Genomic DNA, 46,548 nt, shown 5'->3' with positions numbered 1-46,548 from the left:
ATGGAGCTGCACCGGCTTCGAGAACCGGCAGCTGACGGACAAGTACCCGATCTGTCCCCAGGGCAGCAAACTGGTCCGCACGTCGAAGTTCCAGAGCTGCTGGGACGGCCGCAGCATCGACAGTGCCAACCACCGCTCGCACGTCGCCTTCGCCGACCCGAAGACCGGTGCCTGCCCCAACGGCTTCAAGGCCATCCCGCAGCTGCTCCAGCGCCTGATCTACGACGTGAAGGCGCCGAGCCTGAACGACAACGGAAAGTCCAGCCCCTTCTACGCAGTGGACGGTTTCCCGGAACAGATGCACAAGCCGATCACCGACCACGGCGACTTCATCAACGTTTTCGACGAAAACCTGATGAACCAGATGGTCCAGTGCATCAACACCGGCCGGAAGTGCCAGTGATCTCCCCTCACGAAATCTGAGACCCACCGAGCCAACCCGAGCCGGCCTGCGTGGCACTCACTTCGCAGGCCGGCCCACCGTGCCCCGTGCGGGCGGACGCCACGGCACCGTTTCGGTACGTCGGTGGAGCTGGGGGCGATGATCTACAATGCCGGACATCTGAGAGGGCGTTCTGTGAGTCGTCGGAGTCGTTGTCCGGTTTGAGGGCTTGCGGTTGGCCGGGGGCGCGGTCTGCTGATGGGTATGGGCGTGCGGCAGCCGTACCCGAGTGATCTGTCGGATGAGGCGTGGGAGCTGATCCGGCCGGTCATCACGTCCTGGAAGGGGCAGCACCGCTCGGTCAGCGGGCATGAGGGCCGCTACGACATGCGGGAGATCCTCAACGCGATCCTGTATCAAGCCCGGGTCGGCTGCCAGTGGCGTTACCTGCCGCATGACTTCCCGCCGTACACCGCCGTGTACTACTACTTCGGCAAGTGGCGCGATGACGGCACCGATCAGGCCATCCACGACCTGTTGCGCTGGCAGGTCCGCGAGTCGAGGGGCCGCCACGAGGACCTGTCCGCGATCGTGATGGACGCCCAGACAGTGCACGCCTCGGTCAATGCACCCAAGGAGACGGCCGGGCTGGATCCGGGCAAGAGGAGCCGGGGTCGCAAGCGGGGCATCGCCACCGATGTGCTCGGCCTGCTCATCGCCGTGATCGTGGTCGCCGCGAGCGTCCACGACAACGCGATCGGAATCACGCTGCTGGACAAGGTGGCCGCGGCAAACCCGTCGGTGACCAAGGGCTGGGTGGACACCGGGTTCAAGAACGCTGTCGTCGAGCACGGCCGGTCGCTGGGCATCGACGTCGAGGTGGTCTCGCGTGATCCGCAAACGAAGGGTTCGCGCCCATACCGAAGCGGTGGGTGGTGGAGCAGACTTTTGGCACCCTGATGCTCCACCGCCGCCTGGCCCGCGACTACGAAGCACTGCCGGCCAGCGCGGTCTCGATGATCTACTGGTCGATGACCGACGTGATGGCTCGCCGGTTCACCGGCACGACCACCCCGACCTGGCGTGATCCGCCGCCGGTCGGGGCCAGGGCCCCCACTGGCGAGTCTGTCCATGCGTGCACTGCTGGCCAAGATCGAGGCACGGCAGGCTGCCGCGCGAGAAGAGGCTGACCGCCTGCGGGATCAGCTCGCCCGGCTCGGTGAGCAACTCGCCGCCGCGGAAGACCGGTTGGAGCGGCTGCGCATCACCCGCCAGACCGTCCTGGAGATCGTCGAGGACAGCGACCCCGGCGGCCCCGAGCCGCTGCCGTCCGCCTACCGGCAGATCCTCGCCCTGTTCGAGGACGACGAGCAGGGCCTGCGGGCCAAGGCCGTCTGCGAAGCCCTGGGCTCCTGCACCGAGAACCGCCACGTCGAAGGCGCCCGGGCCAAGCTCAAACGCCTAGTCGACCGCGGCATCCTCACCGAACCCGAGCCCGGCCTATTCACCATGCCCCGACCGGCAGCATCCCCGCCAACGTAGTCCCGCCCGAAGGCTCACAGAACGCCCTCTCAGAAGCAGCTTCCCGTACGGTCTGCAGGACTCTGCCGCCTCCGCCGGAAGGCGCGGATCACCGCCGGGCGGCGTCCAGTCGTGCGGAGTGCCGCGGTTTGATCTCCCAGCCCGTTCCCGCAAGGCCCAGCGTGAGCCAGCCGTTGGACCAGGTCCCACACACCGCGATCACCGCAACCTTCAGATGGCTGCGAGTGGTGAACGCAACGCGCTGCCCGTGCAGCTCGTAGCGTGCCGAGTGCGGCTGCATGTGGAGCCGCCGAGCGGGGAGAACCTGACCCAGGTCGTCCGCCAGCGGCTCGCCCTCGACGAGACGGCCGACGACTCGCCGTACCGCGACCTGGGAGAGGGTCTGCGTCAATGCTGGATCTCGAAGGCTCACGCAGGGCGCTGCGCTCCCAGAACCCAGGTGCGTTGCTGGGACTGCCGGAGAGGCAGTGGCTGGACGCGAAGGCGGAACCGTACGAGCCGTAGAACCCTCGTGCAGTGGAGGAGTTAGTACTCCAGCAGGACTTTGCTGTCTGACCTGCGGGTTTCGCTGGGCGGCTGGAGTGTAGCGGGACTTCGATCGTGCGCAGGCGGTTCCCGTGAGACCGCCCCCGCACGATCCCCCTCCGTGCCCTGTCGAGATGGATAGGGTCGAGGATCAGCAGATCACCGACGGGAAGGTTGACCGCCTTCTCGAACGCGGCACTGTAGCCCGTGCACGGGCTACTCATACCGGACATGCCCACGCTGGCGGCGCTGCGGCAGCGGATCGACGACTTCGGCATGTTCCCGTTCTTGGACCGCATCATCGCCGTGAATCCCTCCCCCACCCAGTTCGCCAAGACTCTGGCGGTCTGCCTCCAGGAGGAGCCCCGGAACGCCGAGGTCAGATAGGTGTTCATTAGCCTTGGCGCATGACGACCGCATTAATTACGGGAACGACCGCCGGTATCGGCGCTGCCTTCGCCCGGCGCCTGGCCGCCGACGGGCACAACCTGGTCCTGGTGGCCCGCAACACCCAGCGACTGGAGGAGCAGGCGAGTGAACTGAGCAAGCGGCACGGCATCAGGGCAGAGGTACTTACCGCCGATCTCTCGGCCGACGACGGCATAGCCGCCGTCGAGGCCCGGCTGAGCGACCGAGAGAAACCGGTCGATATCCTCGTCAACAACGCCGGGTTCGGCAACAAGGGCCAGTTTCCGGACGTGCCGATGACCGACGAGCTAAAGATGATCAAAGTGCACTGCGAGGCCGTGCTCCGGCTGACCTCAACGGCCGTGGAGGGCATGCGGGAGCGGCGGCGCGGAGCCGTGGTGAACGTCGCGTCGATAGCGGCGTTCGTGCCGGGCACTTATGGCGCGTCCAAGGCATGGGTCGTGCAGTTCACGCAGGGCGCGGCGAAGGACATGGCCGGGTCCGGGGTGCGGCTGCTGGCACTGTGCCCCGGCTACGTACAGACCGAGTTCCACGAGCGGGCCGGTATGGGAGCGGACGTCATCCCGCCCAAGTGGCTGTGGCTGGACGCGGATCGTCTGGTCTCCACGGCGCTCACCGATCTGGCGCGAGGCAAGTCACTCTCGATCCCGGACCTGCGGTACAAGGTGATGATGGGGATCGTGAAGCTGACGCCGAACAGGCTGCTCGCGGGAACGTCGCGTACGGGGCGCAGGCCCGGGTCCCGATAGACCCTGATACACACCAATAGACACAGACAGATAGACGCCGAAGCCCGGCGTCCCCATCAGCGGCGCCGGGCGACAGGCAGCAGGCGCCCCCGAGACGAACCGTGCCGTCACTCTGCGTCGGTAAGCTACGCCCCATGGCTCAGAACACAGCGTCCGACTCCTCGCGCCGCAACGAGCGGTCCCAGCGCGCGATCCTGGAGGCAGCGCTCTCCCTCGTGGGCGAGGTCGGCTACGAGAAGCTCACCATCGAGGGCATCGCGGCACGCGCCAAGGTGGGCAAGCAGACGATCTACCGCTGGTGGCCCTCCAAGGCCGCCGTCCTGCTCGATGCCTTCACCGCGGAATCGGAGGCCGGGGACTTCGAGAGCTTCTTGCCCGACACCGGCGACCTGGCGGCCGACCTGAAGTTCAGCCTGCGGGCCACCGTCGACGAGTTCAACGACCCGAACTTCCAGGCCCCTTACCGTGCGCTCGCCGTGGCCGCGGCGAACGACGCCGCGGCCGCCGAGCAGTTCACCAGCAGGCTCCTCGAACCGGGGAACAAGGTCTACATCAGCCGGCTGCACAGCGCCCAGGAGGCGGGCGACATCGCCGCGGACGCCGACCTGCGGATCGCCGCCGAGCTGCTGCTCGGCTCCTTTTCCCAGCGCTGGCTGATGCGGACCGGAGAACTGACCTACGAGTTCGTGGACACGGTCGTCGACATGGTCGTCAACGGCCTGCGGCACGGAGCCTGACGGAGCTCACACCATCTTGAGACCGCCGTCGACGGCGAGGACCGTGCCCGTCGTATAGGTGTTGCGAGGGCTCGCCAGATAGGCCACCGCATCGGCGACCGCTTCCGGCTCGGCAAAGGAGTTGACCACCTGCCGGCCCAGGAGTTCGGACTCCGCCGCATTGCGCAGGGCCTGGGTCAGATCGGTCTTGATGATGCCGGGAGCCACCGCGTTCACGAGGATTCCGCGGGAGCCGAGCTCCACGGCCATGGCCTTGGTGAAGGCCTCCAGGCCGCCCTTGGACGCCGCGTAGTTGGCCTGCCCCTTGCCGGGCCTGCTCGCCGCGGTGGAGGAGATGTTGACGATGCGTCCCGAACGCCGCTTCACCATCGTGAGCGCCACGGCCTGGGTGAGGAACATGGGACCGACGAGGTTGGTGGCAATGACTTCCTGGATGTCGTCCGCGTCCATGGCCAGGAGCAGTTTGTCCCGCCCGATGCCCGCGTTGTTGACCAGGATGTCGATCCGGCCGAGCTTCTCGCACGCCGCTTCGGCCAACTGCCGTGCCACCTCAGGGCGGGCGACGTCCCCGGGGAGGAGTTCGACGTTGCGCCCCAGCGCGGCGATCCGCTCGGCGACGTCCTCGGCCTCGGCCGTCGAGCTGCGGTAGTTGAGCGCGATGTCGCATCCGGCTTCCGCCAGCCTGAGGGCGATCGCGCGGCCGATCCCCCTGCTGGCACCCGTGACGAGCGCGACCTGACCTTCGAATTCCATGTGCTGTTCCCTGCGTGCGTGTGCGTACGGTGCGTGCGTCTGGCCGCTTGGGCCATGTGGGGCCGGTTCGCGGTGACCGCTGCGGGTCACCGCGAAGACGGGCGCCGGTGGCGGGCGGTGAGCCGCTCGAGCGTGGGGACGATCCCCGCCGGGGCGGGGGCTGAGCGCATCTCGGCCCGCAGCCGGTCCGCGCCCTCCTGGAGGGAGGGATCGGCGAGCACCCGCTCGACGGCCGCGCGCAGGGTGGCCGCGTCCAGGTCGTCGGGGTGGATGGAAATCCCAGCCCCCAGGTCGGCGAGTTGCGCCGCCTTGAGCGGCGCGTCCCACAGGGTGCCGATGACGATCTGCGGCACGCCGTGCAGGACGGCCGCTCCCCAGGTGCCCGCGCCTCCGTGGTGGATCACGGCGGCGCAGCTCGGAAGCAGCACGTCCATCGGGACGAAGTCGACGATCCGCGCGTTGTCGGGGATCTGCGTCAGGTGCGCGCGCTGGGTGTCGTCGAGCGTGGCGACCACCTCGACATCGAGGTCGCCCAGAGCCGCGAGCAGGTCCTGGAAGGGGACGATGTCCTGCCCCTGGGTCTCGCGTCCCGACACCCCAAGCGTGAGGCAGACCCGCGGCCGCTTCGGCTCATCGGACAGCCAACTCGGCACGACGGCGGGCCCGTTGTAGGGCACGAAGCGCATAGGTACGATGCCTCGCCCCAGGTCGAACCGGGTGCTCTCGGCGCCCGGGTCGATGACCCACTGGCCGTGCGCCAGCTCCTCCAGCTCCTCTGCGGAGGCGGCGACGCCCAGCCGGTCCAGAGTCCAGCCGAGCCACTCGGCAAGGGGGTCTTCCCGATGCTCGGGAGCCTGGTGCAGCTTGGCCTCCACGAACCGCTGCCGGGACTGGCCGACGACGTCGGGGCCCCACAGGAGGCGGGCGTGCGCGGCCCCCACGGCGTGTGCCGCGACCGGCCCCGCGTAGGTGAAGGGCTCCCAGATCACCAGGTCCGGCTGCCAGGAGCGGGCCAGCGCGACGATGTCGTCCATGGTGGAGTCGCCGTTGAGCGGCGCGAAGCACAGCGAGGTCATGATGGTCTGCTGACCGAGCAGGTACTCCCAGGTCAGCGCCTCGGGCCGGTGCTCGGTGAAGTCCAGGCCGCGCTGGTACGGGGCGAGGTCGCCGCCGATCTCGTTGAGCAGCTCCATGATGGCGCTGTCGTCGCCGACCGGCGCGGCGGTCAGCCCGGAACCGGTGATGACATCGGTGAGGCGGGGCTGGCTCGCCACCCGCACCTCGTGTCCCGCGGAGCGAAGCGCCCAGGCCAGCGGCACCAGGTGGTAGTAGTGCGAGTTGTGCGCAAAGGATGTGATCAGAACGCGCATCGGGTCATCTCCCTCGTCTGCAGGCGGTGTTGGTGGCCGTCGCTCATGCGGTACCTCGTCCGGTGCGCGCCCCGGTGGCCGTCCGGGCGACGGGGTAGCGGGCGTGCGTGAGCGTCACGGGGGCCCGCCGACGGCGTACCGGCTCGCCGTCCGGCCGCAGTCCCGGCGCGTCCTGCGCGAGGACGCGCAGCGCGGCGCGAGCGACGGACCGGACGATCCGGGCGGCGGGCGCGGCGTGCGGGGCGTCGGGAAGCGACAGGGGGAGGGCGGTGACATCGCCCCGACCGGTACCCGCACCGAGATCAACTCCCCGGTGGGCGGGGGCGATTGCCGGATCGCGCTGGGCGGCGGCGACCAGGACCACCACATGCCCGTCGGCGGGGACGGTCACCCCGGCCAGCTCCACGTCCTCCTGAGCGATACGGCTCTCCAGACGCACCGGCGGGTGCCACCACAGCGTCTCCTCGACGGCGGCACCGGCGAGCCCGGTGTCCCGGCAGAGGGCGTCCCACTGCTCGGGCACTCCCGCAAGCGCCTCAAACGCGTTGCAAATAAGGGTGGTTGACGGCTCGGCGACGTCCACGGCGAGGGCGAGGGCCGCGGGTGCGGACCAGGCGACGCCGCCGAGGTGGCGCGTAAGCAGCCGGTCGAGCTCGACGGCCGCGAGGCGGCCGGAGCGGGTGACGTCGAGGGTCTGCGGGCAGAGGCGGCTGTCGAGGCCGCTGCCACAGCCGGTGAGAAGGTCCTCGAAGCGGCCGTGGACGTCCGCGGGGAGCTTCAGGAGTTCGGCGAGGACCAGCGCGGGCAGGCGCCGCGCGTAGTCGGCGGCCAGGTCGAACTCAGCACCGAGCCGGCCCAGGAGGGACCAGGCCGCCTTCTCGGCGACGGCCTCCACGGCCTCCTCGCGCGGTGCGGACACCGGCCGGTCACCGGCCGCCGCCGCGCCGCCCGCCTCGTCCCGCCTGTGCTCATGGGTGAGTTCGGGCCCGGCGGGCGGCAGGAAGTCCGCGCGGTGCCGCGCTCCGGCACGGGTCAGCGCACCGAAGCGGCGGTCGACGAGGACGGACCGGGCGAGGGCGCCGTCCGCGGTCACCCAGGTGTCGAGCAGCTCACTGCGGAACAGCGGCCCGCGCGCACGGATCTCCTCTTCGTACGGCGTGGGGTCGTCCCGCAGGGCACGCAGAATCAGCGCGTACGGGTCGTCCTGGTTTCCGGCGAACCAGTGGCCCGCGCGGGTCAGTTGGAGCCTGCGGCCCAGTACGGACGGCTCAGTCCCCGGCGTTGTCACAGGTGTCCTCCAAGGTGTTGTGCCATGTCTCGCGGAGTGCCGTCGGTCGGCGGCGGCCGCTTTCGGCCAGCGGGCGGAAGAGGAAGGGGTGCGGCCCGGGGGTGGTCACAGGTCACCGAGCCAGTCGTACAGGGCCGTTGCCGTGTGGCGGGCGTGCTCAGTCATCATCGTGAGGTGGGTGCCCGGCACGTCGCCGAGGGTGTGCTCGCCGCCGTCCCAGCGCGCGCGCCAGGCCTCCGGCTCTCCGGACCACTGCCCCACCGGCTCCGACGCGCGCAGGAAGAGGACCGGCGCCTTCATCGGGCTCGGCGCCCACCCCAGGAGCATGTGGTTGTAGGCGCCCATCGCCATAAGCCGGGAGTCGTCGATGGACACCACGGAGCGCTCCATGACCCAGTCGAGCATCTCGTTGCGCCACACGCCCATCGCCCCGGGCGCGCTGGGGAGATAGACGTCCACGAGGACCAGCGCCACGGGTCCGGCACCACGCTCCTCCAGGCTGCGTGCCAGGGCGTGCGCCAGCGCGCCGCCCGCCGAGTGACCGAGGAGGGCATAGGGGGCGTCCCCGGCGTGCCGCAGCACCGCGTCCGCCTGCGCGTCGAGCAGCACGTCCAGCGAACCGGGCAGCAACTCGTCGGCACGGAAGCCGGGTTGGTGAAGCGCCGAGACCGTCAGGCGTCCGTCGAGGGCCGCGGCCAGCGCCGTGAACTCCTCCGGGCCCGACGCCACCGCCGTGCCTGCGCAGCAGATCAGCTCCGGTCCCGCACCATCCGCGGCGGTGGCCAGGCGCACCGGGGCGGGCTGCCATCGGGCGCTCGCCTGTCCGGGCGTCTCGCCGTCCTCGGGGACCTGGTCGGCGGGGAAGATGGGGCGGAACGCGGCGAGTTCGGCCAGCGTGCCGATGAACGGCTCGGCCCGGCCGAGCCGCAGGGCCCGCCGGTACATCGCCACCAGACCGCTCTCCCCTGCCGGCTTCGGGGCTCCGGCGGGCGCCTCGCCGCCGTCCGCGAGGGCGGCGGCCAGGTGGTCGGCGAGCTCCTTGGGGGTGGGGTGCTCCAGGACGAGGGAGGCCGGGACCTCAAGGCCGGTCGCCTCCGCCAGGGCGATGCTCAGCTCGATGGCGGCGAGCGAGTCGAAGCCGATGTCGTCGAAGGACGCGTCGGCCGGTACGTCGTCAAGCTCGGCGTGGCCGAGCGCGATGGCCGCCTCCGTGCGCACCAGGACCAGCAACTCGTCGAGATCCAGGGCGGATTGAGGCGCCGGCTCGGCGGGCTCGGCCGCCGGGGGTGCCACGGACCTGGCGGGCTCCGGGGCGGCCGCCTTCAGCCAGAAGCGCTGGTGCTGGAAGCCGTAGGTGGGCAGCGAGATGCGGCGGGCCCTCGTACCGTCGAACAGCCGGGACCAGTCCACGTCCGCGCCGCGCGCGAAGGCCGTGGCAAGAGCGGTCAGGAGGGTGGCATCCTCCGGCCGCTCCCGGAGCAGCACCGGCACCAGCACGGCATCCGGCTCGCGGTCCCCTTGAGCCCCGTGGGCCTCCTCGTCGAGGATCTCCTGGGCCAGTCCGCACAGCACGCCGTCCGGCCCCAGCTCCACGAAGGTGCCGACGCCCTGCGCGCGGGCGGCACGCACGGCGTCGCGGAGGCGGTCGGTCTCCCGCGCCTGCCGGATCCAGTACTCGGCGCCGGTGAGTTCGCCGGGGGCGGCCGGGCGGCCGGTCACGTCGGAGACCACGGCGGTCACCGGCTCGCGGTACGCCACCGCGTCGGCGACCTGCCGCAGCTCCTCGCGGCCTCGGACGGCGACCAGCGCGCATGCGTCCGCCAGGCCGAACACACCGGCCGCGTGGGCGGCGGCGAGCCCGCCCACGGAGTGGCCGATGAGCACGTCGGGCCGCAGCCCCCACCCCTCGACGAGCCGGAACAGCGCGACCTCGACGGCGAACAGGGCGGCCTGGGCGTACCGCGGGCCGTCGAGGAGAGCGGCCTCCGGCGAGCCGGGCTCCGCGAACGCCACCGTGAGGAGCGGCCGGTCCAGGTGCGCGTCCAGGTGCTCCGCGACCGTGTCCAGCTCCCGCGCGAACGGCGGGTACTGCTCGTACAACTCCCTTGCCGAGCCGGGCTGTTGGCCGCCCTCCCCTGCGAACAGGAAAGCGGTACGGCTGCCCTGCCGGCGCTCGACGTCGCGCACCACACCGGGCGTACCGCGCCCGTCGGCGAGGGCCGCGAGCGCCGCCGGGGCCCCGCCGGTGGCGTCGGCGAGGACCACGGCCCGGTGCTCGAAGACGCTGCGGGTCGTGGCCAGCGAGAACCCGATGTCCAGCGGGTCGAGGCCGGGGTGCCGTTCCAGGTGAGCGGCCAGGCGTGCGGCCTGGTCGCGCAGCGCCGCCTCCGTACGGCCGGAGAGGACCCACGGCACCAGGGGCGGGCGCACTGCTCCGACCACGGCCTCCGCTTCGGCCGGGGACTCCATCTCAGGCCCGGCGGGCGGCGCCTGTTCGAGGATGACGTGACCGTTGGTACCGCTCACGCCGAAGGCCGAGACAGCGGCGCGCCGGGGTGCACCGGTGTCGGGCCACGGCACCGTCTCGGTCAGGAGCCGCACCTGGCCGTCCGCCCAGTCGACATGCCGCGTCGGGGCGTCCACGTGCAGGGTTTTGGGGAGCGTCTCGTGTCGCAGCGCCATCACCATCTTGATGAGGCCGCCCACCCCGGCGGCCGCCTGGGCGTGGCCGAAGTTCGACTTCAACGAGCCCAGCCACAGCGGCCGTTGCTCCGTGCGCTCCTGGCCGTACGTGGCGAGCAGCGCCTGCGCCTCGATGGGGTCGCCGAGCCGGGTGCCGGTGCCGTGCGCCTCGACCGCGTCGACCTGGTCGGCGCCGAGCTGGGCGTCGGCGAGGGCTTGGCGGATGACGCGCTGCTGCGAGGGGCCGTTGGGCGCGGATAGGCCGCTGCTCGCACCGTCCTGGTTCACCGCCGTGCCGCGTACGACAGCCAGCACCCGGTGACCGTTGCGTACCGCGTCCGACAGCCGCTCGACCACCAGGACGCCGACGCCCTCGGCCCAGCCTGTGCCGTCGGCCGCGTCGGCGAACGCCTTGCAGCGCCCGTCCGCCGCGAGGCCGCGCTGCCGGGCGAACTCCACGTAGGCGGCCGGGTTGGCGAGGACCGCGACGCCCCCGGCCAGGGCCATCTCGCACTCGCCCCGGCGCAGCGCCTGCACCGCCAGGTGCAGCGCCACCAGGGAGGAGGAGCAGGCCGTCTCGACGGTCATGGACGGGCCCTCGAGGCCCAGGACGTAGCTGATCCGGCCGGAGAGCACCGCGTCGGCGTTGCCGGTGAGGAGATAGCCGTCCGCCTCCTGGGGCAGCCACCCCGACGCAGCGGCGTCACCCGGGACATAACCCTGGTGTGCCGCGCCGACGAAGACGCCGCCCCGGCTGCCGCGCAGCGAGCGCGGGTCGAGCCGGGCGTGTTCCAGGGCCTCCCAGGACGCTTCGAGCAGCAGCCGCTGCTGCGGGTCCATGACCGTCGCCTCGCGCGGTCCGATCCCGAAGAACGCCGCGTCGAAGTCGCCCGCGTCGTACAGGAATCCGCCCTCGCGGCAGTAGGTCGTGCCCCGTGCCGCCGGGTCCGGGTCGTAGATTCCCTCCAGGTCCCAGCCACGGTCGTCGGGAAAAGGGCCGACGGCGTCCGTCCCCGAGGCGACCAGCTCCCAGAGGTCCTCGGGTGACCGCACGCCTCCGGGGTAGCGGCAGGACATCCCCACGATCGCGATGGGCTCGTGGCGGGCCGCGATCAGCTCACGGTTCTGCCGGCGCAGTCGCTCGGCGTCCTTGACGGAGGTGCGCAGTGCCTCAAGCACCTTCTCTTCAGGCAGGGACATGTGTGGTCTCCTTGCTGGGACCCGCGCCGACGCGGGTTCATGCCTGGTTCGTTCGTACGGAACCGGGGGCGGGACGAGGGCCGGAGATGGGTGCGGGGCGGGCGCGGTCAGGAGTCGGAGTTGTTGAGCACGAGGTCCACCAGCGCCGCGGCGTCCAGGCCGTCCACCTCGTCCAGACCGTCCACCTCGTCCGGGGCGTGTGTGCCGTCCGGCCCGCGCACACCGGCCGGGCCGCCCGGCCCGGGGCGCAGACCAGCGAGTTCGAGCAGGCCGTCGAGCAGGCCCGCGTCCCGCAGCCGGGCGAGCGGCACGGTCTGCAGCGCCTGCCGGATCGCGGCCTCCCGCGCCTCACCGTCCGCCGGCACCGCGAGGAGGCCGTCGAGGTGGTCGGCCGCCGCACGGGCGTTGGGGTAGTCGAAGGCGAAGGTGGCGGGCAGCTTGGTGCCCACCGCCGCGCCGAGCTTGGCCGCCAGCTCGACGGCGGTGACCGAGCTGAAGCCCAGCACCCTGAACCCGCCGTCCGCCTCGATGTGTTCAGGCCCCGGGTGGCCGAGCACGGCCGCGGCGTGGCGGCGTACGAGGTCGAGCAGGATCTCCCGCCGTTCACCGGCCGTCGCCTGTCCGAGCCGGGCAAGGATTCCGTGCTCCGCGGCTCCGCCGCCGGACCGCGCCCCGCCCAGGGATACGGCGGACGCTCCGTCCACCGCCCCGTCCAACGCGGTACGCACCCCGGGCAGATCCCCGATCAGCGGGCTGGGCCGGAAGGCGGTGAACCCCGGGGCGAACCGGGCCCAGTCGACATCAACCACGCTCACGCAGGTCTCGCCCCGGTCAAGCGCCCCCTGCAGGGCGGCGATGGCCGATTCCGGCGCCATCGGCCGCAGGCCCAGAGAGCTGAGGAACTCCTCGCCCTCCATACCCGCCATGCCGCCACCGCCCCACAGGCCCCAGGCGACCGAGGTCGCGGGCAGCCCCTCGGCCCGGCGCTGTTCGGCCAGCGCGTCCAGGGCGGCGTTGGCGGCTCCGTACGCGCTCTGCTCGGCGCTCCCCCACACCCCGGCGCCCGACGAGTACAGCACGAACGCGTCCAACTCCTTTTCGCGGGTGAGGTCGTGGAGGTTCCGGGCCCCGCTGACCTTGCCCGCGAGCACGGCGGCGAGCTGGGCCGGGTCCGTGTCCGCCAGCGGCGCCGAGTGCGGGACACCGGCGGCGTGGAACACCGCTGAGAGCGGCCGCCCGGCGGGCAGCGTCTCCAGCAGCTCCCGCAGCGCGTCCCGGTCCGCCACATCGCAGGCCGCGACGGTCACGTCGACGCCCAACTCCTTGATCTCAGCGCAGAGTTCGGCGGCTCCCGGCGCGCTCTCGCCCCGGCGTCCGACCAGGATGATGTGCTCGGCACCGCCGCGGGCGAGCCACCGCGCCAAGTGTCCGCCGAGCGCGCCCGTGCCGCCGGTCACCAGGACCGTGCCGCGCGGCTCGTAACCCGCCTTCCCCCCGGCCCGGCGAGCGGGCGCGGCACCGACGGCGGGCAGCAGCCTGCGGCCGTACGCACCCGACGCCCGCAGCGCCACCTGGTCCTCAGCGCCGGACTCCGACAGGACAAGAGCCAACTGCTGCCCGAGCCGCCCGGGGACGGCACCCTCCGCATCGGCGGGAAGGTCCACCAACCCGCCCCACCGGGTGGGGAGTTCGAGCGCCACGCAGCGGCCAAGGCCCCAGACCTGAGCACCGACGGCGGACGGCCGCTCCCCGGGGGACACCGCGACCGCCCCGCGGGTGACGACCCACAACTTCGGGTCCGCACCCGGCACCGCACCCGCCGCGGCCACGTCCGCCCATGCCTGCGCGAGCAGCATCGTCCCGGCCGTGGCCAGGTCGACGCCCGGGTGGCGCGGGTGCTGCCGCTCGTCGGCTCCCAGGAGGGAGAGGGCTCCGGCGAAGGGCGCCTCTCCTTGGGCTTCTTCGGCTTCTTCGGCTTCGGCGAGGGCGGCGGTGAGGCGTGCCGAGAGGGCGGCGCGGTCGGCCTCTGCCACGTCGACCAGGAGGCGGGCCACGGTGGCGCCGTGGGTGGTCAGCGCGTCCTGGAGGTCCTGGGCCATGCGCGCGGCGACCGGGTCCAGCAGCTCAGGCACGACCAGCAGCCAGCGCCCCTCAAGGCGTGCCGCGGCCACATCCCCCAACACCACGCTCTTCCACACCACTTCATACGACAGCCCGTCATCCGACCGCTCCGCCACCACAGCCACAGCCGCAGCCGTGGCCGTCGAGCGGTCCGCCTCAAGCCAGTACCGCTGCCGCTGGAAGGGGTAGGTGGGCAACTCGACACGGCGGGCACCAGTCCTCTCGAAGAGCACCGGCCAGGTCACGTCCACGCCCTGCACGAACGCCTCCGCCACCGAGGCCACAAAGCGGCGCAGACCGCCCTCACCACGACGCAACGAACCCACCACGCATACAGGGTCGTCACGCAGTTCGGCCGTCTCCTGAACCGCCGGGACCAGCACCGGGTGCGCACTGGACTCCACGAACACCGTGAAACCGTCTGTGAGTACGCGCTCGACGGTCTCCTGGAAACGGACCGGCCGACGCAGATTCCTGAACCAGTACTCCGCATCCAGACCCGCCGTGTCGATGAGGCCCGCCTCGACCGTGGAATAGAACGGGACCGTGCCCGACCGCGGGCGGATCCCCGCAAGGGCCTCGAGGAGATCCGCGCGGATCCCTTCCACATGAGCCGAGTGGGAGGCGTAATCCACCGCGATCCGACGCGCCCGAACCCCCTCCGTCTCACAGCCTTCCACGAACTCCACGACCGCCCCGGCATCCCCGGCCACCACCGTCGCCGACGGACCGTTCACCACCGCCACACTCAGCCGGCCATCCCAGACCCCCAGCCGCGACTCCACCTCGGCCACCGGCAACGCCACCGACGCCATCCCACCCCGGCCCGCCAACTCCCCGGCAATCACCCGCGCACGCAGTGCCACCACACGGGCCCCGTCCTCCAACGACAGACCACCCGCCACCACCGCCGCAGCAATCTCACCCTGCGAATGCCCCACCACCGCATCCGGCACCACACCCAACGACCGCCACAACGCCGCCAACGACACCATCACCGCAAACGACACCGGCTGCACCACATCCACCCGCCCCAACGCAGCCTCATCCCCCAACACCTCCGACAACCGCCACTCCACCAACCCCTCAAACGCCGCCTCACACCGCGCCATCGACTCCGCAAACACACCCGACTCGCCCCACAACCGCACCGCCATCCCCGCCCACTGCGTCCCCTGACCCGGGAACACAAACACCGAACGACCACCCACCTGAGCAGCCACACCCGACACGACATCGGCCGACGGCTCACCCACAGCCAACGCCCCAAGACCAACGGCCAAATGGCCCCCATCCCCGGCAAGCACCACAGACCGGTGCTCGAAGACCGACCGCGACACCACCGACGACCAACCCACATCCACCAACCGCGCGGCCCCCGCCACACCCACCAACCGCCCCGCCTGCTCACGCACCACACCCGCACTACGCCCCGACACCACCACCGGCACCACCACAGGAGGCGAAGCAACCTCCTCCTCTGCGTCCCCCGCCCCGTCCGCATCCGGCGCCTGCTCCAACACCACATGCGCATTCGTCCCACTCACACCGAACGCAGAGACGCCTGCCCGCCGCGGACGCCCCACCTCCGGCCACGACTCCTGCCCAGTCAGCAGCGACACCGCCCCCGCCGACCAGTCCACCTCCCCCGACGGCTCGCCCACATGCAGCGTCTTGGGCAGCACACCCTCCTGCAGCGCCATCACCATCTTCATGACACCGGCCACCCCCGCAGCCGCCTGCATATGGCCCACGTTCGACTTCAACGAGCCCAGCCACAACGGCCGTTCACCATCACGCTGCCCATACGTCGCCAGCAGCGCCTGCGCCTCGATCGGATCCCCCAGACGCGTCCCCGTCCCATGCGCCTCCACCACATCCACATCACCCACACCCAACCGCGCATCCGCCAACGCCCGACGGATCACACGCCGCTGCGCCGGACCACTCGGCGCCGTCAGACCATTACTCGCACCGTCCTGATTCACCGCCGAACCCCGCACCACCGCAAGCACCCGGTGACCGCTGCGCACCGCATCCGACAACCGCTCCACCACCAGAACACCCGCACCCTCAGCGGGTCCGAAGCCGTCCGCGGAGTCGGCGAACGCCTTGCAGCGGCCGTCGGGAGCCACTCCGCGCTGCCGGGAGAAGCGCACGAACACATCGGGGGTGGCCATGACGGTCGCGCCGCCGGCGAGGGCCAGGTCGCACTCGCCACTGCGCAGCGCCCGTACCGCCAGGTGCAGGGCGACCAGCGACGACGAGCACGCCGTGTCCACCGTCACCGCCGGGCCCTCCAGGCCGAGAACGTACGAGATGCGGCCGGAGGTGAAACTCACGACTCCGCCGGTGAGGAGCTGGGCCTCAAGTTCGGCCGAGGGCTGGGGGATTCCGTCGGCGTAGCCGCCGTTCCAGGCGCCCACGTAGACGCCCGTCCGGGTGCCGCGCAGCGCATGCGGGTCGATCCCCGCCCGCTCCAGCGCCTCCCACGACGTCTCAAGCAACAACCGCTGCTGCGGGTCCATGGCGAGCGCCTCACGCGGCGAGATACCGAAGAACCCCGCGTCGAACTCCCCCGCGTCAGGCAGGAACCCACCCTCACGGACGTACGCACGACCCGCCGCGTCCGGATCGGGGTCGTACAACCCCGCCACGTCCCAACCCCGGTCCACCGGGAACGGCGAAATCGCGTCCACCCCCGACGCCACCAGATCCCACAACCCCTCCGGCGAGGACACCCCACCCGGGAACCGGCACCCCATACCCACGATCGCCACCGGCTCATGCTCCCGGTCCTCCAGATCCTTCAGGCGTTCGGTGGTCCGGTGGAGTTCCGTGGTGGTCCGCTTCAGGTAGTCGCGGAGCTTCTGCTCGTGTTCGGTCGCCATGTCTCACATCACCCGTCAGCTAAGTCGTCAGTCCGTGCGGTGGCCCGGCGGTCCGGTGGCCTCAGTTGGTCAGGAGTCGCCGAGCTTCTCGTCGAGGAAGGCGAAGATCTCGTCGTCGTCGGCGGAGTCGATGTCCTCGACGATCGAGTCCGACGCGCCGCGCTCTGGTGCCGACCGGTCCTCCTGGAGGCCCTTCCAGTGGGAGCTCAGCGCCGCGAGGCGTACGGAGATCTCCCTGCGGGCGATGTCATCGGGCACGACGGAGCTGAGGTCGCCCGCGGTCATCCCCTTGAACGCCGCTTCCAGGCGTTCGAGTTCGGCCAGCAGCGGCGCTGCGGCCGGCGTCTCGGGAACGAGCCGCGAACGCAGGTGTTCGGCGAGCGCGTCCGGAGACGGGTGGTCGAACACGAGGGTTGCCGCGAGGTGCAGTCCCGTGGCCGAGGCGAGCCGGTTGCGCATTTCGACGGCCGTCAGCGAGTCGAAGCCGAGGTCCTTGAACGCGCGGTCGCCGCGGATGCCGTCGGCGCCGGTGTGTCCGAGGACGAGGGCCGCATGCATCCGCACGGTGTCGAGGAGGAGCTGCCGCTGTTCGGCCTCACCGAGCCCGGAGAGCCGGTCGGCGAGCGACGCGGCGTCGCCACCGCCGGGCACGCCCGGCGCACCCGGGTCCGTCGGCGCCGAACCCCCCTGGCGGACGGCGGAGTTGCCCGTACCGCCGCGGACGAGGCCACCGAGGATCGGCGGGATGTCTCCGCCCGCGCCCAGGGTGGCGGTGTTGAAGTGCACGGGCACCTGGAGCGCCTCGTCGATGCCCTGGGCCGCGTCGAACAGGGCCATGCTCTCCTCTCCGGACAGCGGCAGCACACCGCCCCTGGCCATGCGGCGGAGCAGGTCGCCGCTGTCCAGGTGTGCGGTCATGCGGCCGCTCCCGGCCAGTCCCCAGCCGAGGGAGAGTGCGGGCAGCGACCGGCCGCGCCGGTACTGGGCGAGCCCGTCCATGAAGCTGTTCGCGGCGGCGTAGCTGCCCTGTCCTGCCCCCCCGAGCAGGGCGGCGACGGAGGAGAACAGGACGAACGCCGAGAGATCGAGGCCGAGTTCGGGGTCGAGCGCCGCCTCGTGCAGGTTCAGGGCGGCGTCGGCCTTGGGCCGCAGCACGCCGTCGATCCGGTCCGGGGTCAGCGAGGTGACGACGCCGTCGTCGAGGACGCCCGCCGCGTGCACGACCCCGGTGAGCGGACGCTCGCGCGGCACGCTCTTCAGGAGCTGCCACAGCGCCTCGCGGTCGGCGACATCGCAGGCGGCCATGGTCACGGAGGCACCCAACTCGGCCAGTTCGTCGGCGAGTTCGCGGGCGCCTTCGGCGTCGGGGCCCCGTCGGCTGGTGAGCAGCAAGTGCCGTACTCCGTGCTCGGTCACCAGGTGCCGGGCGAGGGTGCCGCCCAGGTTTCCGGTGCCACCCGTGATCAGGACGGTGCCGTGTCCGGTGAAGGCGGGCGGCATGGTCAGGACCAGCTTGCCGACGTGTCCGGCCTGGCTGAGGGTGCGGAAGGCGTCGGGGGCGCGCCGGATGTCGTACGCGGTGACCGGCAGCAGGCGCAGCGCCCCGGACGCGAACAGCTCAAGCAGCTCGGTGAGCATGCCGCCGACCAGCTCCGGTCCTGCCTCCATCAGCTCGAAGGCCCGGTAGCCGGTGCCCGGGTGGTCGGCGGCCACCTGTACGGCTTCGCGCACGTCGGCCTTGCCCAGCTCCACGAACTTGCCACCGCGCGGCAGGAGTCGCAGCGAGGCGTCGACGAACTGCCCGGCGAGGGAGTTGAGTACGACGTCCACGCCGCGCCCCCCGGTCTCCTCGAAGAACCGGTCCTCGAACTCCAGGGTCCGGGAGTTGGCGATGTGCCGGTCGTCGAGGCCCTGTTCGCGCAGCACGTCCCACTTGCCCGGACTTGCGGTGCCGTAGACCTCGGCGCCGAAGTGGCGGGCCAGCTGGACCGCGGCCATCCCCACGCCGCCGGCCGCCGCGTGGACGAGCAGCGACTGGCCTGGGCGCAGGACGGCGAGGTGCTTGAGCGCGTAGTAGGCGCTGAGGAAGACGGCGGGCACCGAGGCGGCCTCCGCGTACGACCAGCCGCGCGGCATCGGGGCCACCATGCGGTGGTCGGCCACCGCGTACGGCCCGAACCCGTCGGTCCACATGCCGAGCACCCGGTCGCCGACGGCGAGACCGGTCACCTCCGGCCCTACCTCGGTGACCACTCCGGCACCCTCGGCGCCCATCACGCCCTCGCCCGGGTACATGCCGAGGGCGATGAGCGTGTCACGGAAGTTGAGCCCGGCCGCACACACCGCGATCCGCACCTGGCCCGCCGCGAGCGGAGCGGTGTCCGCGGTGCCCTGCACGAGCGCCAGGTCCGAGAGCGTGCCGGAGCCGCTTCCTGCCAGGCGCCAGGCCCGGGAACCGGCGGGCGGCAGCAGCGCCTGCGTGTCCCGCGCGGGCAGCGTCGCCAGCCTGGGCGCCCGTACCTCGCCCCCGCGGATCGCGAGTTGCGGTTCACCGGAGGCCAGCGCGGCCACCAGGGTTGCCCCGTCCACGGGTCCCTCGTCCAGATCGACGAGCACGAAGCGGTCGGGCTGCTCCGACTGGGCGGACCGTACGAGGCCCCAGACCGCCGAGGCAACCGGGTCCCGCAGCGGGTCCGCGTCGCCCGTGGACACCGCGCCGCTCGTGAGGAACACCAGACGCCGCCCGGCGCCCGCGTCCGCCCCTTCACTCTGCCCCTGGCCCTGCCCCACTCGCAGCGACGCGTCGTCGGCGGACAGCCAGCCCTGTACGAGTTCGAGGGCCTGGTGTACGGCGCGACGGACCGCATCGGCGTCCATGGCGAGCGAGCGCGGGACGGGGGCGGCTATGAAGCTCCCCGTAGCGGCTATCGCGTCGGCCAGGTACTTGCAGCGCTCGTTCGGTATGCCCGCCAGGTGCAGACCCTCCGCGAGCCCGAAGCCACCCTCGTCCCCGACCACGAGCCAGCGTCCCGCGGTTGCCGCTGCGGCGGCGGACGCCTCGGAGGCGACGGAGGCCGACGAAGCCGACGAGGAAAGGACCGGCCACTCAACCCGGTGCAGCAGACCCCGGCCCGCGTCCTGCCCGGCCGGGCGGAACTGGTCCGGGGAGACCGGGCGTACGGCGAGCGCGTCGATCTCGCAGACGAGCCGCCCCTGGTCGTCGGCACACTCGACGCGTACGGCGTCGTCACCGGCGCCCGAGACCCGGACCCGCAGCCGCTCGGCTCCGGTGGCGTACAGGCGTATGCCGCGCAGCGTGAACGGCACCCGGGCCCGGCCGTCGTCGGGGAAGAACGAGCCCAGGCTCATCGTCTGGAAGGCCGCGTCGAGCAGTGCCGGGTGTATCCCGAAGCCTTTGGCGCCGGTCGTGGTCCTCCGCTCCAGGGCGACCTCGGCGTACACGTCGGTCCCGTCGTGGTGTCCGGACCGCACTCCCTGGAACAGGGGGCCGTATCCATATCCGCGCTCGGCGAAGGCCGCGTAGAAGTCGGCGGGCCAGAAGCCGTCCGTCCCCTGCGTGCTCCAACCAGCCCGTACGAGCGTGGAGTTGCCGTCCGTGTCCCCGTCGGGAGCCGAAGGGGCGGGGGCGACGATGGCTTCGGCATGCTTCGTCCAGACCGGCGTCCCCGCGTGCTCGCCGTGCTCGTCACGCTCATCGCGCTCGTCCGGACGCGAGTGGACGGTGACCGCGCTGCGCCCTTCGGCGTCCGCCGCGCCCACGACAAGGCGCAGCCGTACGGCGGCGCTGTCGGACAACAGCAGCGGCGCGGCCAGCGCCAGCTCCTCGACCAGCTCGCATCCCTGCTGCCGTCCGGCCCACAGCACGAGGTCCACGAAGGCCGCACCGGGCAGCAACGGCACGCCCAGCAGGGTGTGTTCGAGCAGCCAGGGTTGAGTGTCGGCGGTGAGTCGGGCGGTGTAGAGGTGCTCGCCCCCGTCGGGAAGCTCTATGCCCGCGTCGAGCAGCGGGTGACCGGCCTCCGCCATCCCGAAGGAGGTCACGTCGCCGTGGCGCGCCGGGCTGTTGTACCAGTAGTTCTGCCGTTGGAAGGGGTAGGTGGGCAACTCGACACGGCGGGCACCAGTCCTCTCGAAGAGCACCGGCCAGGTCACGTCCACGCCCTGCACGAACGCCTCCGCCACCGAGGCCACAAAGCGGCGCAGACCGCCCTCACCACGACGCAACGAACCCACCACGCATACAGGGTCGTCACGCAGTTCGGCCGTCTCCTGAACCGCCGGGACCAGCACCGGGTGCGCACTGGACTCCACGAACACCGTGAAACCGTCTGTGAGTACGCGCTCGACGGTCTCCTGGAAACGGACCGGCTGACGCAGATTCCTGAACCAATAGGCCGCATCGAGGCCGGCCGTATCCACCACGGCGGCCTCTACCGTCGAGTAGAACGGGACCGTGCCCGACTGGGGTTGGATCCCGGCCAGGAGCTGCGTCAACTCCGCCTCGATCGTCTCCACGTGGGCCGAGTGCGAGGCGTAGTCCACCGGCAGCACACGCGCCCGCACCCCCTCCCCCTCACACCCGGCAACAAACTGCGCCACCGCATCCGTATCACCGGCGACCACAGTGGCGGACGGCCCGTTCACCACCGCCACACTCAGCCGGCCATCCCAGACCCCCAGCCGCGACTCCACCTCAGCCACCGGCAACGCCACCGACGCCATCCCACCCCGGCCCGCCAACTCCCCGGCAATCACCCGCGCACGCAGTGCCACCACACGGGCCCCGTCCTCCAACGACAGACCACCCGCCACCACCGCCGCAGCAATCTCACCCTGCGAATGCCCCACCACCGCATCCGGCACCACACCCACAGAACGCCACAACGCCGCCAACGACACCATCACCGCAAACGACACCGGCTGCACCACATCCACCCGCCCCAACGCAGCCTCATCGCCCAGAACCTGCGACAACCGCCACTCCACCAAGCCCTCAAACGCCGCCTCACACCGCGCCATCGACTCCGCAAACACACCCGACTCGCCCCACAACCGCACCGCCATCCCCGCCCACTGCGTCCCCTGACCCGGGAACACAAACACCGAACGACCACCCTCGACCCCAACAACACCCGACACCACATCGGCCGACGGCTCACCCACAGCCAACGCCCCAAGACCAGCGGCCAAATGGCCCCCATCCCCGGCCAGCACCACAGACCGGTGCTCGAACACCGACCGCGACACCACCGACGACAACCCCACATCCACCAACCGCGCGGCCCCCGCCACACCCACCAACCGCCCCGCCTGCTCACGCACCACACCCGCACTACGCCCCGACACCACCACCGGCACCACCACAGGCATCACCGCAGGAGGCGCACCAGCCTCAGCCTCCCTGCCCTCCTCCGCATCCGGCGCCTGCTCCAACACCACATGCGCATTCGTCCCGCTGAGCCCGAAGGCGGACACCGCGGCTCGCCGCGGACGCCCCGCCTCAGGCCAGGCCACCGACTCGGTCAGCAGCGACACCGCCCCCGCCGACCAGTCCACCTCCCCCGACGGCTCCTCCACATGCAGCGTCTTGGGCAGCACACCCTCCTGCAGCGCCATCACCATCTTCATGACACCGGCCACACCCGCAGCCGCCTGCGTGTGCCCCACGTTCGACTTCAACGAGCCCAGCCACAACGGCCGTTCACCATCACGCTGCCCATACGTCGCCAGCAGCGCCTGCGCCTCGATCGGATCCCCCAGCCGCGTCCCCGTCCCATGCGCCTCCACCACATCCACATCACCCACACCCAACCGCGCATCCGCCAACGCCCGACGGATCACACGCTGCTGCGAGGGGCCGTTCGGCGCGGTCAGACCGTTGCTGGCACCGTCCTGATTCACCGCCGAACCCCGCACCACCGCAAGCACCCGGTGACCGTTGCGCACCGCGTCCGACAACCGCTCCACCACCAGAACACCCGCACCCTCAGCGGGTCCGAAGCCGTCCGCGGAGTCGGCGAACGCCTTGCAGCGACCGTCGGGAGCCACCGCCCGCTGCCGGGAGAACTCCACGAGGACCTCCGGCGTCGACATGACGGTCGCGCCGCCGGCGAGGGCCAGGTCGCACTCGCCACTGCGCAGCGCCCGTACCGCCAGGTGCAGGGCGACCAGCGACGACGAGCACGCCGTGTCCACCGTCACCGCCGGGCCCTCCAGGCCGAGAACGTACGAGATGCGGCCCGACATGACGCTGGCGGAGTTGCCGGTGCCCAGGTAGCCGTCGAAGCTCTCGGTGCCGTTCTGTAGCAGCGGCATATAGTGCTGACCGTTGGTGCCCATGAACACGCCGGTGCGGCTGCCCCGCTGGTCGGCCGGGTCCATCCCGGCCCGTTCGAAGGACTCCCAGGCGAGTTCGAGGACGAGTCGCTGCTGCGGGTCCATGGCGAGCGCCTCACGCGGCGAGATACCGAAGAACCCCGCGTCGAACTCCCCCGCATCATGCAGGAACCCACCCTCACGGACGTACGCACGACCCGCCGCATCCGGATCGGAGTCATACAGCCCCGCCACGTCCCAGCCGCGGTTGGTCGGCAGGCCCGTGATCGCGTCGCGGCCCTCCGTGAGCAGCTCCCAGAGCTCCTCGGGCGTGCCGACGTCTCCGGGGAAGCGGCAGGACATGCCGATGATGGCGATCGGCTCCTCCTGGTGCACCGGGAGGGTGCCTTCCTGAGCACCCGCCTCGGCACCAGACTGCTCGGCGCCGTCCTCGCCGAGCAGTTCCCCGCGCAGCTGCTCGGCGAGTGCGCGCGGGTTGGGGTGGTCGAAGACGAGGGAGGCCGGGAGGGTGATGCCGGTGGCTTCCTGGAGCCGGTTGCGCAGTTCGACGGCCGTCATCGAGGTGAAACCGACGTCCTTGAACGCCCGGTTCGGGTCGACCGCGCCGGGCGAGGTCTCTCCCAGGACCGCCGCCACGTGTGCCGTGACCAGTTCCATGAGGGCCTTGCGCTGCGCGACCCGGGGCTTGTCCCGCAGAGCGCGGGCCAGGTCCGTGCCGCCGGACGCCCCGTTTCCTGCGGCCTGTTCGGCGGTGGCCGCCGCCTCTGCCGTACGGATCCTCCGGACTTCGGGCAGTTCGTCGAAGAGGGCGGTGGGACGTACGGAGCCGAACGACGCGAGGAAGCGTTCCCAGTCGATGTCCGCGACGGCGGCACAGGCCGCTCCGCGCGCGAGCGCCCGGTTCAGTTCCGCGAGCGCCACCTGCGGCTCCAGCGGAGCGATGCCGTACTGCCGCAGCGACTCGGCGTCGGCGCCTTCCGCGGTGACGGAGCCCTCCCAGGGCGTCCAGGCGACGGAGACCGTCGGCAGGCCGCGGGCACGGCGACGCTCGGCCAGCGCATCGAGATGGGCGGCCCCGGCGGCGTACGCACCCTGGCGGGCACCGCCCCACACTCCCGAAACCGAGGAGATCAGGACGAGTTCGGGTGCGGCAGCCCCGTCGAGGAGCGCGTCGAACCGCGTTGCGGCGTCGGTCTTGGCGGCGACGGCCGCGGCGAACTCGGCCGTGTCCGTCGACTCCAGCGGAGCGAGCGCCGCAGCGGGCGGAACGATCACGACCGTGGTGGGGGCGTGCGCGTCGAGGAGGCCGGTGAGGGCCTCGCTGTCCGAGAGGTCATGGACGACGGCGGCCGTCACGTGCTGCGTCACGTCCGCGAGCGCGGCGGGGAGTTCGGTCAGGGCCGGATCCGCGAGGACGACCCGCTCCGCGCCGTCCGTGAGCAGTCGGCGGACGAGTGGCTCACAGACGGCGTCGATGTCCCCGACAAGGAGCACGGTGCCGCGGGGCCGCCACTTCTCCGTGGCCGGGCGGGCAGCGGCCCGCACGACACGACGGCCGTACGCACCCGAGGGCCGCACCGCCAACTGATCCTCACCGGCCGCGGCACCAGTGGCGAGACCAGTGGCAAGAGCTCGCACCGCGAGCCCCGCCGACCGCGCATCGGCATCCCACGGCACATCGATCAAACCACCCCAGCGATCAGGCAGTTCCAGCGCCGCAACCCGCCCGGACGCCCACAACTGCGCACCCGCCACCACAGGCACCTCACCCGGCACCACAGACACCGCACCCCGGGTCACCGCCCACACCCGCACCCCGACACCGTCCTCCCGCGCGGCCTGCCGCATCAGCGTCAGCGACCCGGCCAGGGCGAGCGGCACTTCGGCGTGCACCGGGTGCGGGCCCTCTACCAGACCGAGCAGCGACACGATGCCGGTGGCACCCGTCGCGGCCTCGGTGTATCCGTCGAAATCCGTGGCGGCAGGGTCCACGGTGAGTGTGGCCACGGTGGCGCCGTGGGTGGTCAGCGCGTCCTGGAGGTCCTGGGCCATGCGCGCGGCGACCGGGTCCAGCAGCTCAGGCACGACCAGCAGCCAGCGCCCCTCAAGGCGTGCCGCGGCCACATCCCCCAACACCACGCTCTTCCACACCACTTCATACGACAGCCCGTCATCCGACCGCTCCGCCACCACAGCCGCAGCCGCAGCCGCGGCCGTCGAGCGGTCCGCCTCAAGCCAGTACCGCTGCCGCTGGAAGGGGTAGGTGGGCAACTCGACACGGCGGGCACCAGTCCTCTCGAAGAGCACCGGCCAGGTCACATCCACGCCCTGCACGAACGCCTCCGCCACCGAGGCCACAAAGCGGCGCAGACCGCCCTCACCACGACGCAGCGAACCCACCACGCATACAGGGTCGTCACGCAGTTCGGCCGTCTCCTGAACCGCCGGGACCAGCACCGGGTGCGCACTGGACTCCACGAACACCGTGAAACCGTCTGTGAGTACGCGCTCGACGGTCTCCTGGAAACGGACCGGCTGACGCAGATTCCTGAACCAATAGGCCGCATCGAGGCCGGCCGTATCCACCACGGCGGCCTCTACCGTCGAGTAGAACGGGACCGTGCCCGACTGGGGTTGGATCCCGGCCAGGAGCTGCGTCAACTCCGCCTCGATCGTCTCCACGTGGGCCGAGTGCGAGGCGTAGTCCACCGGCAGCACACGCGCCCGCACCCCCTCCCCCTCACACCCGGCAACAAACTGCGCCACCGCATCCGTATCACCGGCGACCACAGTGGCGGACGGCCCGTTCACCACCGCCACACTCAGCCGGCCATCCCAGACCCCCAGCCGCGACTCCACCTCGGCCACCGGCAACGCCACCGACGCCATCCCACCCCGGCCCGCCAACTCCCCGGCAATCACCCGCGCACGCAGTGCCACCACACGGGCCCCGTCCTCCAACGACAGACCACCCGCCACCACCGCCGCAGCAATCTCACCCTGCGAATGCCCCACCACCGCATCCGGCACCACACCCACAGAACGCCACAACGCCGCCAACGACACCATCACCGCAAACGACACCGGCTGCACCACATCCACCCGCCCCAACGCAGCCTCATCCCCCAACACCTCCGACAACCGCCACTCCACCAACCCCTCAAACGCCGCCTCACACCGCGCCATCGACTCCGCAAACACACCCGACTCGCCCCACAACCGCACCGCCATCCCCGCCCACTGCGTCCCCTGACCCGGGAACACAAACACCGAACGACCACCCACCTGAGCAGCCACACCCGACACGACATCGGCCGACGGCTCACCCACAGCCAACGCCCCAAGACCAGCGGCCAAATGGCCCCCATCCCCGGCCAGCACCACAGACCGGTGCTCGAACACCGACCGCGACACCACCGACGACAACCCCACATCCACCAACCGCGCGGCCCCCGCCACACCCACCAACCGCCCCGCCTGCTCACGCACCACACCCGCACTACGCCCCGACACCACCACCGGCACCACCACAGGCATCACCACCGGCATCACCGCAGGAGGCGCACCAGCCTCAGCCTCCCTGCCCTCCTCCGCATCCGGCGACTCTTCAAGGACCACGTGCGCGTTCGTCCCACTCACACCGAACGCCGAGATGCCTGCCCGCCGCGGACGTCCCGCCTCAGGCCAGGCCACCGACTCGGTCAGCAGCGACACCGCCCCCGCCGACCAGTCCACCTCCCCCGACGGCTCGCCCACATGCAGCGTCTTGGGCAGCACACCCTCCTGCAGCGCCATCACCATCTTCATGACACCGGCCACCCCCGCAGCCGCCTGCGTGTGTCCCACGTTCGACTTCAACGAGCCCAGCCACAACGGCCGTTCACCATCACGCTGCCCATACGTCGCCAGCAGCGCCTGCGCCTCGATCGGATCCCCCAGACGCGTCCCCGTCCCATGCGCCTCCACCACATCCACATCACCCACACCCAACCGCGCATCCGCCAACGCCCGACGGATCACACGCTGCTGCGCCGGACCACTCGGCGCCGTCAGACCATTACTCGCACCGTCCTGATTCACCGCCGAACCACGCACCACCGCAAGCACCCGGTGACCGCTGCGCACCGCATCCGACAACCGCTCCACCACCAGAACACCCGCACCCTCACTCCAGCCCGTGCCGTCCGCGGAGTCGGAGAACGCCTTGCAGCGACCGTCCGAAGCGAGCCCCCGCTGCCGCGAGAACTCCACGAAGGTGCCGGGGCCTGCCATGACGGTCACGCCGCCGGCGAGGGCCAGGTCGCACTCACCGCTGCGCAGCGCCCGCACCGCCAGATGCAACGCCACCAGCGACGACGAACACGCCGTATCCACCGTCACCGCCGGGCCCTCCAGGCCCAGCGTGTAGGAGACACGGCCGGTGAAGACGCTGCCGGTGTTGCCGATGCCGAGGAACCCGCCCACCTCGTCGTCGAGGGCGGCGCCTGCCGTGTAGCTGCCGTAGTCGTGGTACATCACTCCGGCGTAGACGCCGGTCTGGCTGCCGCGCAGCGCATGCGGATCAATCCCCGCCCGCTCCAACGCCTCCCACGACGTCTCAAGCAACAACCGCTGCTGCGGATCCATCGCCAACGCCTCACGCGGCGAAATACCGAAGAACCCCGCGTCGAACTCCCCCGCATCATGCAGGAACCCACCCTCACGCACATACGTACGCCCAGGAAGGCCCGGCTCCGGGTCGTACAACCCCGCCACGTCCCAACCCCGGTCCACCGGGAACGGCGAAATCGCGTCCACCCCCGACGCCACCAGATCCCACAACCCCTCCGGCGAGGACACCCCACCCGGGAACCGGCACCCCATACCCACGATCGCCACCGGCTCATGCTTGGCCGACTCGGCCTGGCGTACCTGCTCGCGTGCCTCGTGAAGATCCGTCATGGCGCGGCGGAGGTATTCACGGAGCTTCTCTTCGTTGGTGGCGGGCGACGCAGAAGACACGGTGCTCTTCTCCAAGGATGGGAACGGGCGGCAAAGGGGGGAGGGGGTGGTGGCGGCGCCTGGGGCTACGTCAATCGGAAGTCGCTGTCGAGGAGTTCGAACAGCTCGTCGTCGCTGCCGGTCGCGAGGCGTTCGCCGATCGATGCGGCGCCGGGGTCCGGTTGGCCGGGGAGGCCCGGCCCGGTGGCCGCGTCGGTTCCGGACGGTGCGGCGAGTGCGCCGAGAAGGTCCTGGAGGCGTTCCGCGACGTGGGTGCGGCTGATGTCGTCGGTGACCGCGGCGGCGAGACCGTCCCGGATCCTGTCGAGCGCGTCGAGGACCGACTCGACGTCCGTCGGGGCCTCCTGGCCGCCCTTGGGGAGTTCCTGCTCCAGATGGTCGGCGAGCGCGGCGGGCGTCGGGTGGTCGAAGACCAGCGTGGCGGGCAGCCTGAGCGCGGTGAGCGTGGTGAGGCGGTTCCGCAGTTCGACGGCGGTCAGCGAGTCGAATCCGGCTTCCTTGAAGGGGAGTTGCATCTGGACGCGCTGTGCGTCGCCGTACCCGAGCACCGACGCGACCTCGGCGCGGACGAGCGTCCGCAGTGCCGCGGTGCGCTCACCGCGTGCCTTTCCGGCGAGCCGTTCAGCCAGGGTGACCGCGGGCCCGGCGAGGGCACCGTGGCCGGCGTCCGGATCCGGCGTCACGGCACCGGCCGCCGGGGGCGTGGCGGGCGTGGCGCGGCGCGGGGGCACCAGCGCGTGCAGCACCTCCGGCACCGCGGCCGCGCCCGAGCGCAGGCCGTCGAGGTCCAGGCGCAGCGGCAGCAGCAGGGCTTCGTCCCCGGCCGGGTCACAGGCGTCGTCGAGCAGGGCGAGGCCGTCGGCAAGGCCGATGGGCAGGATTCCGGAGCGACGCAGCCGCGCCAGGTCGGCGGCCTCAAGGCCCGCCCCCATCCCCGCGCCCATCCCCGCGCCCGTTCCGTTGCCCTGTCCGTTGCCCTGTCCATCGCCCGCTCCGCTGCCCGTGGCGTCGTCGCCCCACAGGCCCCAGGCCAGGGAGACGGCGGGCAGGCCCTGCGCCCGCCGCCAGGCGGCGAACGAGTCGAGGAAGCTGTTCGCGGCCGCGTAGCCGGACTGGCCGGGACTGCCCAGCGTGCCGGAAGCGGACGAGAAGAGGACGAAGGCGCTCAGGTCGAGTCCGCGGGTCAGTTCGTGCAGATGCGTCACCGCGTCGGCCTTGGGGCGCAAGACCGCCGAGACCCGCTCGGCGGTCTGCGCCGTGACGATGCCGTCGTCGAGGACGCCCGCGGTGTGCACGACGCCGGTGAGCGGATGCGCGGCGGGGATGGCGGCGAGGAGGCCTTCGAGGGCCGCGCGGTCGGTGGTGTCACAGCTGACGATCTGCGCGACGGCACCCAACTCGGCCAGTTCCGCAACGAGTTCGGAGGCCCCGGGAGCATCCGTGCCGCGCCTGCTCGTGAGCGTCAGATGGCGGACGCCGTGCCGGGTCACGAGGTGCCGGGCGACGGCGCTACCGAGCGTTCCGGTACCGCCCGTGATGAGCACCGTGCCGTCCGGGCACCAGGGGGCGGAGGGGCTCCCGGCTTCCGCGGAGTCCCGGGTGGCCCTGACGAGCCGGGGAACGAGGAACTCCCCATGACGAACGGCCAGTTGCGACACTCCCGACGTGACGGCCCAGGACAGGGCGCGGTAGGACGCCGCCGGGTCGGACGGGTCCCCGTCCACCAGGACGAAGCGGCCCGGGTGCTCGGCCTGGGCGCTGCGCAACAGCCCCCAGACGGCGGCGGCGGCCGGGTGGACGGCGCCGCCCGTCCCGGTTGCCACGGCTCCGTGCGTCAGGACGACGAGGCGCGCGCCCGCGAAGCGGTCGTCAGCCAGCCAGCCCTGGACCAGGGCCAGCGCGCGCCGGGTCAAGTCGTGCGCACCGGCGGCGAGTTCATCACCGTCACCGGCGAACTCCGCCACGACGTAGTCGGGCAGGAGCGCGTCGGAGGCCGCGAGAGCGGGCAGGTCGGCGTAGGTCTGCACAGGGGCCCCCGAGACGGCTCGGGCGCCCTCCGGGAGGGCCGGATCGTGAGGGCCGACGACACCCCACGCACCGGCTGCCGCCGCCCCGGGTACGGGGCGCTCGGGCACGGACCCGGCGACGGGCGTCCACGCCAGCCGGAACAGCGGCGTGCTCTCGGCCTCCGCGCCGCGGAGCTGGTCCGCTTCGATGCGGCGCAGCGCAAGCGAGCGAGCGGCGAAGACCAGGCGGCCGGCCGGGTCGGCGGCCGCGACGGTCACGGCCTCGGGTCCCGCCGGGGCGATCCGTACGTGCAGGGAGGTGGCGCCGCGGGCGCCGAGCCGTACGTCGCTCCACGAGAACGGCAGCAGGCCGTGCGCGCCTCCGGCGAACTGCTCGCCGGACCCGATGGCGTGCAACAGGGCGTCGAGGAGCGCCGGGTGCACGCCGTACCGGGAGGCGTCGACGGCCGCCTGGTCCGGCAGCCGTACCTCGGCGAAGATCTCCTCGCCGCGCCGCCAGACGGCGCGCAGGCCCTGGAACGCGGGGCCGTACTCCACGCCCGCGGCCGCGAAGTGCGCGTACTCCGCCGCGATGCCGTCCGTGTCGATGGCGACCGGGGTGACCCCGGCGGGCGGCCAGGCGCCGAGCAGCTCCGCGGGCACCGCACCACCACCGCCGCCGTCGCCCGCACCCGCCTCGGCGTCAGCCTCCGTCTCGCCGCCCGCGCCCGCGTCGGCGTTCGAGTCCGAATCCGAGCCCGAGTCCGAGTCCGAGTCGAGGCTGCCGGCCGCATGCCGGGTCCAGCCGGTCTCGGCCTGCGGATCCGCGTCCGCCGGCCGGGAGTCGATGCGTACGGTACGGGTGCCCGTGGCATCCGCGCCGCCCAGCGTGACGCGCAGCCGGATCCCCGTCCCGTCCTCGGGCAGGACGAGGGGCGTAGCGAAGGTGAGTTCGGCGACCCGGCCGGCGCCCGCCGAGGCGGCGATGTCGAGGAGAGCCGCGCCGGGCACCACCGTCCGGCCCCAGACACGGTGGTCGGCGAGCCACGGGTGGGTGCGCGTGGAGAGCAGCCCGGTCCTGACGGTGCCTTCCCCGTCGGGCAGGTCGATGGCGGCGGAGAGCAGCGGCTGGTCCGCGGCGTCGAGACCGACGGCGGCGAGGTCGGCGGCGGCGAGGTCGGCGGCGGGCGCCGGGGCGTCCAGCCAGTAGCGGGTGCGCTGGAACGGATAGGTGGGCAGCTCGGTGGCGGGCCCCGTGCCCTCGCCGCCCTCGCCGTGCGGGGCGGCCAGGTCGACGGGGACGCCGTGGGTGTAGACCGTGGCCAGGGCTCCGACGCAGGTCGTCGTCTCGTCACGGTCCCGGCGCAGCACGGGCACCATTACCACGGCACTCTCCTGCGCATCGGCCTCGGATCCTTCCTCCTCGGCCAGGCAGTCGCGCCCCATGGCGGAGAGGACCCCGTCGGGCCCCAACTCGACGAAGGTGTCGATGCCTTGGGCGCGCAGGGCGCGGAAGCCGTCGAGGAAGCGCACGGCCTCGCGCGCGTGCCGGACCCAGTACTCCGGGGTGCACAGCATGCTGCCCTGCGCCACCTCGCCGGTCAGGTTCGAGACCACCGGGATGCGCGGCTCAGAGTAGGCGATGTCCCGTGCGACGCGGGCGAAGGGCTCAAGGACGGCGTCCATGTGGGGCGAGTGGAAGGCGTGGCTGACGGGCAGCCGCTTGGTGCGGCGGCCCCTCTCCTGCCACAGCGCCGTCAGCTCGGCCACCGCGTCCTCGTCGCCGGAAATCACCGTGGCGGTGGGCCCGTTGAGGGCCGCGACGGCGACCTGTCCGGCACGCCCGGACAGGAGCGGCGCAATCTCCGCCTCGCTCGCCTCGATCGCGGCCATCACCCCCCCGGACGGCAGCTCCCCCATCAGCCGGCCGCGCGCCGCCACGAGGCGGGCGGCGTCAGGCAGGGTGAACACTCCGGCGGCATGGGCGGCAGCCAGTTCGCCGACCGAGTGCCCCATGAGCGCGTCGGGCCGCAGCCCCCACTCGCTCACCAGGCGGAACAGGGCCACCTCCAGGGCGAAGAGCGCGGGCTGGGTGTACTCGGTGCGGTCGAGGAGGCCGACCGCCGCGCTCCCCGGCTCGGCGAACATCACCTCGCGCAGCGGGCGGTCCAGGTGCCGGTCGAGTTCCGCCACCGTCTCGTCCAGGGCGCGGGCGAACACGTCGTACCGCTCGTGCAGTTGACGTCCAGCGGCCGGCCGCTGGCTGCCCTGCCCGGTGAAGAGCAGGGCGGTACGGCGGCCGCGCTCGGCCCGGCCGGTGATCAGCCGGGGTCCTGCCGCCTCCCCCCGCGCCAACTCCTCAAGTCCTACGAGGAGTTCGTCGGCGTCCTGACCGAGTGCGACGGCGCGGTGCTCGAAGGAGGTACGGGAGCGGGCCAGGGCCCGCCCGATCGGGGCGGGTGCCACGTGAGGGGAGGCGGCGAGATGCGCGTGGAGCCGCTGCGCCTGGGCGCGCAGGGCCGCTTCGGTGCGGCCCGAGAGCGGCCAGCCGCCGAGGCTCGTGACCGGCCCCGGCTCCGGGTCCGCTGCCGCGGCACGGCCGTCCGGGGCCACGGCACCGCTGCCCGGTGCGCTCCCCGGAATGCCGGTCGGGGCGCCCTCCAGGATCAGGTGCGCGTTGGTTCCGCTCGCGCCGAAGGAGGAGATGCCGGCGCGGCGCGGGGCGTCCTCCCGGTCGGGCCAGTCCCTGGCCTCCGTGAGCAGTTCGACCGCGCCCGCCGACCAATCCACGCGGCTGGAGGCCTTGGTGACGTGCAGGGTGCGCGGCAGCCGTCCGTGCCGCATGGCGAGGACCGTCTTGATGATTCCGGCGACGCCCGCCGCGGCCTGGGTATGGCCGATGTTGGACTTCAACGAACCGAGCCACAGCGGCCGTTCGGCGCTCCGGCTCGTCCCGTAGGTGGCGAGGAGGGCCCCCGCCTCGACGGGGTCGCCGAGCCGGGTGCCGGTGCCGTGCGCCTCGACCGCGTCGATCTGGTCGGGCCCCAGGTCGGCGTTGGCGAGGGCCTGACGGATGACCCGTTGCTGGGCGAGGCCGTTGGGGGCCGTGAGGCCGTTGCTCGCGCCGTCCTGGTTGACCGCGGAGCCGCGGATGACGGCGAGGACCTTGTGGCCCTTCTCCGCCGCGTCCGAGAGCCGCTCAAGGAGCAGCATGTCCGCGCCCTCGGCGAAGCTGGTGCCGTCGGCCGTGTCCGAGAACGCCTTGCAGCGCCCGTCGGAGGCCAGGCCGCCGAGGCGCGCGAAGTCGACGAAGAGGTCCGGCGTGGACAGCACGGTCGCCCCGCCCGCGAGCGCCATGTCGCACTCCCGCTGCCGCAGCGCCTGCGCCGCCAGATGCACGGCGACCAGCGACGAGGAGCAGGCGGTGTCGACGGTGACGGCCGGGCCTTCCAGGCCGAGGGTGTAGGCGATCCGGCCCGAAGCGATGCTGCCCGCACTGCCGTTGACCAGGTAGCCCTCCATCCCCGGGGGGATCTCGTTGAGACGGGCGCCGTAGTCGTGGTACATGACGCCCGCGTACACCCCGGTGCGCGAGCCCCGGGCCGCGGCGGGGTCGATTCCGGCCCGCTCGAACGCCTCCCAGGCCGTCTCCAGGAGCAGCCGCTGCTGCGGGTCCATGGCGAGGGCCTCGCGCGGGCTGATGCCGAAGAACTCCGCGTCGAAGTCGGCGCTGTCGTGGAGGAATCCGCCCTCGCGGGCGTAGCCGGTGCCGGCCTCGTCCGGGCCGGGGCCGTGCAGCGCGCCGAGGTTCCAGCCGCGGTCTTCGGGGAACGGCGAGACGGCGTCGGTGCCGGAGTCGACCAGCTGCCACAGGGCCTCGGGCGAGTCGACGCCGCCGGGCAGGCGGCAGCTCATCCCCACGATGGCGATGGGTTCGCGGGCGTTCTCCTCAAGGGTGTTCAGCCGCTGGCGCGTGCCGTGCAGTTCGGCGGTGACCCGCTTGAGGTAGTCGCGGATCTTGTCCTCGTTGGCGGTCATTGACCGGGGCCCTTCCTAACCTTCTCGCTGTTGCTCGTTCGCGCTGGTCCTCGGCTCACAACTGGTCCTCGACGAAGGCGAACAGGTCGTCGTCGGAGGCGGAGTCGAGGCGTTCAAGGACATCGGCGTCCACATGAGCGCCGCCGCGGCTCGACCCGCCGCCACGCGCACTCGTCGCACCACCGCCGCTGCCGTCGGCGCCCCCGCCGACCGCCGCGAGCAGCTCCGTCAGGCGCCGACGGACCACGTCGCGCCGGATGTCGTCCGCGGCCATCTCCCGTACCGCCCGCTCCAGCGCGTCGACGCCGGACAGCGCCGACGCGCCCGCGTCGTCCCGGCCCTCCGCCGCGAGCAGCTCCGCCAGGTGCCCGGCGAGCGCCTGGAGGTTGGGGTGGTCGAAGACCAGCGCCGGGGGCAGCCGCAGACCGGTGACCGTGGCCAGACCGTTGCGCAGCTCGACGGCGGTCAGCGAGTCGAGGCCGATCTCTCGGAAGGACCGGACCGGGTCCACCGCGTTCCGGTCGGCGAAGCCGAGGACCTCGGCCAACTGCGCCTGTGCCAGGGCCAGGAGCTCGTCCTGACGCCCCGCCGCGTCGAGACCGGCCAGTCGCTGCCGCAGCGCCTCGGGCCGGCTCGCTCCGTCCGTGGCCGCGGACACCGCCGCCTCGTCGGCGCGGCCCGTGCGTGCGGCGCCGCGCCGCGCGGCCGCGGCAGGCACCAGCGTGCGCAGCAGTACGGGCAGCGCGTCGGCGCCGTGCTCCGTGCCCCGACCGCGCAGCGCCGCCCCGTCGAGGCGCATCGCGCAGAGCAGCGGTTCGCGGCCGGTCGCAGCGGCGTCGAGGGCGTGGTCGAACAGCGCCAGGCCCTGCTCGGTCGGCATCGGGGTGAGGCCCATCCGCGCCATCCGCCGCAGGTCCGCATCGCCGAGATGACCGGTGAGCTTGCTGACGGCGCTCCACAGCCCCCACGCCAGCGACACCGCGGGCAGGCCCTGGGCGCGCCGGTGGTGCGCGAGGCCGTCCAGGAAGGTGTTGGCCGCCGCGTAGTTGGCTTGTCCGGCCCCGCCCAGGAGGCCCACCGCGCCGGAGTACAGCACGAACGCCGAGAGCGGCAGTTCCGCGGTCAGCTCGTGCAGGTTCAGCGCGGCGTCCACCTTGGGACGCAGTACGCGGTCGAGGCGTTCCGGGGTCAGCGCCTCGACGATGCCGTCGTCGAGCACCCCCGCCGTGTGGATCACCGCAGTGAGAGCGTGCGCGGCGGGGATCGCGGCCAGGGCGGCGGCCAGTGCCGTGCGGTCCGCCGCGTCACAGGCGAGCAGCTCGAACTCGGCTCCCAGCGCTGTCAGTTCGCGCTCCAGCTCGGCGGCTCCGTCGGCGTCCCGCCCACTGCGGCTGAGCAGCAGCAGCCGCCGTACGCCGTGGGTGGTGACCAGGTGCCGGACCAGGATGCCGCCGAGCGTTCCGGTGGCACCGGTCACGAGGACGGTGCCCTGGGGGTCGAACACCGGGCCGTTCCCGGCCGCGGCGCCGCCGTCCCCAGCAGCCGCGAGGGCCGCGAGGCCGGGGATGAGCACCTCCCCTTCGCGCAGGGCGAGTTGGGGCGCTCCGCCGCCGATCGCAGCGGGCAGGGCGGCATACGAGGCGTCCCGCGCGTCGTGGTCGACGAGGACGAATCGGCCGGGGTGCTCGGTCTGTGCCGAGCGCAGCAGCCCCCACAGGGCGGGCCCGGCCAGGTCCGGCACCTGGGCGTCCGGCGCGGTGGCCACGGCGTGCCGGGTGAGCACCACCAGTCGTACGCCGGTGAATCGCTCGTCGGCCAGCAAACCCTGCACGAGGGCGAGCCCCCGCCCGGCCGTGTCCCGCACCCGGTCGGCCACGGACGCCGCGTGCGGCGATCCGGTGCCGGGGCCCGCACCGAAGTCGGCGAGGACCGCATCGGGCGGCTCGGCGCCGGAGTCAAGCGCCGCGCGCAGGCCGTCCAGATCCCGAAAGGTCCCGACACACCCGGCATCGGCCCCGTACCGCTCGGCGATGTCGCCGTGTCCGACGACCGCCCACCTGCGCGCCGCACCGGACGGGGACGGGCCAAGGAGGCCCGGCGCCGCCGACGAGGCCGTGGCCCCGGTCCCGGCCCGCCGCCAGTCCACGCGGTACAGCGGCCCGGCCGCCGCGCCGCCGAGCAGCTTCGCGAGCCGCTCCTGCGCGAGGGGCCGCAGCACCAGCGCGTCCAGCGAGAGCACCGGGGCACCCGCGAGGTCCACGGCCTCGAGAGACACGGCCCCTTCCCCGGCACGGCCCAGACGGACCCGCAGCGCGTCGGCTCCGGTCGCGTACAGCGTGATGCCCTGCCAGGCGAACGGCAGCAGGACGGAACCCTCCTCAGGCCCCGGCACGAATCCGCCAAGCAGCCAGGGCTGGAGCGCCGCGTCGAGCAGCGCGGGGTGCACCCCGAACCGCGCGGCGTCCAGCGCCGCCCCGGCGGGCAGCCGCACCTCGGCGAAGATCTCGCCGTCGCGCCGCCACATACCCTCGACCCCGGCAAACGCCTCGCCGTACTCGTATCCCAGCGCGGAGAACCGGTCGTACAGCTCTCCGGCCTCCACGCGGACGGACCCGCTGGGCGGCCAGGCCGCCCGGCTCCACTCCGGCGTGTCCGGGCCGGGAGCAGCACCGGGAGCGAGCACGCCCGTGGCGTGCCGGGTCCACGGGTGGTCGCCGCTCGCGTCCGACTCCGGCCGCGCGAAGACGGTCACCCGGCGACGGCCGTCGGCGTCGGGCTCGTCGACGGCGACCTGGAGCTGCGCCCCGCCGCGCGCCGGAAGGAGCAGCGGCGCCTCAAGTCCCAGTTCCTCCACGGTGTCGCAGCCCACGGCCGCGGCGGCGTGCAGCGCCATGTCGACGAAGGCGGTGCCGGGCAGCAGCACGGTGCCGGACACGGCGTGGTCGGCGAGCCATGCGTGCGAGGTGAGGGCGAGCCGTCCGGCGAGCAGCAGCCCGTCGGAGTCCGCGAGGGGCAGCGCGCCGCCGATGAACGGGTGCTCCTCCCAGGTCATGCCGAAGCCGGCCGCGGCGGACCTTCCGGTGCCGGAGGGTGCGGCCACCGCCCAGTAGTGCTGCCGCTCGAAGGGGTAGGTGGGCAGCTCGACACGGCGGGCACCGGAACCCTCGAAGAGCACCGGCCACGCCACGTCCACACCCTCCACGAACGCCTCGGCGGCCGAAGTCACAAAGCGCCGCAGGCCGCCCTCACCGCGGCGCAGCGAACCCACCGCACACACCGTCCGATCGTGGAGTTCGGCCGTCTCCTGGACCGCCGGGACCAGCACCGGATGCGTGCTGGACTCCACGAACACCCCAAAACCGTCCGCCAGCAGACGCTCCACGGTCTCCTGGAAACGCACCGGCCGACGCAGATTTCGGAACCAGTACTCCGCATCCAGACCGGCCGTGTCGATGGGACCGGCATCGACCGTGGAATAGAACGGAATAGACCCCGACCGCGGCCGGATACCGGCCAGCTCCCTCACCAACTCCGCACGGGCAGGTTCCACATGAGCCGAGTGCGAGGCATACCCGAACTCCAGCCGACGCGCACGAATCCCCTCCGCCTCACACGCGGCCACCACCCGATCGATCTCCTCCGGCCGCCCCGCAAGCACCGTCGAGGACGGCCCGTTGACCACCGCAACACTCAACCCCGCGCCCCACCCCGCCAGCCGCTCCTCGACCTCCACCGCCGAAAGACGCACCGACGCCAGACCACCACGCCCCGACAACGCCCCCTCGACCACCCGCGCCCGCAGCGCCACCGCCCGCGCCCCGTCCTCCAACGACAGACCACCCGCCACCACCGCGGCCGCGATCTCACCCTGCGAATGCCCCACCACCGCATCCGGCACCACACCAACAGAGCGCCACAACTCCGCCAACGACACCATCACCGCGAACGACACCGGCTGAGCCACGTCCTCGCCCTCAAGCGACGGAGCACCAGCAACCTGCCGCACGACCTCGGACAGACGCCACTCCACCAAGCCCTCGAAAGCCGCCTCACACCGCGCCATCGACTCCGCGAACACCACCGACTCATCAAGCAGCCGCGCAGCCATCCCGGCCCACTTCGTCCCCGCCCCCGGGAACACGAACACCGAACGGCCACCTTCGAGAGTCGCCGTACCGTAGTGCACTCCGGCCGAGGTCTCCCCCGCGGCCACGACGTCCAGACCGGCGCTCAACGCCGCGTCGTCCTCGGCGAGTACGACCGCACGGTGCTCGAACACCGCCCGCGTCACCACCGACGACCAACCCACATCCACCGGCCGCGCGGCCTCCGCCACACCCGCCAGCCGCCGCGCCTGCTCACGCACCACACCCGCACTACGCCCCGACACCACCACCGGCGTCACCACCGGCATCACCGCAGGAGGCGCACCAGCCTCAGCCTCCCTGCCTTCCGCCGCGTCCGGCGCCTCCTCAAGGACCAAGTGCGCGTTCGTCCCGCTCACACCGAACGCCGAGATGCCTGCCCGCCGTACGCGGTCGGTCCGCGGCCACGGCGTCTGCTTCGTCAGCAGCGTGACGGCGCCCGTCGTCCAGTCGACGTGCGGCGACGGCTCGTCCACGTGCAGGGTCTTCGGCAGCACTCCGTGCTGGAGCGCTATGACCATCTTCATGACACCGGCGACGCCCGCGGCCGCCTGCGTGTGCCCGACGTTGGACTTCAACGAGCCCAGCCACAGCGGCCGTTCACCATCGCGCTGCCCGTACGTCGCCAGCAGCGCCTGCGCCTCGATCGGGTCACCCAGCCGGGTCCCCGTCCCATGCGCCTCCACCACATCCACATCACCCACGCCCAGCCCGGAGCTCTCCAAGGCCCGGCGGATCACGCGCTGTTGGGAGGGGCCGTTCGGTGCCGTCAGACCATTGCTGGCACCGTCCTGGTTGACCGCCGAACCGCGCACCACCGCAAGCACCTTGTGGCCGTTGCGCACCGCGTCCGACAGCCGCTCCACCACGACCATGCCGGCGCCCTCGGCCCAGCCGGTGCCGTCGGCAGCGGCGGCGAACGCCTTGCAGCGGCCGTCCGCGGCCAGCCCCCGCTGCCGGGAGAACTCCACGAAGAGGCCGGGTGCCGCCATGACCGTGACGCCGCCCGCGAGGGCGAGATCGCATTCGCCGTTGCGCAGGGCCTGCGCCGCCAGGTGCAGGGCGACCAGCGACGACGAGCACGCCGTGTCCACCGTCACCGCCGGGCCCTCCAGGCCCAGCGTGTACGAGACGCGGCCGGAGACGACGCTGCCGGAGGTTCCGGTCAGCAGGTAGCCCTCGTACTCCTCGGGGGCCTCGTGCAGGCGGGACGCGTACTCCTGGTGGACCATGCCCGCGTAGACGCCGGTCTGGCTGCCGCGCAGCGCGCGCGGGTCGATTCCCGCCCGCTCCAGCGCCTCCCACGACGTCTCAAGGAGCAGCCGCTGCTGCGGGTCCATAGCGAGGGCCTCACGCGGCGAGATGCCGAAGAACCCCGCGTCGAACTCCCCGGCGCCGTAGAGGAATCCGCCTTCGCGGCAGTACGTGCGTCCGGTGCGACCGGGCTCCGGGTCGTAGATGGCCTCCACGTCCCAGCCGCGGTCGGTCGGCATCGGGCCGATGACGTCCCGCTCGTCGAGGAGCAGCTGCCACAGCGTCTCGGGAGAGTCCACCCCGCCCGGGAAGCGGCACCCCATGCCCACGATCGCGATGGGCTCGTCGGCGGGGGCGGCCGACCGGGCCGTGGCGACGGGGGCGTCCGCGGCGGCCTGCAGCGCGGCCGGGCCGAGGGCCTCGCGCAGCAGGAAGTCCGCCAGTGCACCGGGGTTCGGGTGATCGAAGACGACAGTGACGGGAAGGACCACGCCGGTCGCGGTGTTCAACCGGTTGCGCAGCTCCAATGCGGTCAGCGAGTCGAACCCGGCGTCTTTAAAAGACCTCCGCGGCGCGAGCAGTTCCGTCGTTTCGTGCCGCAGGACGGCAGCCGCCTCGGATCGGACCAACTCGACCAGGATCCGGCGCTGTTCGGTCCCCGGAAGCGACGCGACGCGCTCGACGAAGGCGGCTGTGGGCTCGGCGGGCCCGGTATCCTTCTGTGCGGCGTCGGCCGCCTCCAACGCGTCGCGTGCCTCGGGCAGATCGTCGAAGAGCTGTCCCCGCCGCAGCGCGGCCGTGCGCGAAGCGAACTGAGACCAGTCCACGTCCACGACGGTGCGGCAGGTGGCGCTCTGATCGAGCGTCCGCTGCAGTGCGTCGATACCGGTGGTGGGCTCAAGCGCGCGGATGCCACGGCGGGTGAGGCTCACTTCTCCGGGGCCCTCGGCCATGCCGCCGCCGCCCCAGAGACCCCAGCTTATGGAGGTCGCCGCGAGCCCGGCGGCACGGCGCTGCTCGGCAAGCGCGTCCAGAACCGCGTTGGCCATCGCGTACGCGGCCTGGCCGCCATTGCCCCATGCGCCGGTGACAGAGGCGAAGAGGACGAACGCGTCAAGGTCCAGGTGTGCAGTCAGCTCATGCAGGTGGAGGGCGGCCGTTGCCTTGGGGCTCAGCACCCCGTCCAGACGTGTGGGAGTGAGCGTATCGACCGTCCCGTCGTCCAGCACACCGGCGGTGTGGAAGACGGCGGTCGGCGGATGCTCGTCGATGAGTGCGCCCAACGCGGCACGATCGGAGACGTCGCAGGCTACGAGCGTCACCTGAACGTCGGCCGCCCGCAGTTCTTCCGCCAGTTCGTCCGCGCCCGGCGTCCCGGCACCACGGCGCCCGGTCAGCACCAGATGCTCGGCTCCGTTCCTGGCCAGCCAGCGGGCCACCTGGCTCCCGATGGCACCCAGTCCCCCGGTGACGAGCACGGTGCCACGCGGATGCCATTCTGGCGCCACGCCCGTGGGGTTCCGACGGCTTGCCTGAACAACGCGTCGGCCGTAGGCGCCGGAGGGCCGTGCCGCCAGCTGATCCTCACCGGTAGCGATCCCGGTTGCCAGTGCCCGCACCGCCAGACCCGCCGACCGCGCATCAGCGTCCGCCGCCAGGTCGATCAGGCCACCCCAGCGGTCGGGGAGTTCGAGAGCGGCAACCCGTCCGAGCGCCCACAGTTGCGCGCCCACCGTCTCCGGCACCTCACCAGGCACCACGGACACCGCGCCCCGCGTCACCGCCCACACCGGAACACCGAGCTCAGCGTCACCGACGGCTTGTACCAGTGCCACCGAGGCCTCGACGGCAATCGGCATGGTCGGGTGATCAGCCTGCGCACCCCTAGCCCACCCCAGGAGGGAGAGGACGCCGGCGAGGGGTTCCTGCTCTTCGGCCGCGATGGTGGTGAGCTGTGCCGTGAGGTCGGCGCGGTCGGTGGCCGTCACGTCGACCGTGAGTCGGGAGACGCCAGCGCCGTGGGTGGTGAGGGCGTGCTGGATGTCGTGGGCGACACGGGTGCTGTCCGCGTCGAGGTCCTCGGGCAGGACGAGCAGCCACCGGCCGTCAAGACGCACCGACTCCGGCAACGACAGACTCTTCCACGCCACCTCATACGACAGACGGTCCTGCGAATCCGACGGCACCACCGCTGCGGAAGGACGTGACTGAAGCCAGTAGTGCTGGCGTTGGAAGGGGTAGGTGGGCAGGTCGACGGTGCGGGCGCCGGTGCCGTCGAAGAGGGTGGGCCAGGTGATGTCGACGCCCTGGACGAACGCCTCCGCCACCGAGGTCAGGATGCGGCGCAGTCCGCCCTCGCCCCGGCGGAGGGAACCGACCGCGCATATCTGGCGGCCTGCCGATTCCGCCGTCTCCTGCACTGCGCCCGACAGCACCGGATGCGCACTCGACTCCACGAACACGCGGTAGCCGTCCTTCAGGAGCTGCTCGACGGTCTCCTGGAACCGCACCGGCTGACGCAGATTCCTGAACCAATAGGCCGCATCCAGACCCGCCGTATCGATAAGGGCCGCCTCGACCGTGGAATAGAACGGGACCGTGCCCGACTGGGGTTGGATCCCGGCCAGGAGCTGCGTCAACTCCGCCTCGATCGTCTCCACGTGGGCCGAGTGCGAGGCGTAGTCCACCGGCAGCACACGCGCCCGCACCCCCTCCCCCTCACACCCGGCAACAAACTGCGCCACCGCATCCGTATCACCGGCGACCACAGTGGCGGACGGCCCGTTCACCACCGCCACACCCAAACGCCCCGCCCACCGGCCCACCCGCTCCCGGACCGTGTCCACCGGCAACGCCACCGACGCCATACCACCCCGGCCCGCCAACTCCCCGGCAATCACCCGCGCCCGCAGTGCCACCACACGGGCCCCGTCCTCCAACGACAGACCACCCGCCACCACCGCCGCAGCAATCTCACCCTGCGAATGCCCCACCACCGCATCCGGCACCACACCCACAGAACGCCACAACGCCGCCAACGACACCATCACCGCAAACGACACCGGCTGCACCACATCCACCCGCCCCAACGCAGCCTCATCCCCCAGAACCTGCGACAACCGCCACTCCACCAACCCCTCAAACGCCGCCTCACACCGCGCCATCGACTCCGCAAACACACCCGACTCGCCCCACAACCGCACCGCCATCCCCGCCCACTGCGTCCCCTGACCCGGGAACACAAACACCGAACGACCACCCTCGACCCCAACAACACCCGACACCACACCCGGCGACGGAACCCCCGCACTCAGGGCACCCAACCCCACATTCAGCTCATCGCCATCCTCGGCCAGCACCACAGACCGGTGTTCGAACACCGACCGCGACACCACCGACGACAACCCCACATCCACCAACCGCTGAGAACCGGCCACACCCCCCAACCGACCCGCCAACTCCCCCACCACAACAGCCGAACGACCCGACACCACCACCGGCGTCACAGCCAACGGCACACCCGCACCCGTATCTGCGTCCTCCAGCACCGGCGCCTGTTCCAGCACCACATGCGCATTCGTCCCACTCACACCGAACGCAGAGACGCCAGCCCGCCGCGGACGCCCCACCTCCGGCCACGACTCCTGCCCGGTCAGCAGCGACACCGCACCCACCGACCAGTCGACATGCGGAGAGGCCTCATCCACATGCAGCGTCTTCGGCAGGGTTCCGTGCCGCATGGCCATGACCATCTTGATCACACCAGCCACACCCGCAGCAGCCTGCGTATGACCCACATTCGACTTCAACGACCCCAACCACAAAGGCAACCCACCCTCACGCTGCCCATAGGTGTCGAGCAGTGCCTGCGCCTCGATCGGGTCACCCAGACGCGTGCCCGTCCCGTGCGCCTCCACCACATCCACATCACCCACACCCAACCGCGCATCCGCCAACGCCTGCCGGATCACCCGCTGCTGCGACGGACCATTCGGCGCCGTCAGACCATTACTCGCACCGTCCTGATTGACCGCCGAACCCCGCACCACCGCAAGCACCTTGTGGCCGTTGCGCACCGCGTCCGACAACCGCTCCACCGCCAGCACACCCACACCCTCAGCCCAGCCCGTGCCATCAGCAGCAGCCGCAAACGCCTTGCACCGCCCGTCCGACGCCAGCCCCCGCTGCCGCGAGAACTCCACGAACATGCCTGGCTCAGCCATGACCGTCACCCCGCCCGCGAGAGCGAGGTCGCACTCACCGCTGCGCAGCGCCCGCACCGCCAGATGCAACGCCACCAGCGACGACGAACACGCCGTGTCCACCGTCACCGCCGGCCCCTCCAGACCCAGCACATACGAGATACGCCCCGAAGCAACACTGCTGGAGGATCCGGTCAGCAGATAGCCCTCGTAGCCCTCAGCGCCTTCGTGGAGTCGGGGACCATACTCCTGAGCCATCACTCCGGCGTAGACGCCGGTCCGGGAACCTCGCAGCGAGTGCGGATCAATACCCGCCCGCTCCAACGCCTCCCACGACGTCTCCAACAACAACCGCTGCTGCGGATCCATCGCCAACGCCTCACGCGGCGAAATACCGAAGAACCCCGCATCAAAGTCCCCCGCGTCATGCAGGAACCCACCCTCACGCACATACGTACGCCCAGCCACACCCGGCTCCGGATCGAACAACCCCGCCACATCCCAACCCCGATCGGTGGGGAACGGGGAAACGGCGTCCACCCCCGACGCCACCAGATCCCACAACCCCTCCGGCGAGGACACCCCACCCGGGAACCGGCACCCCATACCCACAATCGCGATCGGCTCGTCGGCCGAGGTCTCGGCGCGAGTGACAGCCTGCTCCTGCGACTGGCCCAAGACCTTGTCGCGCAGGTGGTGAGCGGCGGCGAGGGGAGTTGGGCAGTCGTAGATCAGCGAGGCCGGAACCTCCAGTCCGGTCCGCGAGCGGAGGTGATTCTTGAGTTCGACACCGGCCAGTGATTCGACGCCCAGTTCCCTGAAGGTGGCGTCCGACCGTATGTCGGCGTCCAGACCGAGGACGGCCGCGACGCCTGCGCGTACCTGGTCGAGCAACCGCTGGATCTGCTGCTTTTCCGTCAACGCCGCGAGTTCCCTGCGGAGTCGCTCGGTGATAGCCGGCGTATCGGAGGGAACTGGGGCGGCTTCGTCCGGCCGGCTGTCCAGCGTGAGCCCCGTTGAGACGGAGTCGTCGGGTGCCCAGTAGTGCTGGCGTTGGAAGGGGTAGGTGGGCAGGTCGACGGTGCGGGCACCGGTGCCGTCAAAGAGTGCCGGCCAGGTGACGTCGACACCCTGGACGAACGCCTCCGCCACCGAGGTCAGGAACCGGCGCATCCCGCCCTCACCCCGGCGCAGCGATCCCACCGCACACACCTGCCGGCCCGCAGCCTCAGCCGTCTCCTGCACCGCACCCGACAACACCGGATGCGCACCGCACTCCACGAACGCCTCGAAACCATCGGCCAGCAGCCGCTCCACCGTCTCCTGGAACCGCACCGGCCACCGCAGATTCCTGAACCAATAGGCCGCATCGAGGCCCGCCGTATCCACCACGGCGGCCTCTACCGTCGAGTAGAACGGGATCGTGCCGCTCCGCGGGCTGATCTGGGCCAGCGCCTCCAGCAACCCCTCACGCGCCGGCTCCACGAACACCGAATGCGAGGCATACCCGAAGTCCAGCCGCCGCGCACGCACACCCTCGGCCTCACACGCGGCAATGAACCGCTCCAACTCCCCCAACTCACCCGCGACCACGGTCGACGACGGCCCATTGACCACCGCCACACTCAGCCCGCCGCCCCAGCCCGCCAGCCGCTCCTCCACCCCGGCCCGCGAAAGACGCACCGAAGCTATCCCCCCACCCGACAAAACCTCCTCAGCCACCCGCGACCGGAACACCACCGCCCGCGCCCCGTCCTCCAACGACAGACCACCCGCCACCACCGCCGCAGCAATCTCCCCCTGCGAATGCCCCACCACCGCATCCGGCACCACACCCAACGACCGCCACAACGCCGCCAACGACACCATCACCGCAAACGACACCGGCTGCACCACATCCTCACGCCCCAACGACGCAGCACCCGGCACCCCAGCAACAACCTCCGACAACCGCCAGTCCACCAACCCCTCAAACGCCGCCTCGCACCGCGCCATCGACTCCGCAAACACAGCCGACTCCACACACAACTGACCCGCCATCCCCGCCCACTGCGCCCCCGCCCCCGGGAACACAAACACCGACCGGCCACCACCGACCGACACCACACCCGACACCACACCCGGCCACACACCATCACCCGCCAGAGCAGCCAGACCGGCCTTCAGCTCATCGGCATCCTCGGCCAGCACCACAGACCGGTGTTCGAACACCGACCGCGACACCACCGACGACAACCCCACATCCACCAACCGCTGAGAACCGGCCACACCCCCCAACCGACCCGCCAACTCCCCCACCACAACAGCCGAACGACCCGACACCACCACCGGCGTCACAGCCAACGGCACACCCGCACCCGTATCTGCGTCCTCCAGCACCGGCGCCTGTTCCAGCACCACATGCGCATTCGTCCCGCCCATGCCGAAGGACGAGACGCCGGCCAACCGCAGTCGGCCGCTTCCCTGCTCGTCCGACCCCGGCCAGGTCTCCAGTCGAGTGGGGACGCGCAGGTTGAGCCGGTCCAAGGGGATGGTCGGATTGGGCCTCTCATGGTTCAGGCTCGGCGGCACCGCGCCTTCACGGACACACAGGGCCGCCTTCACGAGTCCCACGATGCCCGCGGCCGCTTCCAGATGGCCGATGTTCGTCTTGGCCGATCCCACGGACAGCGGTGTGCTCCTGTCCGGGGCCGTGCCAAGCACCGCCCCGAGAGCCGCCGCCTCGACGGGGTCGCCGACGGGTGTCCCCGTGCCGTGCAGTTCGACGTAAGACACCTGGTCCGGGCCGACCCCGGCCCGTTCGTATGCCGAACGCAGCACGGCTTCCTGGGCCGCTCGGTGGGGTGTGGTCAGGGTGGAGCCGCCGCCGTCGTTGT

13 protein-coding genes and 2 pseudogenes (1 of these 15 cut by a window edge) are annotated in these 46,548 nt (G+C 71.9%); 6 read left to right on the top strand and 9 right to left on the bottom strand.

The annotated features are described in order from the left end of the window. The 3 genes and pseudogenes from ACH4TV_RS31430 to ACH4TV_RS31420 form a co-directional block, all read left to right on the top strand. Window positions 1-403, top strand: a 403-nt coding sequence (locus ACH4TV_RS31430; protein WP_398404045.1) for a DUF1996 domain-containing protein, incomplete at its 5' end; no start/stop codon positions are given. A gap of 243 nt (window positions 404-646) precedes the next feature. Continuing rightward, window positions 647-1,572: pseudogene (locus tag ACH4TV_RS31425) on the top strand (IS5 family transposase). After that, window positions 1,514-1,924, top strand: coding sequence for a hypothetical protein (locus ACH4TV_RS31420; protein WP_398404043.1), 411 nt, complete (start codon window positions 1,514-1,516; stop codon window positions 1,922-1,924). Before ACH4TV_RS31425 ends, ACH4TV_RS31420 begins: the two are co-directional and overlap by 59 nt. 88 nt (window positions 1,925-2,012) lie before the next feature. On the opposite strand, the gene ACH4TV_RS31415 is transcribed toward ACH4TV_RS31420, so the two are convergent. Further along, window positions 2,013-2,315, bottom strand: a complete 303-nt coding sequence (locus ACH4TV_RS31415; protein WP_398404041.1) for a hypothetical protein — start codon at window positions 2,313-2,315, stop codon at window positions 2,013-2,015. A 365-nt stretch (window positions 2,316-2,680) separates the two neighbouring features. Here ACH4TV_RS31415 and ACH4TV_RS31410 point away from each other — a divergent pair, with 365 nt between their 5' ends. The 3 genes from ACH4TV_RS31410 to ACH4TV_RS31400 all read left to right on the top strand — a co-directional run bounded on the left by ACH4TV_RS31410 (window position 2,681) and on the right by ACH4TV_RS31400 (window position 4,364). Next, window positions 2,681-2,836, top strand: coding sequence for a hypothetical protein (locus tag ACH4TV_RS31410; protein ID WP_398404039.1), 156 nt, complete (start codon window positions 2,681-2,683; stop codon window positions 2,834-2,836). A gap of 20 nt (window positions 2,837-2,856) precedes the next feature. Continuing rightward, the gene (locus ACH4TV_RS31405; RefSeq protein WP_398404037.1) at window positions 2,857-3,627 is read left to right on the top strand and encodes an SDR family NAD(P)-dependent oxidoreductase; all 771 of its coding nucleotides are present in this window, start codon (window positions 2,857-2,859) and stop codon (window positions 3,625-3,627) included. Window positions 3,628-3,761: 134 nt separating this feature from the next. Further along, window positions 3,762-4,364 carry a TetR/AcrR family transcriptional regulator gene (locus ACH4TV_RS31400; RefSeq protein ID WP_398404035.1) on the top strand — a complete coding sequence of 201 codons (603 nt, stop codon included), beginning with the start codon at window positions 3,762-3,764 and terminating at the stop codon, window positions 4,362-4,364. A gap of 6 nt (window positions 4,365-4,370) precedes the next feature. Here ACH4TV_RS31400 and ACH4TV_RS31395 read toward each other — a convergent pair whose 3' ends face one another. The 8 genes and pseudogenes from ACH4TV_RS31395 to ACH4TV_RS31360 form a co-directional block, all read right to left on the bottom strand. Continuing rightward, window positions 4,371-5,117: a 3-oxoacyl-ACP reductase family protein gene (locus tag ACH4TV_RS31395; protein ID WP_398404033.1), complete on the bottom strand. Its 747-nt coding sequence runs from the start codon at window positions 5,115-5,117 to the stop codon at window positions 4,371-4,373. 86 nt (window positions 5,118-5,203) lie between these two features. Then, window positions 5,204-6,487, bottom strand: coding sequence for an activator-dependent family glycosyltransferase (locus tag ACH4TV_RS31390; protein WP_398404031.1), 1,284 nt, complete (start codon window positions 6,485-6,487; stop codon window positions 5,204-5,206). Between the two features lie 43 nt (window positions 6,488-6,530). Continuing rightward, window positions 6,531-7,775, bottom strand: a complete 1,245-nt coding sequence (locus ACH4TV_RS31385; protein ID WP_398404029.1) for a P450-derived glycosyltransferase activator — start codon at window positions 7,773-7,775, stop codon at window positions 6,531-6,533. A gap of 105 nt (window positions 7,776-7,880) precedes the next feature. Continuing rightward, entirely contained in the window at window positions 7,881-11,657 is a 3,777-nt protein-coding gene (locus ACH4TV_RS31380) for a type I polyketide synthase (protein WP_398404027.1), read from the bottom strand. Window positions 11,658-11,764: 107 nt separating this feature from the next. Beyond that, complete coding sequence (locus ACH4TV_RS31375) at window positions 11,765-16,669, bottom strand: type I polyketide synthase (protein ID WP_398404025.1); 4,905 nt, start codon at window positions 16,667-16,669, stop codon at window positions 11,765-11,767. Window positions 16,670-16,738: 69 nt separating this feature from the next. Then, window positions 16,739-28,027 carry an SDR family NAD(P)-dependent oxidoreductase gene (locus ACH4TV_RS31370; protein WP_398404023.1) on the bottom strand — a complete coding sequence of 3,763 codons (11,289 nt, stop codon included), beginning with the start codon at window positions 28,025-28,027 and terminating at the stop codon, window positions 16,739-16,741. Window positions 28,028-28,092: 65 nt separating this feature from the next. After that, window positions 28,093-34,026, bottom strand: a pseudogene (locus ACH4TV_RS31365) (SDR family NAD(P)-dependent oxidoreductase); the annotation flags it as partial. Window positions 34,027-34,126: 100 nt separating this feature from the next. Continuing rightward, a protein-coding gene (locus tag ACH4TV_RS31360) for an SDR family NAD(P)-dependent oxidoreductase (protein WP_398404021.1) crosses the window boundary here: on the bottom strand, window positions 34,127-46,548 show its 3' portion. It continues 766 nt past the right edge of the window; the window shows 12,422 of its 13,188 coding nt (coding positions 767-13,188); its start codon lies beyond the right edge, outside the window; it ends in the stop codon at window positions 34,127-34,129.

The sequence above is a fragment of the Streptomyces sp. NPDC020898 genome (genome assembly GCF_044333925.1).
Taxonomy (GTDB): domain Bacteria; phylum Actinomycetota; class Actinomycetes; order Streptomycetales; family Streptomycetaceae; genus Streptomyces.
Note: the sequence above shows the minus strand (reverse complement) of the source record. Positions and strands in the feature narration are given on the sequence as shown.

Excerpts from the sequence above, each read along its gene's own strand:
- ACH4TV_RS31420 (WP_398404043.1), top strand. The coding sequence starts at position 1,514 with ATGCGTGCACTGCTGGCCAAGATCGAGGCACGGCAGGCTGCCGCGCGA.
- ACH4TV_RS31410 (WP_398404039.1), top strand. The coding sequence starts at position 2,681 with ATGCCCACGCTGGCGGCGCTGCGGCAGCGGATCGACGACTTCGGCATG.
- ACH4TV_RS31405 (WP_398404037.1), top strand. The coding sequence starts at position 2,857 with ATGACGACCGCATTAATTACGGGAACGACCGCCGGTATCGGCGCTGCC.
- ACH4TV_RS31400 (WP_398404035.1), top strand. The coding sequence starts at position 3,762 with ATGGCTCAGAACACAGCGTCCGACTCCTCGCGCCGCAACGAGCGGTCC.
- ACH4TV_RS31395 (WP_398404033.1), bottom strand. The coding sequence starts at position 5,117 with ATGGAATTCGAAGGTCAGGTCGCGCTCGTCACGGGTGCCAGCAGGGGG.
- ACH4TV_RS31390 (WP_398404031.1), bottom strand. The coding sequence starts at position 6,487 with ATGCGCGTTCTGATCACATCCTTTGCGCACAACTCGCACTACTACCAC.
- ACH4TV_RS31380 (WP_398404027.1), bottom strand. The coding sequence starts at position 11,657 with ATGTCCCTGCCTGAAGAGAAGGTGCTTGAGGCACTGCGCACCTCCGTC.
- ACH4TV_RS31375 (WP_398404025.1), bottom strand. The coding sequence starts at position 16,669 with ATGGCGACCGAACACGAGCAGAAGCTCCGCGACTACCTGAAGCGGACC.